This is a genomic window from Nocardioides sp. Bht2, from assembly GCF_047308515.1.
Classification (GTDB): domain Bacteria; phylum Actinomycetota; class Actinomycetes; order Propionibacteriales; family Nocardioidaceae; genus Nocardioides.
In genome coordinates this window covers 505474-563144 of the sequence record NZ_JBLBWI010000001.1, presented here as the reverse complement: position 1 = coordinate 563144, position 57671 = coordinate 505474, and the positions used below count along the sequence as shown (strand labels likewise).

At 68.4% G+C, this 57671-nt stretch carries 48 protein-coding genes and 1 riboswitch (2 of these 49 only partly in view); of the genes, 35 read left to right on the top strand and 13 right to left on the bottom strand.

What is annotated here, in order from left to right; all coding sequences use genetic code 11:
- The 3 genes from ACLM5J_RS02695 to ACLM5J_RS02685 all read left to right on the top strand — a co-directional run.
- Positions 1 to 47 carry the end of an MFS transporter gene (locus ACLM5J_RS02695; RefSeq protein ID WP_413654459.1) on the top strand. 1207 nt of this gene lie to the left of the window's left edge, so only the last 47 of its 1254 coding nucleotides appear in the window; its start codon lies beyond the left edge, outside the window; its stop codon occupies positions 45 to 47.
- Positions 48 to 171: 124 nt separating this feature from the next.
- On the top strand, positions 172 to 573 hold the full coding sequence (locus ACLM5J_RS02690) for a PLDc N-terminal domain-containing protein (RefSeq protein WP_413654458.1): 402 nt from the start codon (positions 172 to 174) through the stop codon (positions 571 to 573).
- Positions 574 to 670: 97 nt separating this feature from the next.
- The gene (locus ACLM5J_RS02685) at positions 671 to 1615 is read left to right on the top strand and encodes an alpha/beta hydrolase (RefSeq protein ID WP_413654457.1); all 945 of its coding nucleotides are present in this window, start codon (positions 671 to 673) and stop codon (positions 1613 to 1615) included.
- A 58-nt stretch (positions 1616 to 1673) separates the two neighbouring features.
- On the opposite strand, the gene ACLM5J_RS02680 is transcribed toward ACLM5J_RS02685, so the two are convergent.
- The 3 genes from ACLM5J_RS02680 to ACLM5J_RS02670 form a co-directional block, all read right to left on the bottom strand.
- On the bottom strand, positions 1674 to 2309 hold the full coding sequence (locus ACLM5J_RS02680) for a hypothetical protein (RefSeq protein WP_413654456.1): 636 nt from the start codon (positions 2307 to 2309) through the stop codon (positions 1674 to 1676).
- Positions 2310 to 2677: 368 nt separating this feature from the next.
- On the bottom strand, positions 2678 to 2986 hold the full coding sequence (locus tag ACLM5J_RS02675) for a hypothetical protein (RefSeq protein ID WP_413654455.1): 309 nt from the start codon (positions 2984 to 2986) through the stop codon (positions 2678 to 2680).
- A 102-nt stretch (positions 2987 to 3088) separates the two neighbouring features.
- Positions 3089 to 4009 carry a LysR family transcriptional regulator gene (locus ACLM5J_RS02670; protein WP_413654454.1) on the bottom strand — a complete coding sequence of 307 codons (921 nt, stop codon included), beginning with the start codon at positions 4007 to 4009 and terminating at the stop codon, positions 3089 to 3091.
- A 103-nt stretch (positions 4010 to 4112) separates the two neighbouring features.
- On the opposite strand from ACLM5J_RS02670, the gene ACLM5J_RS02665 reads away from it, so the two are divergent.
- The gene (locus ACLM5J_RS02665) at positions 4113 to 4283 is read left to right on the top strand and encodes a hypothetical protein (RefSeq protein WP_413654453.1); all 171 of its coding nucleotides are present in this window, start codon (positions 4113 to 4115) and stop codon (positions 4281 to 4283) included.
- Positions 4284 to 4292: 9 nt separating this feature from the next.
- Here ACLM5J_RS02665 and ACLM5J_RS02660 read toward each other — a convergent pair whose 3' ends face one another.
- Positions 4293 to 4958, bottom strand: a complete 666-nt coding sequence (locus ACLM5J_RS02660; RefSeq protein WP_413654452.1) for a hypothetical protein — start codon at positions 4956 to 4958, stop codon at positions 4293 to 4295.
- Between the two features lie 125 nt (positions 4959 to 5083).
- On the opposite strand from ACLM5J_RS02660, the gene ACLM5J_RS02655 reads away from it, so the two are divergent.
- The 9 genes from ACLM5J_RS02655 to ACLM5J_RS02615 all read left to right on the top strand — a co-directional run bounded on the left by ACLM5J_RS02655 (position 5084) and on the right by ACLM5J_RS02615 (position 21596).
- Positions 5084 to 6280, top strand: coding sequence for an NADH:flavin oxidoreductase (locus ACLM5J_RS02655; RefSeq protein WP_413654451.1), 1197 nt, complete (start codon positions 5084 to 5086; stop codon positions 6278 to 6280).
- Positions 6281 to 6357: 77 nt separating this feature from the next.
- Positions 6358 to 7461, top strand: coding sequence for a diacylglycerol kinase (locus ACLM5J_RS02650; protein WP_413654450.1), 1104 nt, complete (start codon positions 6358 to 6360; stop codon positions 7459 to 7461).
- Complete coding sequence (locus ACLM5J_RS02645) at positions 7458 to 8273, top strand: SDR family oxidoreductase (RefSeq protein WP_413654449.1); 816 nt, start codon at positions 7458 to 7460, stop codon at positions 8271 to 8273. The genes ACLM5J_RS02650 and ACLM5J_RS02645 overlap by 4 nt, the downstream gene beginning before the upstream one ends.
- A gap of 122 nt (positions 8274 to 8395) precedes the next feature.
- Positions 8396 to 8507: riboswitch (TPP riboswitch) on the top strand.
- Positions 8504 to 9592 carry a thiamine ABC transporter substrate binding subunit gene (locus ACLM5J_RS02640; protein ID WP_413654448.1) on the top strand — a complete coding sequence of 363 codons (1089 nt, stop codon included), beginning with the start codon at positions 8504 to 8506 and terminating at the stop codon, positions 9590 to 9592. (Overlaps the previous riboswitch by 4 nt.)
- Positions 9593 to 9771: 179 nt before the next feature.
- On the top strand, positions 9772 to 11409 hold the full coding sequence (locus ACLM5J_RS02635) for an ABC transporter permease (protein ID WP_413654447.1): 1638 nt from the start codon (positions 9772 to 9774) through the stop codon (positions 11407 to 11409).
- A gap of 1 nt (position 11410) precedes the next feature.
- Positions 11411 to 12427, top strand: a complete 1017-nt coding sequence (locus ACLM5J_RS02630; protein ID WP_413654446.1) for an ABC transporter ATP-binding protein — start codon at positions 11411 to 11413, stop codon at positions 12425 to 12427.
- Between the two features lie 55 nt (positions 12428 to 12482).
- Positions 12483 to 13493 (top strand): phosphatase PAP2 family protein, encoded by a 1011-nt coding sequence (locus tag ACLM5J_RS02625; RefSeq protein ID WP_413654445.1) that lies wholly within the window; start codon positions 12483 to 12485, stop codon positions 13491 to 13493.
- A 336-nt stretch (positions 13494 to 13829) separates the two neighbouring features.
- Positions 13830 to 20876 carry a DUF5979 domain-containing protein gene (locus tag ACLM5J_RS02620; protein ID WP_413654444.1) on the top strand — a complete coding sequence of 2349 codons (7047 nt, stop codon included), beginning with the start codon at positions 13830 to 13832 and terminating at the stop codon, positions 20874 to 20876.
- Positions 20877 to 21023: 147 nt separating this feature from the next.
- Positions 21024 to 21596 carry a mismatch-specific DNA-glycosylase gene (locus ACLM5J_RS02615; RefSeq protein ID WP_413654443.1) on the top strand — a complete coding sequence of 191 codons (573 nt, stop codon included), beginning with the start codon at positions 21024 to 21026 and terminating at the stop codon, positions 21594 to 21596.
- Between the two features lie 72 nt (positions 21597 to 21668).
- Here ACLM5J_RS02615 and ACLM5J_RS02610 read toward each other — a convergent pair whose 3' ends face one another.
- Positions 21669 to 22511 (bottom strand): aldo/keto reductase, encoded by an 843-nt coding sequence (locus ACLM5J_RS02610; protein ID WP_413654442.1) that lies wholly within the window; start codon positions 22509 to 22511, stop codon positions 21669 to 21671.
- Positions 22512 to 22612: 101 nt separating this feature from the next.
- Here ACLM5J_RS02610 and ACLM5J_RS02605 point away from each other — a divergent pair, with 101 nt between their 5' ends.
- From ACLM5J_RS02605 to ACLM5J_RS02555, 11 genes are all read left to right on the top strand, one after another.
- Positions 22613 to 24133 (top strand): serine/threonine-protein kinase, encoded by a 1521-nt coding sequence (locus ACLM5J_RS02605; protein ID WP_413654441.1) that lies wholly within the window; start codon positions 22613 to 22615, stop codon positions 24131 to 24133.
- Positions 24134 to 24251: 118 nt separating this feature from the next.
- Positions 24252 to 26741 carry a penicillin acylase family protein gene (locus tag ACLM5J_RS02600; RefSeq protein WP_413654440.1) on the top strand — a complete coding sequence of 830 codons (2490 nt, stop codon included), beginning with the start codon at positions 24252 to 24254 and terminating at the stop codon, positions 26739 to 26741.
- A 362-nt stretch (positions 26742 to 27103) separates the two neighbouring features.
- Positions 27104 to 28951, top strand: coding sequence for a molecular chaperone DnaK (dnaK, locus tag ACLM5J_RS02595; protein WP_413654439.1), 1848 nt, complete (start codon positions 27104 to 27106; stop codon positions 28949 to 28951).
- Positions 28948 to 29583 carry a nucleotide exchange factor GrpE gene (grpE, locus tag ACLM5J_RS02590; RefSeq protein ID WP_413654438.1) on the top strand — a complete coding sequence of 212 codons (636 nt, stop codon included), beginning with the start codon at positions 28948 to 28950 and terminating at the stop codon, positions 29581 to 29583. Before dnaK ends, grpE begins: the two co-directional genes overlap by 4 nt.
- A gap of 84 nt (positions 29584 to 29667) precedes the next feature.
- Positions 29668 to 30813 (top strand): molecular chaperone DnaJ, encoded by a 1146-nt coding sequence (gene dnaJ, locus ACLM5J_RS02585; protein WP_413654437.1) that lies wholly within the window; start codon positions 29668 to 29670, stop codon positions 30811 to 30813.
- Between the two features lie 2 nt (positions 30814 to 30815).
- Positions 30816 to 31235 carry a heat shock protein transcriptional repressor HspR gene (locus ACLM5J_RS02580; RefSeq protein WP_413654436.1) on the top strand — a complete coding sequence of 140 codons (420 nt, stop codon included), beginning with the start codon at positions 30816 to 30818 and terminating at the stop codon, positions 31233 to 31235.
- A 198-nt stretch (positions 31236 to 31433) separates the two neighbouring features.
- Positions 31434 to 32783, top strand: coding sequence for a hypothetical protein (locus ACLM5J_RS02575; protein WP_413654435.1), 1350 nt, complete (start codon positions 31434 to 31436; stop codon positions 32781 to 32783).
- Positions 32783 to 33703 carry an Abi-alpha family protein gene (locus tag ACLM5J_RS02570; protein WP_413654434.1) on the top strand — a complete coding sequence of 307 codons (921 nt, stop codon included), beginning with the start codon at positions 32783 to 32785 and terminating at the stop codon, positions 33701 to 33703. The genes ACLM5J_RS02575 and ACLM5J_RS02570 overlap by 1 nt, the downstream gene beginning before the upstream one ends.
- 432 nt (positions 33704 to 34135) lie before the next feature.
- Entirely contained in the window at positions 34136 to 36724 is a 2589-nt protein-coding gene (gene clpB / locus ACLM5J_RS02565) for an ATP-dependent chaperone ClpB (RefSeq protein WP_413654433.1), read from the top strand.
- A 76-nt stretch (positions 36725 to 36800) separates the two neighbouring features.
- Complete coding sequence (locus ACLM5J_RS02560) at positions 36801 to 37931, top strand: hypothetical protein (RefSeq protein WP_413654432.1); 1131 nt, start codon at positions 36801 to 36803, stop codon at positions 37929 to 37931.
- Positions 37928 to 38506, top strand: coding sequence for a hypothetical protein (locus tag ACLM5J_RS02555; RefSeq protein ID WP_413654431.1), 579 nt, complete (start codon positions 37928 to 37930; stop codon positions 38504 to 38506). The genes ACLM5J_RS02560 and ACLM5J_RS02555 overlap by 4 nt, the downstream gene beginning before the upstream one ends.
- Positions 38507 to 38668: 162 nt before the next feature.
- Here ACLM5J_RS02555 and ACLM5J_RS02550 read toward each other — a convergent pair whose 3' ends face one another.
- From ACLM5J_RS02550 to ACLM5J_RS02530, 5 genes are all read right to left on the bottom strand, one after another.
- A complete protein-coding gene (locus ACLM5J_RS02550; RefSeq protein ID WP_413654430.1) occupies positions 38669 to 39928 on the bottom strand; it encodes a hypothetical protein in 1260 nt (419 codons plus the stop codon).
- Positions 39929 to 39968: 40 nt separating this feature from the next.
- Positions 39969 to 41480, bottom strand: coding sequence for a hypothetical protein (locus tag ACLM5J_RS02545; protein WP_413654429.1), 1512 nt, complete (start codon positions 41478 to 41480; stop codon positions 39969 to 39971).
- Positions 41477 to 41995 (bottom strand): hypothetical protein, encoded by a 519-nt coding sequence (locus ACLM5J_RS02540; RefSeq protein ID WP_413654428.1) that lies wholly within the window; start codon positions 41993 to 41995, stop codon positions 41477 to 41479. Before ACLM5J_RS02540 ends, ACLM5J_RS02545 begins: the two co-directional genes overlap by 4 nt.
- A gap of 67 nt (positions 41996 to 42062) precedes the next feature.
- On the bottom strand, positions 42063 to 44954 hold the full coding sequence (locus ACLM5J_RS02535; protein WP_413654427.1) for an AfsR/SARP family transcriptional regulator: 2892 nt from the start codon (positions 44952 to 44954) through the stop codon (positions 42063 to 42065).
- A 72-nt stretch (positions 44955 to 45026) separates the two neighbouring features.
- Positions 45027 to 46190: a pyridoxal phosphate-dependent aminotransferase gene (locus tag ACLM5J_RS02530; RefSeq protein WP_413654426.1), complete on the bottom strand. Its 1164-nt coding sequence runs from the start codon at positions 46188 to 46190 to the stop codon at positions 45027 to 45029.
- A 30-nt stretch (positions 46191 to 46220) separates the two neighbouring features.
- On the opposite strand from ACLM5J_RS02530, the gene ACLM5J_RS02525 reads away from it, so the two are divergent.
- Positions 46221 to 46931 carry a class E sortase gene (locus ACLM5J_RS02525; protein WP_413654425.1) on the top strand — a complete coding sequence of 237 codons (711 nt, stop codon included), beginning with the start codon at positions 46221 to 46223 and terminating at the stop codon, positions 46929 to 46931.
- Positions 46932 to 46938: 7 nt separating this feature from the next.
- Here ACLM5J_RS02525 and ACLM5J_RS02520 read toward each other — a convergent pair whose 3' ends face one another.
- Positions 46939 to 47673, bottom strand: a complete 735-nt coding sequence (locus ACLM5J_RS02520) for a DedA family protein (protein ID WP_413654424.1) — start codon at positions 47671 to 47673, stop codon at positions 46939 to 46941.
- Positions 47674 to 47938: 265 nt separating this feature from the next.
- Between ACLM5J_RS02520 and ACLM5J_RS02515 the strand changes: the two genes are divergently transcribed.
- On the top strand, positions 47939 to 48586 hold the full coding sequence (locus tag ACLM5J_RS02515; protein WP_413655003.1) for a TrmH family RNA methyltransferase: 648 nt from the start codon (positions 47939 to 47941) through the stop codon (positions 48584 to 48586).
- A 7-nt stretch (positions 48587 to 48593) separates the two neighbouring features.
- Here ACLM5J_RS02515 and ACLM5J_RS02510 read toward each other — a convergent pair whose 3' ends face one another.
- Both ACLM5J_RS02510 and ACLM5J_RS02505 read right to left on the bottom strand, forming a co-directional pair.
- A complete protein-coding gene (locus ACLM5J_RS02510; protein WP_413654423.1) occupies positions 48594 to 49010 on the bottom strand; it encodes a sigma factor in 417 nt (138 codons plus the stop codon).
- On the bottom strand, positions 49007 to 49900 hold the full coding sequence (locus tag ACLM5J_RS02505) for a hypothetical protein (protein WP_413654422.1): 894 nt from the start codon (positions 49898 to 49900) through the stop codon (positions 49007 to 49009). Before ACLM5J_RS02505 ends, ACLM5J_RS02510 begins: the two co-directional genes overlap by 4 nt.
- 187 nt (positions 49901 to 50087) lie before the next feature.
- On the opposite strand from ACLM5J_RS02505, the gene fbaA reads away from it, so the two are divergent.
- The 9 genes from fbaA to ACLM5J_RS02460 all read left to right on the top strand — a co-directional run.
- Complete coding sequence (gene fbaA / locus ACLM5J_RS02500; RefSeq protein WP_413654421.1) at positions 50088 to 51122, top strand: class II fructose-bisphosphate aldolase; 1035 nt, start codon at positions 50088 to 50090, stop codon at positions 51120 to 51122.
- Between the two features lie 144 nt (positions 51123 to 51266).
- The gene (gene ftsH, locus ACLM5J_RS02495; RefSeq protein WP_413654420.1) at positions 51267 to 53303 is read left to right on the top strand and encodes an ATP-dependent zinc metalloprotease FtsH; all 2037 of its coding nucleotides are present in this window, start codon (positions 51267 to 51269) and stop codon (positions 53301 to 53303) included.
- A complete protein-coding gene (folE, locus tag ACLM5J_RS02490) occupies positions 53300 to 53911 on the top strand; it encodes a GTP cyclohydrolase I FolE (RefSeq protein WP_413654419.1) in 612 nt (203 codons plus the stop codon). The genes ftsH and folE overlap by 4 nt, the downstream gene beginning before the upstream one ends.
- Position 53912: 1 nt before the next feature.
- On the top strand, positions 53913 to 54770 hold the full coding sequence (gene folP, locus ACLM5J_RS02485; RefSeq protein WP_413654418.1) for a dihydropteroate synthase: 858 nt from the start codon (positions 53913 to 53915) through the stop codon (positions 54768 to 54770).
- Positions 54770 to 55138, top strand: coding sequence for a dihydroneopterin aldolase (folB, locus tag ACLM5J_RS02480; protein ID WP_413654417.1), 369 nt, complete (start codon positions 54770 to 54772; stop codon positions 55136 to 55138). The genes folP and folB overlap by 1 nt, the downstream gene beginning before the upstream one ends.
- Positions 55135 to 55704: a 2-amino-4-hydroxy-6-hydroxymethyldihydropteridine diphosphokinase gene (gene folK / locus ACLM5J_RS02475; RefSeq protein ID WP_413654416.1), complete on the top strand. Its 570-nt coding sequence runs from the start codon at positions 55135 to 55137 to the stop codon at positions 55702 to 55704. The genes folB and folK overlap by 4 nt, the downstream gene beginning before the upstream one ends.
- 10 nt (positions 55705 to 55714) lie before the next feature.
- Entirely contained in the window at positions 55715 to 56194 is a 480-nt protein-coding gene (locus ACLM5J_RS02470) for a DUF3180 domain-containing protein (RefSeq protein WP_413654415.1), read from the top strand.
- Between the two features lie 70 nt (positions 56195 to 56264).
- Positions 56265 to 56852: a hypothetical protein gene (locus ACLM5J_RS02465; protein WP_413654414.1), complete on the top strand. Its 588-nt coding sequence runs from the start codon at positions 56265 to 56267 to the stop codon at positions 56850 to 56852.
- 1 nt (position 56853) lies between these two features.
- On the top strand, positions 56854 to 57671 hold the beginning of the coding sequence (locus ACLM5J_RS02460) for a CDP-glycerol glycerophosphotransferase family protein (RefSeq protein ID WP_413654413.1). It continues 1405 nt past the right edge of the window; 818 of the gene's 2223 nt are visible here — the first part of the coding sequence; the start codon lies at positions 56854 to 56856; its stop codon lies off the right edge, out of view.

Genomic DNA, 57671 nt, shown 5'->3' with positions numbered 1-57671 from the left:
CCGGGCGTCGGGCGGCGTCGGGATTCTCGACCGGTTCTAGGCCCTAAGTCCCTTCCCGTGCCCCGGCGCGGTGCCTAACGTAAGAGAAGAAATGGGTACGCACACGTCGGTGCGGATGCAAGTTGTCCGAGTCGCGGTGTGATGCCCGATCCATCGGGGAAAGGACGCACTATGCCGGACTATTGGTCATCGATCTGGGACACCATCTGGTGGGCCCTCACCATCTTCGTCTTCATCGCCTACCTGATCGCGCTCTTCTCGATCATCGGCGACCTGCTGCGCGATCGTGAGCTGAAGGGGATCGCCAAGGCGGTCTGGCTGATCTTCCTGGTCTTCCTGCCGTTCCTGACGGCGCTCGCCTACCTGATCTTCCGCGGGGCGGGGATGGCCGAGCGTTCGGTCCGGCAGCAGCGTGCTGCACAGCACGCGTTCGACGACTACGTGAAGTCGGTGGCGGGTGGCCCGGCCGCCGAGATCGCCTCCGCCAAGGAGTTGCTCGACCAGGGCACGATCACCCAGGCCGAGTTCGACCAGATCAAGCAGGCAGCGCTGGGCAAGGCGTACCAATCCTGAGCTGAGCCGGCCGACTCAGCGGGATCGGGTGTGTCCTGGTGCACATCCGATCGCTACTTTGGGCGAGTCATTGTTGGCCTGTGTCCAAGGAGTCACGTTGCCCGAGCCTCGCCCGACGTTCCCGCCGCCGTCCAGCATCAGTCCTGAGGCGCAGGCCGTGCTGGCCGCCACGGGTGGCTACACCCTTCAGCCGCACCCGGCTCTCGACGACGTCGCGGGCTGGGAGCGGTGGGTCGAGGCCGCCGACGGGCCGTTGCGCGAGATGCTCGGTGGCTTCCAGCTCTCCGACGACGTCATGCGCCGTTCCGAGTTCGAGATCGACGGAGTCACCACCCACGTGCTGCACCCTGTCGGCGTCCCCGACGACGCCCCGATCGTTCTCGAACTGCACGGCGGCGGTCTGATCCTGTGCGGCGGCGAGCTGTCCTGGAAGATGACCGCGGCGCGTGCGGCCGAGCGCCCCGCGATCACCTGGGTGCCGGACTACCGGATGCCGCCCAAGCACCGGTTCCCGGTGGCGCTCGAGGACTGCCTGGCCGTCTACCGCCGAGCGCTCGCCGAGCGTGATCCGAGTCGACTCGCGGTCAGCGGGGCCTCGGCCGGCGGCAACCTGGCCGCCGCCTTGATGCTGCGCGCCAAGGACGATGGGCTGCCACTGCCCGCCGCGCTGATCCTGATGACACCCGAGCTCGACCTCACCGAGTCCGGGGACACCTTCGCCACGCTGCTCGGCATCGACCAACTCGGTCTGCTCGCCGTCGTCAACGAGCTCTACGCCGACGGCCAGGACCTGACCCAGCCCTACCTCTCCCCGCTCTTCGGTGATGTGACCGACTTTCCGCCGACCTTCCTGCAGAGCGGAACCCGCGATCTCTACCTCTCCAACACCGTGCGGATGCACCGCAAACTGCTCGACGCCGGGGTGCCCGTCGAGCTGCGGGTGATGGAGGCCGGCCTGCACGGCGGGTTCGGTGGCCGGACCCCCGAGGATCGGGTGATCAACGCTGACATGCTGGCCTTCCTGGCCGAGCATCTCACCTGAGGGCGCCCGCTCAATGCGACCTCAGCGCTGGGTTTTGCGGCCGAAGGCGACGCTGAGCTCACATTGAGTTGGTGAGCTGCGGGGAGACGGTGCGCAGATAACCCTGCCGCCAGCAGCTGTGGATGATCACCACGGCCAGGACGACGCCGATCATCCCGAGACCGAGGTCGCCGAGGGTGTCGCGGTAGGCGCCGCGACGCTCCGAGGAGGTGGCGATGAAGGCGTAGTACTCGGCGATCTCCCACAGGATCGCCGCGGTACCGCCGACGGCGAGCCCGCGCTCGAGGATCGGCCAGAACTGGGTGGTCGGCGCCATCGTGAGCAGGATGAACGCCGCAGCCAGGATGCCGAGGTTGATGAAGTGCATCCAGTCGTCGAACCAGTAGATCGAGTCGTAGAGATCCATCCGGTTACCGAGGATGTCGGTGAAGCAGGTGAGGGTGATCAGGGTGTCGGCCAGCCACGGGAACGACGCCCGCTCGCGCCAGAAGGCGTACCAGATCGCGGGCACCGTGAAGGCGAGCATCGGATACCCGACGGCGCGCAGCCCGGCTGCCTTGTCCTCCATGTTCCCGATCTCGGGATAGATCACGGCGGTCGCCAGCATCAGCAGCAGCGAGGCCTTCGCCGTGACGTTCACAGCGCGCAGAACCTGAGGGGTGGGATAGCGGGTGGCGGCGACCGCGTCGACCATGGGCACTGTCCTCGTTTCCACTCTTCTGCACACCGTCTGGCTGATCTGTCAGCCACTCAGGTGCTTGTTCGCGCCCTGAGACGGCCCTCGCTCGCCATGTGGGTTGCGAGCGAGGACCTGGAGTCGGCACTCAGGGGCGCGGCCGACTCCGTCGGATACCTTAGCGAATCGGACAAAGATTTCGGGATTCATTGCGCCGGTCCAGACCGGCGATCCAAAATTCTCAGACTGCTTTTCGCGGGTTGGCACCGCGGGTACTGTGGTGAATGCCCCGCAGGTGACCCGAGACGCCTGCGGGGCATTCACATTTCTGGCCTCCGTCGGCTTCGACCCGGTGGACCAGGGGTCGGAGGCTCAGTTGAGCGGGCTCAGGCCTGCTCGAGGTCCTCGTCGGAGAGGAAGTCGATGGCGACCTGGAGCAGCTGAACAGCCATCTCCGGGTCGAGGCCACCGAGCATGATCTTGAGGCCGAGGTCGGCCTCCGGGTCGAGCTCCCACTCGCCGGCGTCGGACGCGGTGTCGGGCATCTCGACCAGGGCGATGTGCAGACCGGGCTGGTCGAAGGAGACCTCCGCCTGGTGCGTCCCGTTCTCGTCGGCGAGGGCCTGGGCAGCCACGCTGATGGTGAGGTCCTCGGTGCCGTCGTGGTCGTGGTCGTGATCGTGGTCGTGCGACATGGCTGCTCCAAGTTTTGGGGTGGGAACGTTCGCGCCCGACATTACGGCAGCAGTGGGTGGTGCCGTCGACCTGGACGGCGTGCCTTCACTCCAGGAGCTGGGTCACTCGACGGGGTCGGTCATGGAACGGATCCGGCGGGTGGCGAGTTCGATCATCAGCGAAGCGGCAGGGGAGAGGACCGCGCCAGCCCGATGGACGATCGCCAACGGGTCGTAGAGCCGGGGCCGGATCGAAACGAACCCGGCCTCGGGGGCGAGCCGAGGGAGGAGTTGTTCGGCGATGGCGCGATGGGTGATCGAGTCGGCGAGCCCCATGCCGACGAGCTCGACGGCGGTCTCGACGTCCTCGACCTCGATCCGGGTCGACGGGTTGAGTCCGGACTCGTGGAGCATCCGCCGGACCAGGAGCCGGGTCGAGTCTTCGTTGCGGAAGGTCGAGTCGGGCATCACCAGGGCGGCGCCGGCGATCGCCTTGGCGGTCACCGGGCGACGGAGACGTTCGGGGTCGGCGCTGATGTACACGAGCTCGGAACGGGCGACCGGGGTGACCACGAGCCCCTCGCTGGTCACCTGCGGGACGGCGATCAGTGCGGCTTCGAGGTGCCCACGGCGGAGTTGGTCGAGTACCTCGGTGGAGTTCGTGCCGATCAGCTCGACCCGGACGCCGGGGTGACGTTCCAGGACGTCGGCGATCAGCGCGGCGCCGGCGTACCACCGCACCGCGCCGAAGATGCCGAACCTGATCGTGCCGGTCTCCAGGGAGCGGACCCGTTGCATCGCTTCCTGGGTCTCGCGGGCGGCGGCGATGGTCTTCTCGGCGAAAGGCTGCAGGGCGACGCCGGCCTCGGTGAGCACGACGCCGCGACCGACCCGGACGAAGAGGGTGACGCCGAGGGAGCGTTCCAGGCCACGGATCTGCTCGGAGATGCTGGGCTGGGAGTAGCCGAGGGCATCGGCGGCCGCGGTCAGCGAGCCGTGCTCGACCGTAGCCAGGAAGCAACGGAGCTGATGCAGCGAATGCATAGGGTTTTCCTTTGGCTCACCTAGGAAAGAAAGCCTACCCCTATCGGTAATCCGAGGGGATCATAGAAACGTAAACAAAGTCCTGTCCAGAGGGAGGTCCCCGATGTTCGTCCACCACTGTTCTGCCTGTGACCGTCGGCAGCTGATCTTCCCGAGCCAGATCAAGGGCACCGCTGAACTGGCCGGCGAACCCGGCCTCGCGTTCACTTGCTGGTGCGGTTCCGAGCAGGTCTGGCTCCTGGGCCGGAAGATCTCCGCCGCAGCCGCTGCCTGAGGCTCGACGTCAGCCGTCGGCCTCTTCGACGAAGTGCGGATCGGCCAACAGGTACTGCGTGATCGGGCCGTCGGCCTCGCGGTTGTGTGGGCGGACCGGCTCGGGCACCATCCTGCCTTCGGTGGTGTCCCAGAACTTGTCGACCTGGACGCAGATCCGCCGCGCGACCCGTCCTGGCACACCGCGATGGGGTACGTACGGGTGCGGGCGCGTCGGTGCCCGGAGTTCGGCACGGTAGAGCGCCATCGCCAGTTCGTCGGCCTGATCGTCGCTGAGCGTCGTCGCGAGTTGCGTGACCACACTGTCTTCGCAACGCCAATAGTCGGCGAACCGTTCGTCCACCTCGCTCCAGACGGCCGGCCAGGTGAGCCGGACCGCGTGGGCCTCGCCGTAGAGCTTCGCCTTGGTGCGGGCCAGCGCGATCTCGAGGTTGTGCCCCGCGACGCGTAGTGCCCGGATCTGCTCCTCGTCGCCCTGGTGGCGATGGGCAGCCTGGGGGAGCAGGTGCGTGGCGGCGGCGACATGCCGTGAGGTGCTCGCCAAGAAGGTGTCGATCGCCGGGAAGCGATCGCGCGGCCGTTCGCGGCTGGGCTGCGCGTGAGCGGCCTGATCCAACCGGTCCGCGAGTACGTCGTGGGTCTGCTGGGTGCTGCGTTCGAGCGTGTTGTGGGTCATTGAGATCGCCTCCGAGGATGTGGCGGAATCACCACTTCCAGAGTGCTCCGCGGCCGGGCGCGAAACAAGGCTCGGGAGGCGCGAACCGGCTACCCCGAAGAAGTGGAACACGTTACAGTTCTGCGGTGACTCCCGATGTCTTCGCGCCTGCCGCCCTCGGCCCGGTCCAGCTCCGCAACCGGATCGTCAAGGCCGCCACCTTCGAGGGGCGGACCCCGCACGGCGTCGTCTCGCCCGAACTGATCGACCTGCACCGGACCCTCGGTGAGGGCGGCGTCGGCCTGACCACGGTCGCCTACTGCGCGGTCTCGCCGGAGGGGCGCACTCACGCCGAGCAGTTGGTGGTCGGCCCCGGCACGCGGGACGGCCTGACCCGTCTCACCGAGACGGTCCATGCGACCGGAGCGAAGGTGGCGGCCCAGGTGGGCCACGCCGGCCCGGTCGCGAACGGGCGCTCCAACGGCGCTCCGGCGATCGCCGCCAGCTCGATGCCGAGCCCGCTCTCGATGCAGATGATCCGTAGCGCCACCGAGGCGGACCTGACCCGGGTGACCAAGGCCTATGTGATGGCGGCGCGAACCCTGGTGGAGTGCGGATTCGATGTGCTGGAACTGCACATGGCGCACAACTACCTGATCTCCTCCTTCCTCGCGCCCCAGCTCAACCGCCGCAAGGACGGCTGGGGCGGCAGCCTGGAGAACCGTGCCCGGCTGGGGCGCCAGGTGGCGCGAGCCGTCCGTGACGAGGTGGGTGACGCCGTCGCGGTGACTGCCAAGACCAGCCTCTCGGACGGCTACCGGGGAGGCTTCGACACCGAAGAGGCACTGGTCTTCGCGCAGATGCTCGAAGCCGACGGCAACCTCGACGCCCTCCAACTCTCCGGCGGCAGTTCGCTGATGAACCCGATGTACCTCTTCCGGGGTGGTGCGCCGGTGAAGGAGTTCGCAGCCAACATGCCGTTCGCCGTGAAGTGGGGGATGCGCGTGGTCGGCAAGGGCTTCCTCAAGTCCTACCCGTTCGAGGAGGCCTACTTCCGGGAGAAGGCGATGCGCTTCCGCGCAGGTCTCTCGATGCCGCTGATGCTGCTCGGTGGGATCAACCGTCGCGAGACGATGGAGCAGGCGATGGCTGACGGCTTCGACTACGTCGCGATGGCCCGCGCGCTGGTCCACGAGCCGGGGATCGTCAACCGCCTGGCCGCGCGCGAGGTTCCCGGCGGCGCCTGCCTGCACTGCAACCGCTGTATGCCGACCATCTATGCGGTGGGCGGTGTCTACTGCCCGCCCCAGTTGGAGGGCACCGCTCCGCTCGCTGCGCCCTGAAGTCGGCGACGTGAGCCGGTGGTGCGATCGGTCGGAAAGGCCTTCCCCGAAGGTAGAACCTGTTCTACCGTCAGGCCATGAACCTCCTCTCCTCGCGCCCTGACTCCACTCCGCTGCGTGTCGTCGGCTGGTCCACCGGCACCGTCGGTCGACACGTGATCGCCGGGATCGACAGGCATCAGGAACTGGAGTTGGTGGGCCTCTGGGTCTCCAACCCGGAGAAGGTGGGCCAGGACGCCGGCGCGTTGGCCGGGCTCGGGCGTGACCTCGGCGTCACCGCCACCAACGACCGTGACGCGTTGATCGCGTTGCGCCCCGACGCCATCGTGCACACCGCGATGACCGACGACCGGATGTTCGAGGCGATCGAGGACCTCAAGGCGTTCGTCGCCGCCGGGATCAACGTCGTCTCCAGCGGTCCGGTGCTGCTGCAGTACCCCTACGGCGTGCTCTGGGAGGACGCGCTGCGTCAGGTCGAGCAGGCCTGCGCGGACGGCGGTGCCTCGTTGCACGTCAACGGGATCGACCCCGGTTTCGCCAACGACGTCCTACCGCTGGTGATGACGTCGCTCTCGCAGCGGATCGACGAGATCCGGGTCAGCGAGATCGCGGACTACTCCACCTACTTCCAGCCGGTGGTGATGGGCGAGCTCTTCGGTTTCGGCAAGCCGCTGGAGGAGACGCCGATGCTCTGGCAGCCGGGCGTGCTGTCACTGGCCTGGGGCTCGGTGGTCCGGCAGATCGCGGCTGGGCTCGGGGTCACCCTCGACGAGCCGCTGACCGAGGTGGTCGACCGGCGCCCGGCGGAGGCGGACACCTCGACCGTCTCGGTCGAGATCCCGGCCGGAACCATGGGTGCCGTGCGGTTCCAGGTGATCGGACGGGTCGACGGCGTTGACAAGATCGTGCTGGACCACGTCACCCGGACCGCCGCCGACCAGGTGCCGGAGTGGCCCCAGCCGCCGACGGGCGGTGGTTGCTACCGCGTCGAGATCACCGGGGAGCCCCACATGCTGCTCGACTTCACCCACCACGGCGAGAACGGAGACCACAACGACTCCGGGATGATCACCACCGCGCAACGGCTGGTGAACTCGGTACCGCAGGTGGTCGCCGCCGAGGCTGGCATCGTGACCGCGCTCGACCTGATGTCGGTCACCGGGCGAGGGCTGGTCTCATGAGCATCCTGGACCGGTTCCTGCTCACCGACCACGTCGCGATCGTTACCGGGGCCGGGCGTGGTCTGGGCGCTGCCACCGCGGTGGCGCTCGCCGAAGCCGGTGCCGACGTCGTGATCTCGGCGCGGACCGCGGCACAACTCGAGGAGGTCGCCGGGCGGATCGAGGCGGCCGGACGTCGGGCGCTGGTGGTGCCCGCCGACCTCTCCGACCTCGCTGCGGTGGCCGAGCTCGCGCACCGCGCCCACAGCGAGTTCGGCCGGCTCGACGTGGTGGTCAACAACGTGGGCGGCACCATCCCGAACGCGTTCCTCGACACCGACGTCGACTACCTGGAGGACGCGTTCCGGTTCAACGTCAGCACGGCGCACGCGTTGAGCGCTGCCGCGGTCCCGTTGATGCTGCGCGACGCCGACGACCTGGCGCGGCAGAAGTCGATCGTCACGATCACCTCGATGATGGGTCGTACGGCGGCCCGCGGTTACCTGGCCTACGGCACCGCCAAGGCGGCGCTCGCGCACTGGACCCGGCTCGCTGCCGCCGACCTCTCGCCGCGGATCCGGGTCAACGGGATCGCGGTCGGGTCGGTGCTGACCAGCGCCTTGGAGTTCATCGCCGGGGACGAGGGCATGCGGACCCAGATGGAGCAGGGAGCCGAGCTCGGTCGGCTCGGCGAACCGGACGAGATCGCCGCCGCCGTGCTCTACCTGGCGTCGTCGGCGGGCTCGTTCATCACCGGCAAGATCCTGGAGGTGGACGGCGGTCTGCAACAGCCCAACCTGGACCTGGCGCTGCCGCCGGTCTGGAGCTCCTGAACGACCTCGCGCCAGAGCGGTCGATCACGGTCCTCGAGGGTCCGTGATCGACCGCTCTCCGCGCTGCGCGGGCTGCGCACGGACGCAGTGTGGACGTGGCGTCGCGATGGCATAGGCTCGGTGGCAAGAGACAGGGGAGCCCTCCACTACGGAGCGCTGAGAGTGCGGAACCGCCGCAGACCCTTTGGACCTGATCCGGTTAGCACCGGCGAAGGGAGTCGGGAGAAACCTTGACTACGCATTTCCGCCTGCGCACGATTGCGCTCGCTACCACTGCCACCGTTGCCTTGGCCGGCTGTTCGCTGCTCGGCTCGGACGACGAAACGAAGTCCGACGAGGTCAAGCGGGGGGAGTCCCTGGAGGGCACCACGGTGGTGCTCGCCACGCACGAGTCGTTCGCGCTTCCCGAGGAGTTGATCGCCTCCTTCAAGGAGAAGACCGGGATCACCTTGAAGGTGCGTCCCTCGGGTGACGCCGGAGAGCTGAGCACCAAGCTGGTGCTCAGCAAGAGCAAGCCGTTCGCCGACGTCGCGTTCGGGATCGACAACACGTTCGCCACCCGCGCCGTCAGCGAGGGAGTCTTCGCCGCCTACGAGCCGAAGCTGCCCGCAGGTGCCGAGTCGCTCGAGCTCGACGGCGACGCCGCCGACGTGCTGACCCCGATCGACCACGCCTCGGTCTGCGTCAACGTGGACGACGCTTGGTTCGCCAAGAACGACCGGCTGGCGCCGCAGAACCTCGACGACCTCGCCGACCCGGCGTTCAAGGACCTGCTGATCCTGCCGGGCGCCACCACCTCCAGTCCCGGACTGGCCTTCCTGCTGGCCACCATCGCCGAGTACGGCGAGGACGGGTGGGTCGACTACTGGACCAGGCTGATGGACAACGGAGCCAAGTTGGCCGATGGCTGGACCGAGGCCTACAGCGCCGGCTTCACCGGTGCCGGCAAGGGTGATCGCCCGATCGTCGTCTCCTACGACACCTCCCCGGCGTTCACCCTGGACGAGAAGTCCGGTGACTCCACCACCAGTGCTCTGCTCAACACTTGCTTCCGTCAGGTCGAGTACGCGGGTGTGCTGACCAATGCGAAGAACCCGGGCGCGGCGGAGAAGGTCGTCGACTTCCTGCTCAGCCCCGAGGTCCAGGCCGTGATCCCGGAGAACATGTACGTCTTCCCGGCGGACAGCGAGGTCCGGTTGCCGACCGAGTGGGCGAAGTTCGCGAAGCCCGCCGCCGACCCGCTGGTGGTCTCCGCGGACGACATCGACGAGCACCGTCAGGCCTGGCTCACCGAGTGGACGGACGTCGTCACCCGCTAGTGGCGTGGGTCGGAGGTTCTGGGATGGTTGGCGTGCTCGGGATGCGTGCATCGCAAGGCGGAGGACCGAAGGCGGGCCGGAGGCCCGTCGAGTGTTCGACAACGCCGCGGGGTGCTTGCCCCGAGCGTGCCAACCGCCCAGCAACTTCCGACACAGGCCACTAGTCGGAGCCGACCGCCATGTCTCGTCTTCGCCGCCTCGCCGGCCTCGCCCTTCTTGCGGCCGGGCCGGCGCTGCTGCTCGGGGTCTTCTTCGTGCTGCCGGTCAGCGGCATGCTCGGGCTCGGACTGTGGCCGAACGGTCACCTCGACCTCGGGCCGGCCTGGGAGGCGGTCACCCGCGAGCGGACTGCCCGGGTCGCCTGGTTCACACTCTGGGCCGCGGCGACGGCGACCGCGATCACGCTGCTGTTGGGCGTCCCGGCGGCGTTCGCCCTGTACCGCTTGGCGATTCCCGGTCGGCGGCTGTTGCGGGCGGTGCTGCTGGTGCCGTTCGTGCTGCCGACAGTCGTGGTCGGTGTGGCCTTCGATTCGCTGCTCGCCGCCGGCGGTCCGCTCGGCTTCCTCGACTGGCGCGACGGCCCGATCGCGATCATCACCGCGATGGTCTTCTTCAACCTCGCGGTGGTCGTCCGGACGGTCGGCACCACCTGGGAGTCGCTCGACCCCAGACCCGGCGAGGCCGCGGCAGCGCTGGGGGCGCGGCCCTGGCAGGTCTTCTGGACGGCGACCTTCCCTGCTCTGCGTGGCTCGATCGTCTCGGCCGCCAGCGTGGTCTTCCTCTTCTGTGCCACCGCGTTCGGTGTCGTCCTGATCCTCGGTGGGATGCGGTACGCCACCTTGGAGACCGAGATCTACCTGTTGACGGTCAACCTCTTCGACCTGCGCGCGGCGGCGGCCCTCTGTCTCCTCCAGTTCGTCGTGGTGATCGGTCTCCTGGCGCTGGCCCAGCGGGCCCGCCGCGGGACCGTCGTCGCGCACCGGGTGGCGGCCCGTCCGCGCCGGGTCCGTGCCGGGGACGTCCCCGCGTTGCTGGCCACGGTGACCGGCGTCGTGCTCGTGGTCGTTCCGGTGCTCGGCCTGGTCCTCACCTCGCTGCGTGACGACGGCGCCTGGAGTCTCGCCAACTACCGCCGGCTGGGCGCGAGCGACGACCCGGATCTGGTGGTCTCGGTGCTCGAGGCCCTGGTCAACTCGTTGCGGATCGCGCTCGACGCCACCTGGATGGCGCTCGGGGTCGGCCTGCTGGTGGCGATCATCGTCACCCGCCGCTCGTACTCGCCGGCCGAACGCCGGATCCGCGGGCTGCTGGACGGGTTCTTCATGCTTCCACTGGGGATCTCAGCGGTCACTCTCGGCTTCGGTTTCCTGGTCACCCTCGACGAGCCTCCGCTGGATCTGCGTGACTCGCCGCTCCTGGTGCCGATCGCCCAGGCGCTGGTGGCGTTGCCGTTGGTGGTCCGGATCCTGATCCCAGTCCTGGCCGGGATCGACGATCGGCAGCGCCAGGCCGCGGCCTCGCTCGGCGCCTCGCCGTTCCAGACCTTGCTCGCCGTCGACCTCGCCGTCGTCTGGAAGCCGCTACTGGCTGCGGCGGGGATGGTCTTCGCAGTCTCGCTCGGGGAGTTCGGGGCGACCTCGTTCCTGAGCCGTGCCGACCACCCGACGCTACCGGTGCTGATCTACCGGTTGCTGGGCACGCCGGGGGAGCATCACTACGCGATGGCGGTGGCGGCGTCGGTGCTGCTGGCCGGCACGACGGCCGCCGTCATGTTGATCACCGAGCGCCTCCGGGTGCCCGGGGTGGGAGGGTTCTGAGATGTTGCAGCTCGACGACGTCAGCGTCCGTTACGGGACCGAGGTCGCCCTGGACCGGGTCGGCCTGCACCTTCCGGACGGTCAGGTGCTCGCGGTGCTCGGACCATCCGGCTGCGGCAAGTCGACATTGTTGCGGGCCGTCGCCGGGCTGGAGCCGTTGACCACCGGTTCGCTCAGCTTCGACGGCGCCGACCTGCGCCGGGTGCCGACGCACCGGCGGGGCTTCGCGCTGATGTTCCAGGACGGACAGCTCTTCGCGAGCAAGTCGGTGGCCCAGAACATCGGCTATCCGCTGCGGCTACGCCGCCGCGCGAAGGCGGCCACCACGGCCCGGGTCGAGGAACTGCTGGACCTGGTCGGCCTCGGCGGGTACGGCGCCAGGCGTCCGGAGACGTTGTCGGGCGGCGAACGCCAGCGGGTGGCGCTGGCCCGGGCGCTCGCGGTCGAGCCGCGCCTGCTTCTGCTCGACGAGCCGTTGAGTGCGTTGGACGCGGCGCTGCGGGAGCGGCTCGCCCTCGACCTGCGCCGAATCATCACCGCGTCCGGCACCACCACCTTGATGGTCACCCACGACCACGAGGAGGCGTTCGCGATCGCGGATCGGATGGCGTTGATGCGCGACGGTCGGGTGGTCCAGGAAGGTGAACCGGCGCAGGTCTGGGCCAACCCCGTCGACGCCGAGACGGCGCTCTTCCTGGGCTACGACCGGGTGTTGGAAGGGGTGGCGGCGCGAACCGTGCTCGGGGCTGCCGGCCTGGCCGGTGAGGGGCCCGTCGCGCTGCGGCGTTCGGCGTTGGAGGTGGCCGCGGACGGTCCGCTCGAGGCGGTGGTGCGTTCCTCGCGCGCGGCACCCGAGGTGGTCCGGTTGGTGGTCGAGATCCCGAGCGTGGGGGAGATCGCCGCGGTGGCAACGACGTCCGAGGTGGCCCCAGGACCGGGCCTCAAGGTCAGGCTGCGGGTGGTCGGTGACCGGCTCGCAGTCATCGGTAAGAACGCCACAGCTGGTCTGGTCCCCTAAACTACCGGTCGTGTACCGCCGCGCCTATGCCCTCCTTGTTGGAAATGCCCTACTCATGGGGGCGCTTGCCATCATCGCGGCAATCAGCCTCGATAAGAGCCTGGTCGACCCCGAAGGGTTCCTCGGGCCGGCCTGGACCCGGCTCCCGCTGCTGGTCGGGGCGGCGCTCTTCGTCGACCTGATCCCGCGTGCGCTCTGGATCTCCCGAGGGCGCCCGAAGGAGTGGGGTCCGCTGATCAAGGCGCGGTGGAACGAGCACTGGGACCGTGAGCGGTTCACCCTGGTCGCGCTCGGCATCGGCTGCTTCTACGTGGTCTACGTCTGCTACCGGAACCTGAAGTCGTTCCTCCCCTCGGTGATGGGTGACGCGAACTACGACCGGGAACTGGACCTGCTCGACCACGCGATCTTCCTCGGCCACGAACCGGCGAGCGTGATCCACGCGATCTTCGGCACCACGATCTCGGCGCACGTGCTCTCCTCGATCTACGTGCTCTTCATCCCGATGGTCGCGGTGCTGGTGGCGATCTGGTGTGTCTGGTCGCGCAACATCAGCTACGGCTACTGGTTCGTCACCAGCCAGTGCCTGATCTGGACGTTGGGTACGGCGACCTACTACATGCTGCCTTCGCTCGGCCCGGGCCTTGAGTATCCGTGGCGCTACCAGGATCTGGCGCACACCGGCACCACCGACCTGATGAACTCCCTCTACAACGCCCGTGAGGCGTTCCTGTGGTGGGACGGCTACGGCGGTGCGCAGACGGTCGCTGCCTTCGCCAGCCTGCACACCGGCGTCACCCTGCTCTGGGCGCTGATGGTCCAGTACACGGTGAAGATCCGCTGGGTGCACTGGGTGATGTGGGCCAACTTCGGCTGCACGGTGGTGGCCACCCTGTACTTCGGCTGGCACTACGTGGCTGACGACGTCGCCGGTATCGCGATCGCCCTCATCTCCTTCTATCTCGGCGGTATCGCCTCCGGGCAGAAGTTCGACAGACACGGCCTCTCCAGTCACCCGACGACGACCACGTCGAAGGTGCCGATCGAGCGCGAGTCGCAGCACTGAGGCAGGCGTCGGCTACCTAGGTGTAGCCCGTTCTTCCTGGCTCCTGCCAGTGGGGTTGAGCTTGGACGTTCAAACCAAGCCGGACACCTTCGGGGCAGGGGCTTGGCGGTGTGTCCTCAGGTCTCCCTGAGAGATCAAGTGGCTTGGCTCCAGCGCACCTGCTAAACCCGAAATTTGACACAATTCGGACAGTTGTGGAGACTGTCCAACTTTGGCCCCTCGTAACATACTGTTATTTGGCGTCTGCAAATGCCCCTCGCATCTGTGCGTGGATACAACTGTTTAGCCTTGAGTACCTCTCGGGACCATTTGTTGTATCCACAGGGGAGTTTGAGGGTGTCTCTCGACAGGCAGACCGCGCCGTTGCAGCGCGGGAACAGTCGGTTCTGGTCCGCGTTGATGTTGGTCATCGGCTTGGTAGTCATGGCGATCACGCCGCTGGTCGGGCTCAGTCCGGCCAACGCAGCGCCGGGCAACTACCTGTCGATCGACAAGGATGTCGACGTCTCGGAGCTCGTTCCGGGTCAGTCGTTCACCTACACGATCACGGTGCGATGCTCCGAAGAGGACTGCATCAACGCCCAGGTCCGCGACCCGCTGCCGAGTGAGCTGGCAGGCTTCGCGATCCAGAACGTGACCTTCAACCCGGGCCCCATCCCGAAGGACGTCACCTGGCTCCCCGGCGGCACCTCGACCCCGCCGGCCAAGGTCGGTACTGACACCGTCCTCGTCGTCGACCTCAAGCAGGCCACCGACGGCGGCAACATCGGCCTTCAGTACGGCCAGGACTACCGGATCACCGTCTCGCTGCAGGTGCCAGCCGACTACCCGCCCGGCAACAGCGGCGACATCGTCAACGTCGCCGCCGCGACCGCGGACAACGCCAACCGCGTCGAGGACGACGCCACCGTCGTCATCGACTCCGCGGTGGTCATGGGCGTCGCCGTCGACAAGACCTGGGCTCCGGCCAACCAGAGCTTCAATCCGGGCGCGGACTCCACGATCGGGCTCAGCGCGCGGAACAGCTCGAACGTCGACATCGACAGCCTGTCGATCCAGGAGCCCAAGGCAGCACCCGACGGTGCGGCCGACCTGGACGCCAGCAACCCGTTCACCATCACCGACTTCACCGGCTTCGACGCCGTCAACCTGCCTGCCGCCTGCACCACGGTCCGGGTCGACGCCTACGTCCGCTCCGGCGGCACCTGGAGCTGGGTCCAGGGCGCGCCCGTCCCGGCGCCCGCCGTGGCACTCCCCGCTGGCGTCGCCAACGGCGATGTCGGCGGCGTTCGGATCACCTGCCTGGGCACCATTCCGCCCGGCCAGAGCCTGACCTTCGACCTCGACGTCGAGCAGCGCGCCACGCACCGCAACACGAGCGCCGACCTTTCCACCGACCCGCACTCCGTCGACAACGTCACCACTGGTGAGGCCACCTTGGCCGGTCAGGACCCGGCTACCGACGACGGCAACGCTTCGTTCGCGATCGCTCCGGCGATCCCGACGGTCGAGGCCGCGAAGGACATCACGCCCGACACTGTCACCGCCGGTCAGAGCGCCACCGCCACCCTCGGTGCGACCAACGGAGCGATCCCGGTCTCCGAGCTGCGGCTCGCCGACCTCGGCTTCTTCACCGCCGACGTCACCTTCGGCGGCTTCGACAGTGCGCCGGTGTGGCCTGCCGGTGCTACTGCCGGTGTGTTGACCTACCACCTGCTCGCTGGCGGTACCCAAGTCGTCCCGCTCGCTGTGGGCGTCGTCCCGGCGGCGCCGTCGGGGAAGATCTCCGGCTTCGAGATCGTCTGGACCGGCGACACCATCGACTCCGACGAGACCGGCTCGGTCGAGTTCGGCATCGACACCACCGAGGACGCGACCGGCCCGTCGTCGACGATCACGCTCACCAACACCGTCGACGTCGAAGTGACTGCGCCCAACGGCCTCACCGACGCCGACGACGCCTCCGCACAGTTGCGGATCATCAACCCGGAGATCGCGGTCACGCTGACCAAGTCGGTCCGCCCCTCGACCGCCGTCAACCCGGGCGAGTCGGTGATCGCTTCGCTGAAGGCCCACGCCACTGTGCTGGGTGCCGGGACCGAGCTCACCGACATCGTCGTCGAGGACGTCTGGGGAAACGACGCGACCGGGTTCTGGAACGCGTTCAACCTCACCTCGATCGTGCCGACCCAGGTCCCGCCGAACACGACCCTGACGGTCGAGGTCTTCGACGGCACCGCCTGGCACCAGCTCGCCCTGCAGGCGGCGACCCCCGCGGCGACCGTCTTCACGATGGACGCCGACGCGCTCACCGCCGAGCTCACCGGTCTCGGGCTCAATGCCAACACCGTCTCCGGTGTCCGCTTCTCCTTCAACAACGTCGACGGCTTCCCCACCGACACCAACGTCACCCCGAACCTCGAGTTCGAGGCCCGCAGCACCAAGCGTGACGGCTCGGGCCCGATCACGCCGGCCGCGGATCAGGAAGTCGGGTACGTCAACACGGCTTCGGTGGAGGCCGACGGTGAGTCCGCCGGCGGCAAGCCGCTGCACGACTCCGACGGCGACATCGGCACCGGTACCGTCGTCACCCCGCCCGGTGGCCCCGGCCCCGGCGTCTCGATCGAGAAGACCTGGGTCGAGGCAGCCGTCGACGCCCAGTCGTCGCAGAGTGCGCGCACCCACCTGGACTTCAACGTCACCAAGGGATTGAACCCGGTCGTCATCGCCGACCAGCCCGGCGCGCCATCGGTGGCCGGTGTCGGTAGCACCGTCTTCGACGCCTTCAACCTGACGGCGATCGAAGCGGTCGCGACCAACAGCGTCCCGTACTCGACCGGCTGGTACCTGCTCTACGACAGCGTGACCAAGGTCGAACTGCACAACGGAACCAGCTGGCAGGAAGTGACCGCTCCCGGCGGTACTTGGATGACCGGCGTCCGTGGCTTCAAGGGCTACACGCTGACCGCTCCCGAGCAGGCCTCGACCATCGCCGTCCGGATCACCCTGGGCGAGACCGCGGCCGACACCGCGGCGCGTCAGGCTGCCCGGCAGCCCGGTGCGAACCTGGACCCATACGCCCCGGCCCCTAACTCCGGCGTCGGCTACGGCAGCGCGGACCGTCGCTTCACCCTCGGCTGGCAGGTGCGTGACAAGGCCCGCTCGGACGACCGGTTCGTCACCGAGGACGCGACCTACAACCACGCCGACGAAGGCACCGTGGTCAACACGGTCGGTGTCACCGGTACCCGGATCGTCGGCGGCGCAACGGTGACCGACACCGACTCCGACACCATCCTGATCCTTGACCCGGACCCGTTGGTCAGCATCGACAAGTCGGTCACCCCGACGACGGGGCTGTTCACTCCGCCGGTCGGTACCGCCGCGGGGAGCTACCCGACCGCCACCTGGTCGATGACGGCGAAGAACGCCTCCACCGCAAAGGCGACCTACGTCCGGGTGACCGATCCTGCCACCTGCACCGACACGGCTCTGGCGGACTGCCAGACCAGCGCGGCTCCGGAGAGCGGCGCCTACACAGGTGTCGTCGACGGTGCCGTCGGTGACCCGTTCGACACCTCGGTGAACTACCTGACCGACCCTGCCGTGGGTAGCCCGTTCAACCGGTTCGACGCCACCGGCATCACGATCGCGGCCAGCATCGCCAACCAGGTCGACCTGACCAAGACCACGGTCTGGTTGCTCCGCTACGCCGGCGGTACCTACACAACTGAGCAGAGCACGGCCACCGCCGTCAACGCGATGACCGCAGCCCAGCTCGCCGATGTGGTCGGGTTCAGCGTCGCCTTCCAGGGCGGCGACCCGTCGCAGGGCGGCACGATCACCCAGAGCAACGACCTCACGGTGACCGTCGCCTCCCGGATGCGTGCGACCCTGCGCGTCGAAGGCACCAACCAGGTGCTCCGAGCTGGCCAGACGCTCGATGTGACGAACCGGGCCTTCGCCCAGTCCTACGACCCGGTCACCAGCCCGAACGTGGTCACCGGCGACGCCGACGACGCCGTCACGCAGCTGACCGGCGGCCAGGTCAACATCGCGCCGACCAAGACGATCACGCCGGCCCAGCTCAACGAGCCGCAGCGTGGGAACACCGTCAACGTCGTCATCGGTGCCAACCAGGGCAGCAACCCGCGCAGCACGCTGTCGCCGCAGAGCGTGGTGATCGAGGACCAGGCCGACTCCGTCGACTTCTGGAACAACTTCGACTTCACCGGCCTCGGCACGGTCACCCTGCCTTCGGGTGCGGACCGGGTCCGCGTCGATCTGTACGACGGCACCAGTTGGGTGAACGGCACCGCCGCCGCGACTGCTGCATTGCCGACCGGCGTCGCGTTGGGCGACGTCCAGGGCATCCGGTTGACGTTCACCCGCGCCAACGGTGCGTACTTCTCCAGCACCGTGCCGGCTCCGAACTGGGCTGCCAGCGCAGCCTTCACGGTGGTGGCTCGTGACACGCTTCGTGACTCCGGGGACCCGTTGGTCTTCGCGGGTCAGCGGATCGACAACACCCAGACCTCGTCGTCGACGCGTACCGACGGCAACAACTCAGGCGAGGTCGACGCGAGCGACGACATCGTGCTCTCCAAGGGCACGCAGGAGATCGCGGTCAACAAGCTGACCAATGAGGGCAACCGGCTCAACAACGTCGGCAGCGCGGTGCCGTTCGACCTGACCATCAAGAACGTCGGCACCGGGTACCTGACGGTGACCGAACTGGTCGACGACCTGCCCGCCGAACTCCTGTACCTCGAGGACCCGGCGCCGATCTACACCGCAGCGCCGAGCGGCACCCTTTCGGAGGACGTGACCGCGACGCCGAGCGCCGACGGGACCAGTGTCACCTTCACCTGGCCCGAGGGTGGCCAGCGGATGCTGCCGAACGAGACCTTCAAGATCCGGGTCTTCCTGGAGCTCCAGCCGGGCTTGAGCATGGGCCAGACCGCGGTCAACACCATGACGGTCCGTACCGAAGAGGAGCTGACCGGGTGCCGCAACGTGCAGACCGGTGGCAACCTCACCGGCGCGTGGGATGCGGACAAGACCACCTGTGGCACGACCGACTATGTCGGCGTCGTCAACGGTCCGAACCTGTACACCGCCAAGGGTGTTCGGGGCTCGCTCGACGGCGCCTACCTTCCGGGCAAGCCGAGCTTCGTCTGCTCGCCGCGGATGACGGCGACCCCCGGTGACGCTGTCGCCACCGACGGCAAGTTCTACCGCCCGCAGTGCGTGGCCAACAGCCAGGTCGGCGGAACCGACGACTGGGTGCTGAACAACGTCAACTCCGGCACCACCCCGATCGCCGACATGATCATCTTCGATCAGCTGCCGGTGGCGGGTGACCAGCTGCTGGTCTCCGGGGCGAGTCGTGGTTCGGAGTTCCGCCCGCGTCTCGTCGCCGACTCGCTGAAGGTGACCGGTCCGCCCGGTACCGCGCAGATCGTCGAGGTGACCAGCAGCGCCAACGTCTGCCGTGACACCTGGACGAACATCCGCAACCAGCAGCCCTGTGAGCAGAACGGCGAGGTCTGGGAGGCTGTCTCCCCGACCACCGATTGGGCCTCGGTCAGCGGCTTCCGGGTGAAGTTGAGCTTCGCCGACACCGCGAGCGGCAACCTGGCTCCGGGCCAGAAGGTCGACATCAACTACTCGACGATCAACGAACTGGTTGACGACGAGGACGCCTCGGGTGCCTCGCGTGTGGTTCCGGCCGACGACCAGTTGGCCTACAACCAGCACGGCATCAAGTACCGGTTCACCGGTCAGGCACAGTGGCGTGAGCTTGCTCCGAGCAAGGTCGGTGTGCACCTGCGGACCGGTGCGATCGGCATCGAGAAGACGGTGACCGGCCCGGCAAAGGCCTACGCGCCGACGGAGTTCCTCGCCAACGTCACCTGCCGGATCGACGACGCCGAGCTCGACCTGGGTACCGACGCCGTCGTCGAGTTGAACGCGGCCGGCAACTACGAGGCCCGGATCGACGGGATCCCGCTGAGCGTTGCGGGTACCGAGTGCACGGTCTCCGAGAAGGGCAGCACCGGCGAGTTCGGTGAGTCCTCGCGGACCGGTTCGCCGACGACGCTGCAGGTCGACGAGGAGATCGCCCCCAGTGACGACCTCGACGCCGCCTCGATCGTCAGCCTCGGCAACGACTACCAGTTCACCTCGCTGAGCGTGCAGAAGCTGGTCGACACCGCTGCGGTCGACACCACCTTCGGCCCGTTCTCCTTCGAGCTGAGCTGCCTGTCGATCCTGGGTGACCGGGTCAAGTTCGCTGATGACGCGGACGAGCTCGAGTTCGACCTGGCCGCGGGGGCCACCTGGACCTCGCCGACCGACCGGATCCCGGTGGGTGCCGAGTGCACCTTGACCGAGACCGACAACTACCTGGCCGACCAGATCGTGATCGTGGGAGACAACGTCGTCGACGAGGGCGCTGGTGTGGCCAAGGTGACGCCCGGTCTGGACCCGGCCGAGGTCGTCGTGACCAACGGCTTCGACGCGGGAACGGTGACCATCAACAAGGTCGTCGACGGCGCCGGTGCAGCTCGCTGGGGCACCGCATCCTTCGGCTTCGACGTCACCTGCACCTACCAGGAGCAGACCCCGTTCGACGGCTCGTTCACGCTTCGCGCTGGTGACAGCAAGACGCTCGGCCCCTACCCGGCCGGCACGGAGTGCGCCGTGAAGGAGGTGGCCACCGGTGGTGCCACCACCAGCGTTCTGGACCCTGCCGACGGCATCGTGACGGTCGCTTCCCCGGTTGCTCCGGAGACGATCAGCCAGGCCACTGTGACCGCGACCAACACCTTCGCGCTGACCTCGCTCGACGTGGTCAAGGAGCGGGTGGGTGCGCTCGACGTCAAGGGTGCCAATGGCCCGTTCAAGGTGTCGCTCGCGTGCACCTGGCTGGTCGACGGCAAGCGGGTCGGCTTCGACATCCCGGGCGGTGCGGAGCGGACGTTGGCCAAGCGGAACAGCTACCGCGCGTCCTACAACAACCTGCCGTCCAGCGCGCAGTGTGTGTTGACTGAGACCGAGGACGGTGGCGCCAAGCGGACCACCATCGAGGCCGAGGTCGCCGGCAAGACCCTGAAGAGCAAGAAGGCGACCATCGCCCTCGACCTGTCGAAGACCGCTGGTCCCGGCGAGGCGTCGGCGACGGTCACCAACGAGTTCGCCGCCGACGTCTCCGACGGTGGCGACGAGAACGACAACGGTGCTCTCAACGATGGGGAGAACAACCTGCCGGGTGTCGGTAGCCCGGTCACCATGTGGCTGCTCGCCACCGGACTGTTGTTGCTGCTCGGCGGTGCGGTGCTGTTGATCGCACGGCGTCGCGGCGGGGCGTCCTCCTCCTAGCCCCCCGGCAGATAGTCCCTGACGAAAAGCCCCTGAAAACTCCGTTTTCAGGGGCTTTTCGTTCGGCAGCAGTGGTGGGTAGGCGCGAACTCGCGAGTTGTGAGGGGTGCTTGAACGAGTGGAAACTGCGTTTGGGAGCATCGCGACATGGCTTCCTTCACCCGTGCCGAGTTGGAGTCCTATCGCGATGCCGTCGTGCCGGACCTGCTCGGTGACGACCTGCGGCTGCTCTTCGTGGGGATCAACCCGGGGCTCTGGACCGCGGCGACGCAGACCCACTTCGCGCATCCGGTGAATCGGTTCTACCCGGCGCTGTACCGGGCCGGGATCGTGACCCGCGAGATCTCACCCTCGGACGGGATGACGGATGAGGACCGTGACCACTTGCGGGCGCGGGGGATCGGGATCACGAACCTGGTACGTCGCGCCACCGTACGCGCTGACGAGCTCAGCAAGGAGGAGCTCGCCGCGGGTGGCGAACAGCTGCTTGCGCTGGTCGCCGAGCGCCGTCCGGCCGTGGTGGCGATCGCCGGGATCACCGCCTACCGCACCGCGTTCAAGCAGTCCAAAGCCAAGGTGGGCCTCCAACCCGAGCCGTTCGCGGGTGCTCGGCTCTGGGTGGTGCCGAACCCCAGCGGGTTGAACGCGCACGCGACCGTCGAGTCGCTGGCCGAGGCCTACGCGGAGCCCGCGCGGGCGGCGGGAATCCTCCCTGCTTGAGCGGACGTCATATGTTGCGTGGACCCGCTTCCTCACTACGTATGACCTTGCGGGGGTTGGCGGGCGTGCGCGTTAGCCGAGCCAGTCGAAGGTCAGCGGATCGGGGCCCTGGCGGCCTTCGGGGCCGAGGTCGAGGGTGTCGATCGTGGCGCGGTCGGCGTCGGTGAGCACGATCTCGGTGGCGGCGAGATTCTGCTTCTGGCGTTGGGGATCGGCCGACTTGGGGAAGACGATCCGGCCTTGGTCCAGGTGCCAGCGCAGGACGACCTGCGCGGGCGTGGCGCCGATCCGCTCGGCGATCGCGGTGACCTCGGCCGAGTCGGCGACCTTGCCACGGGCGATCGGAGCCCATGCCTCGGTGAGCACCCGATGGCGGGCGTTCGCCTGCTGTACCTGGCGATTCGCGAACCACGGGTTGAGCTCGACCTGGTTCACCACCGGCGCCACGCCGGTCTCGGCGACGATCCGGTCGAGGTGTTCGGGTGCGAAGTTGGAGACGCCGATGGAACGGGCGCGGCCGTCGTCGGCGAGCTCGATCAGCGCTCGCCAGGTGGAGACGAAGTCGCCGTCGTAGAGCGTCGGCAGCGGCCAGTGGATCAGGAAGAGGTCGACGTAGTCGAGACCGAGCTCCTTCAGTGAGCCCTCGAAGGACCGGATGACGTCGTCACGCAGGTGGTTCGGGTTGTGCAGCTTCGTGGTCACGAAGAATTCGGCGCGCGGCACGTCGCTGGCCACCACCGCAGCGCCGACCCCGGCCTCGTTGCCGTACATCTGAGCGGTGTCGAGGTGTCGATAGCCGGCCTCGATCGCGGAACCGATCGCCTCGGGGGCGGCTTCGTTCGAGATCCCGAAGGTGCCGAGCCCCAGCTGAGGGATGGCACGGCCGTCGTTCATCTGCAGCAGGGGAGCGGTCATAGGCGCAGCTTCGCATGTCGCGGATCGGCGGGCCGCGGTGCTGTTCAGTATGCGATCAGGCGGCGGACGTTCCGCAATAGCCGCCGTCTAGGCTCGTGCGCGTGGGCGAGCACACAGCGACAGGCGGGCTGATCCCCAACGTGGAGTTGGGCGCTGAGATCGGGCGTGGCGGCTTCGCGCGGGTCTATCAGGGCCGTCAACGCAACGTCGACCGGATGGTCGCGGTCAAGATCGACGACCGGGTCCTCGATGACGAACGCGGACGGCGTCGCTTCCTGCGGGAGGTGACCGCAGCGGGCCGGATCAGTTCGCACCCGCACGTGGTCTCGCTGATCGACGCCGGCACCACTCCGGACAACCGGGCCTATCTGGTGATGGAGCTGTGCCCGGGTGGCACCCTCTCGGACCACCTGCGCCGTACCGGACCGATGCCGGTCGCCGAGGCACGCGACGTCGGGTTGGCGATCGTCGGCGCGGTCGCTGCCGCCCACGAGGCCGGCGTCCTGCACCGAGACATCAAGCCGTCGAACGTGCTGATCGACGCCTACGGCACGCCTCGGCTCGCCGACTTCGGCCTCGCTGCGTTGCCCGTCGCCGGCCAGGAGCTCTCGGTCACCCTGGAGGCGTTGACGCCGGCCTATGCGGCACCGGAGGCGTTCTCCGGTCTGCCGCCGTCCGAGCAGTCGGACATCTGGTCCCTGGGCGCCACCCTGCATGCCCTGATCTCGCCGTACCGGTCGCCGCGCTGGAGCGGGGACGGATCGCCGGCACCGATCGACCAGGTGATCGCGCACCTGAATACGCCTCTGCCCGACCCGGGGTCGCAGGGCAGTGCGGTGCTGATGGGCGTGATCGCCCGCGCCACCCACCCGGACCCGGCGCAACGGTTCGGGTCAGCACGGGAGATGCACGACGCGTTGGCGGCGTTGAGCCTGCCGCCGTCGCCGCGGCGTTCGGTGCTGGGCGGGCCGGAAGCGGCGTTCGTCTCGCAGCGCGCGCTGCCCGGACTGGCTCAGGCGGAGCCCTCGGCGCCGTCGGGGGGTCGCCGTAAGCGGAGCCTGGTGTTGGCCGCCGCGCTCGGGCTGCTCTTCGGCGGCGTCGCCACCTGGGGTGTGGGGGAGTTGCTAGGGGACGACGCCCCCGCGGCAGCGGAGGCTCCGCAGCAGGGCGGATCGGCGCCGGCGGACGTGGGGAATCAGGCGCCCGCCGTCGACGAGGAGGAGCCGAGCGACGGGCCGAGTACGGACTCGTCGAAGCCCGCAAAGGCGCCGTCGGTCGACCAGTGCTTCGTCGGGCTCACCAAGGTGACGAACACTTCCGAGTCGAGCAAGATCGACTGCTCGGAGCCGCACCATTACGAGGCGTATGCGACGGGGTTGCTCGACCCCTCCACCAAGACGCCGTACCTCGACGAGCTCTACGACGACCCGGTGGTCAAGAAGACCTGCACCGAGAAGGCGGCCAAGAAGTTCCTTGCGGGCCGCGAGGGCAACTTCGAGATCGACGTCCTACCGCCCCCGGAGGTCGCCTTCATCAACGGTGACCGCGGCTTCTACTGCTTCATCTCCGAGAAGGACGCCGGCCTGGTCACCGGGAGCCTGCGCGACGCCTCCGGCGGATAGTCCCTGACGTTTCGCCCCTTTTCTGTCCGATATGTCGTGCCGAGCGTTCGGCAGCGTCGCGAAATCTGGACTGTGACCTACGTAACTCCCGGGTAACTTTGCTCGTTGGCGTCGCATGGTGACCGTCTCTTCCCGCCGTCTTTCGAGCGTCCTGGGCATGGCCCTGGCGATGACCGTCGTGGCCGCGGGTGCTGGCTCAGGGCCCTCGGAGCCGGCGTCCGCCCAGGCGCAGAGCTCGGCCAGCTCGGCCACCGGTAGCCCAGGGGGCGCCGCTGAGCGGAAGAAGAAGCCGAGGTACGTGGCGAAGATCGTCCGCACCAAGCACGGGATTCCGCACATCACCGCGAAGAACTACGGGTCGCTGGGCTTCGGCTCCGGCTATGCCGCGATGGAGACCAGCGGGTGCACGTTGGCCGACGTGTTGATCACCGCGCGTGGCACCCGGTCGCGCTATCTCGGTGCTGAAGGGGCTTACCGCGACGGCGTCTCGGTCAGCGGTACCAACCTGCAGATGGACGCTCTCGTCACCGACCTGCGCAACCGCAAGGTGGTCGAGAAGCTGCTCGCCGACCCGGTCGCGGGGCCGGGCAAGGAGACCCGGGCGATGGTCACCGGCTACGTCGCCGGCGTCAACAAGTACCTGCGCAGCATCGGTGGGGCGAAGAAGTTCCCCGACCGTGCCTGCCGCGGCGCTGACTACCTGCGTCCGAACGCGACCGTGCTCGACGTCTGGTACGGGATCTACCTGGCCAACATCCTCGGCTCCACCGGCCACTTCCTGCAGCAGATCGTCGGTGCTACCCCGCCCACGCTGACCGATCTGGGGCTCCCTGATCTGGGGTCGTTCGCGCCGTTGCCTTCCGAAGTGCCGTCGGCGGAGGAGTTGCAGAAAGCGCTGGGCAAGGACCCGTCGACAGGGTTCGGCTCGAATGCGACGGCGATAGGCAAGAGCGCATCGTCGACGGGTCGTGGCATGTTGCTCGGTAACCCGCACTTCCCGTGGAACGGGCGCTACCGGTTCTCCCAACAGCACCTGACCATCCCCGGTAAGTACGACGTCGCCGGGGCGAGTCTGATCGGCTCCCCGGTGATCAACATCGGGTGGAACAAGGATGTCGCGTGGAGCCACACGGTCTCGACCGGCTACCGCTTCGCGCCGTACGAGTACCGCACCCTGGTCTCGCCGACGACGTACCTTTCCGGCAACGGCCTTATCCGGCAGGTGGAGCGTCGGGTCGTGACCGTAACGGTGAAGAAGGCTGACGGATCGCTGGCCAAGGTCACCGAGGATCTCTACCGGACGCCGCAGGGCTACGTGATCGACGACCCCAGCACGCTGATGGGGTGGACGCCGCTGAGCTTCTTCGCGATCCGCGACGCCAACGGCGAGCAACTCCGCACGCTGGACACCTTCTTCAACATGGGCCGGGCGACGTCGGTGCGCGACCTGATCGCCCGCCAGGACAAGGGCGGAGGCATGCCCTGGGTCAACACGATCGCGGCCGACCGGGCCGGCAACGTCGCCTACGCCGACCACTCGGTGGTGCCGAACATCTCGAACGCACTGGCTGAACGGTGCATGACGCCGATCGGGCGGATCACCAACGCGCTGGCCGGGCTCCCCGGCCTGGACGGCACCTTCGCCGACAGTTCCTGTCAGTGGGGGACCGATAGCGACTCGGCTCGCCCCGGCGTTCTCGGGCCGAAGAACATGCCCGTCGCCTACCGCACCGACTGGGTGATGAACGCCAACGACTCCTACTGGCTGCCGAATCCGGTCCAGCAGTTGAACGGGTTCGCGCGGATCATCGGCTGCGAGAAGTGTGAGCGGACCATGCGCACTCGGATGGTCAGCCAGTACGTGCTGGACAGGTTGAAGAAGGGCAAGGTGACGCCGGCGTCGCTGCGCGGAACCCAGCACCAGAACCGGGTCCGCGCCGGTGAGGTGATGCGTCAGAACGGCGATCTCGACAAGGTCTGCCAGGCTGCGGGCGGCGGCAAGGCTTGCGTCGCGTTGGCGAAGTGGGACGGCCGGTCGAACACCACCAGCCGGGGCTACCACGTGTTCCAGGAGTTCGTCACCCGGATCCCGGACTCGCTGCTAGCGGCGAGCATCTGGAAGGTGCCGTTCAGCCCCGAGGATCCCCTCAACACACCGCGTGATCTGGACGAGACCAACGCGAACGTGATCGGAGCGATGAAGAGCGCGATCGCCTACCTGGAGAAGCGCAAGATCGCTCCCGACGCGACCTGGGGTTCGCTGCAGGTGGCCGCCGACCGTGGGGCTCCAGCGATCCCGCTCGGCGGCGGCGACGGCGACCTTGCCGGGAATGCGAACGCGCTGGCCTCGGCGTATGCCACGACCAACACCGGCTTCCTGCGCCCGATCACCTTCGGTTCCTCGCACATCCAGGCGATCGCCTTCGGCGACAAGGGGCGGGTCGATGCCCGCACTCTTCTGACCTACGGCCAGTCGGAGAACCCGGCGTCGCCTTGGTCGAGCGACCAGACGAGGATGTTCGGTCGCAAGCAATGGGTGGTCTTCCCGTGGACGGACGCCCAGATCCGTAAGCAGCGGATCAGTTCGGTGCGGTTGACGGGGCGCTGACGCTGGGCTGAGCGGGTCGAGCGCGCGGGCGACGTCAGGAAGTTCCTGGCGTCGCCCGCGGCTATTTCGGCGGGCGGCGAAGTCGCGCGTTGCTGCCGTCGGGGCGACGCTGCCGAACGTTTCGCCCCTCGACGCGCCGATTTGAGGGGCCGAACGTCAGGGACTATCGGGGGAGGGGCCGCAAAAAAATCTGACCGAGCTGGGAATCATCCGTCGAGATGGTCCGTTGTAACCATCAGGAAAGTTGAGTGGAAGGCACTCAAGTAACGTGACTGGTTCACCACCGTCGTGGCAGACTGGTCGCATTACGGGCCCGAAAGGGCCCTCGAACCATCACCAGGCACCAGATCCCAAGGAGAACCATGGCTCGCGCAGTCGGCATTGACCTCGGTACCACCAACTCAGTGGTCGCCGTTCTTGAGGGTGGAGAACCCACCGTCATCGCAAACGCAGAGGGCGCCCGCACCACCCCGTCGGTGGTCGCCTTCGCAAAGTCCGGCGAGGTCCTCGTCGGCGAGGTGGCAAAGCGGCAGGCTGTCACCAACGTTGATCGCACCATCCGCTCGGTCAAGCGTCACATGGGCACCGACTGGAAGACCAAGATCGACGACAAGGACTTCACGCCCCAGCAGATCAGCGCCTTCGTGCTGCAGAAGCTGAAGCGCGACGCCGAGGCGTACCTGGGCGAGCCGGTCACCGACGCGGTGATCACCGTGCCCGCCTACTTCTCCGACGCTCAGCGTCAGGCCACCAAGGAAGCCGGCGAGATCGCCGGCCTCAACGTGAGCCGGATCGTCAACGAGCCCACCGCTGCGGCGTTGGCCTACGGCCTCGACAAGGGCGACGACCAGACCATCCTGGTCTTCGACCTCGGTGGCGGTACGTTCGACGTCTCCCTGCTCGAGATCGGTGAGGGCGTCGTCGAGGTCAAGGCGACCTCCGGTGACAACCTCCTCGGTGGTGACGACTGGGACAACCGCGTCGTCGAATGGATGGTCGAGAAGTTCAAGAACGCCAACGGCGTCGACCTCGCTGCCGACAAGATCGCCAAGCAGCGCCTCCAGGAGGCCGCGGAGAAGGCGAAGATCGAGCTCTCCTCCTCCAGCGAGACCCAGATCCACCTCCCGTACATCACCCACGGTGAGTCCGGCCCGCTGCACTTCGAGGAGCGGCTGACCCGCGCCGAGTTCCAGAAGCTCACCGCGGACCTGCTCGAGCGGACCAAGGCTCCGTTCCAGGCCGTGCTCAAGGACGGCGGCGTGCCCGTCTCCGCGATCGACCACGTGGTTCTCGTTGGTGGCTCCACCCGGATGCCCGCCGTCACCGAGGTCGTCAAGGACCTGCTCGGTGGCAAGGAGCCCAACAAGGGCGTCAACCCCGACGAGGTCGTCGCGCTCGGTGCTGCCCTGCAGGCCGGCGTGCTCAAGGGCGAGGTCAAGGACGTGTTGCTCCTCGACGTCACCCCGCTCAGCCTCGGCATCGAGACCAAGGGCGGCGTGATGACCACCCTGATCGAGCGCAACACCACCATCCCGACCAAGCGTTCGGAGATCTTCACCACCGCTGACGACAACCAGCCGTCGGTCGAGATCAAGGTCGCCCAGGGTGAGCGCCAGATGTGGTCGCAGAACCAGGCGCTCGGCAACTTCGAGCTCACCGGTCTGCCGCCGGCCCCGCGTGGCGTGCCGAAGATCGAGGTCACCTTCGACATCGACGCCAACGGCATCGTGCACGTGTCCGCCAAGGACCACGCCTCGGGTCGCGAGCAGTCGATGACCATCTCCGGTGGCTCGGCGCTGAGCAAGGACGACATCGACCGGATGGTCAAGGAGGCCGAGCAGTACGCGGAGGAGGACGCCAACCGTCGTCGCGCCGTGGACGCTCGCAACCAGGCCGACAGCCTCGTCTACACGACCGAGAAGTTCCTCACCGACAACGGGGACAAGATCCCGGACGAGGTGAAGACCGAGGTTCAGGCCGACGTCGACGCGCTCAAGGCGATCCTCGAGAACACCGAGGCCAGTGCCGAGGAGATCGAGGCCGGCGTCAGCAAGCTCGGCGAGTCCAGCCAGAAGATGGGTGCCGCCATGTACGCGGCCGCTGAGGCCGACGAGGCCGCAGCCGGCGGTAACACCGGCAGCACCGGCGAGGCCGACGACGACGTCGTGGACGCCGAGATCGTCGACGACGCCGAGGGTGACAACAAGTGACGTCCAGTCACCACGAGCAGCCGGTCGGGGCACCTGCGGGTGCCCCGGCCGACGGCCACATCGACGCCGAGGTGATCGGCGAGGCCGCCGACATCAGCGGCGCCGCCAACATGGTCGAGGAAGGTGCTCCGCTGGAGCCGGGCGACGTCGACCTGGTCGAGGAGCCCGCAGCCGACCCGTTGGCAGTCGCCGAGGCGCAGCTCGCCGAACGGACCGCGGACCTGCAGCGCTTGCAGGCCGAGTTCCTCAACTACAAGCGCCGCGTCGAGCGGGACCGTGAGCTGATCAAGGAGAACGCCACCTTCGCGGCGCTCTCGCCGATCACCGAGGTCCTCGACAGCATCGACCGAGCGCGCCAGCACGGCGAGTTGGAAGACGGTCTGCGGACCGTCGCCGAGCAGCTGGAGCAGGTCGTCGCACGCCAAGGCCTGGTCCGTTTCGGCGAGCCGGGCGACGCCTTCGACCCTGCTCTGCACGACGCGCTGTCGAATCTGGGTGAGGACCCGGAGGTCACTGTCACCACGGTGAAGGTGATCGCCAAGGCCGGCTACCGGATCGGCGAACGCGTCGTCCGGGCCGCCCAGGTTCTGGTGGTCGAGCCGGGTGCCCCGGCCGTCGACCAGCAGGCGTGAGCAACTCGAACACGAAGTACACGGACCACGCGCCCGCCGCACGGGCGGGCGCGTGGTGCCTGACGAAGGAAGGGAGGTGCGCGGATGTCGACCGCGAAGGCTGAGTGGGCAAGCAAGGACTACTACGCCGAACTGGGTGTCTCCAAGGACGCCACAGCTGAGGAGATCAAGAAGGCCTACCGGAAGTTGGCGCGTGCCAACCATCCGGACTCGAACCCCGGCGATACCGCCAAACACGAGAAGTTCAAGACCGTCGCCGAGGCCTACGACGTCGTCGGCGATGCCGAGAAGCGCAAGCAGTACGACGAGATCCGGAGCATGCCGATGGGCGGCTTCGGGGGCGGCGCCGGTGGCTTCGACCTCTCCGACCTGCTGCGTGACCGCGCCGCAGGCGGCAGCGGTGGTGGCTTCGGCGACATGTTCGGCGACCTCTTCGGTGGCGGTGGTCCTCGTGGTCGGGCCAAGCGCCCGCGCGTCGGTCAGGACATCGAGACCACTGCCACGATCAGCTTCACCGACGCCATCGACGGCGTCACGATCAGCCTGCGGTTGACCTCAGACGCCCCCTGTTCCACCTGTGGTGGCACCGGCGGCAAGCCGGGCACCAAGCCGCACATCTGCCCGCAGTGCGAGGGTTCGGGGATGGTCGCCAACTCGATGGGCGGCGCCTTCACCATGAACCAGACCTGCCCGTCGTGTGGCGGTCGGCAGCTGGTCTACGACGAGCCGTGCCCGTCCTGCTTCGGCAGCGGCCGGGGCTCCTCGGCGCGCACCATTCAGGCCCGGATCCCGGCCGGCGTCAAGGACGGACAGCGGATCCGCCTGCGCGGCAAGGGCGGAGCCGGCGAGAACGGCGGCCCGGCCGGCGATCTCTACGTCACCGTGAAGGTGACGCCGCACCGACTCTTCGCACGCAAGGGCGACAACCTGACCCTCGACGTCCCGGTCTCGTTCGACGAGGCGGCACTGGGTGCCGAGATCAAGGTGCCCACCCTCGGCGGGGCTCCGGTCACGCTGAAGGTCCCCGCCGGGACGCCGAACGGGCGTACGTTCCGGGTCCGCGGCAAGGGCGCGGCGAAGGCGGACGGCACCAAGGGCGACCTGCTGGTCACCATCGAGGTCCAGGTGCCCGCGGTTCTGGATCAGGCTGCGCGGGAGGCCGTTGAGGCTTACCGTGAAGCGATGGCGGGCAAGCCGCTGCGGAGCAAGCTCTTCGACGAAGGAAGCTGACCATGAACAGGCCAGATCCCGAGGTGGGTGTCTACGTGATCAGCGTTGCCGCCCAGCTCGCCGGCCTGCACCCGCAGACCCTGCGTACCTATGAGCGGATGGGCCTGATCGACCCGGCCCGCACCGGCGGCGGCGGACGCCGCTACTCGCACCGCGACATCGAGCGGCTCCGCTCGATCGCCGACCTCACCTCGATCGGTATCGGCATCGAGGGGGTCCGCCGGATTCTCGAACTGGAGAACCAGGTCGAGGCGCTGATGGCCCGCAACGCCGACCTGGTCGCAGAGTTGGAGGCCAGCCGTAACGCCCTGCTGCAAGCCGGTCTGGGACGTCGTCCGGTACCGCCGATCGGCAACAAGCTGCCGGTGCTGCGGCAGCCAGACCCCGGCCAGTCGGTCGTGGTCTGGCGTCGAGGCCGCTGACCATCTGCAACGAAGCGGGCCCGGAGGTTCTCCTCCGGGCCCGCTGCCGTCTCTTGGCGGTACGCCGAAGCCGGACTCGCACGTCGCCACGCGAAGGTGTGACACGGACGACCAGCTGGCGGAAAGCTGTTCGGACATGTGTTCACTTCGGTAACCTCCAGCTGGGGAGTCGGCCCATCCGGGCCTCAGCGTTAGGAGGTGGGTCCGTCGCTCGACGGAGTTCTCGACTGGCTGGGTGATGTCGACTGGTTCCTCCAGGATCTGCACGGTTCCTGGGAGTGGTTCGCCTTCCTCAGCATTCCGCTCTTCACGGCGGTCATCGGCTGGCTGATCAACTGGACCGGCCTGATCATGCTCTTCTACCCGATCCGGTTCCACGGCTTCCGGGTGCCCGGCATGGCCGAACTGAGCCGGTTGATGCCGCGCAAGCTGCAAGAGGTCCCCGGCTTCCTGCAGGGCGGCGTCGGCTGGCAGGGCATCGTGCCGGCACGTGCCGCGAAGATGGGCTCCATCGCCGTCGACAAGGCGATCGCGAAGCTCGGCACCCCCGCGGAGTTCTACCAGCAGCTGGAGCCGGAGAAGATCGGCGAGCACATCGTCAAGCTCTTCGAGCCGGAGATTCCCGAGCTGGTCGACGAAGTGATGATGCGCAGCCACCCCGCGTTCTGGCGGGACCTGCCGTTGGCGGGACGCCGCGCGATCATCGCCCGGGTCCAGGCGCAGCTGCCGAGTGTGGTCGGCACGGTCACCGACGAGATCGGCGTCCACATCGACCAGCTGCTCGACCCGAAGATCATGGTCATCGACCACTTCCAGAAGAACCCCGACCTGGTGGTCCGGGTCTTCAAAGACATGGGGCAGAAAGAGCTCAACCTGATGGTGAACTTCGGGTTCATCTTCGGGTTCCTGCTCGGTATCCCGGTGGCGTTCGTCTACCACTGGGTGCACCTGTGGTGGGTGCTGCCGTTGCTCGGCATCGGCGTCGGTTGGATCACCAATGCGCTCGGCATGTGGCTGATCTTCGAACCCACCGAACCCAAGCGGTACTTCGGGATCAGGTTCCACGGCCTCTTCCTGCGCCGTCAGGACGAGGCGGCCGAGGTCTACGCGCGGATCATCGCCGACGACGTCATCACCCTGCAGCGGATCGGTGACTTCCTGATGGACGGTCCTCGAGGTGACCGGACCCGGCAGATGCTGGCCGACGCGCTCGCGCCGGCGATCGACCGGGCGGCGGGTCCGGTCCGGGCCGCCGCGCGGATCGCGCTCGGTGGCCGGACCTACGACAAGATCAAGGGCGAGTTCGCTCTGGAAGCGGTCGGTCGCACGCTGACGCCGTTCCAAGACGTGGCGTTCAGCAGACAGCAGTCGGAGAAGATCCGGGCGCTGATCGCCATGCGTACCAAGGAATTGCCGCCCAAGGACTTCGTGGAGATGATGCGTGCCGCGATCCGTGAGGATGAGTGGATGCTCTACGCGCACGGCGCGATCATGGGGGCCGCGGGCGGGTTACTGCACGAACTGATCTTTAGGGTGGGTGGCGGTTGATGACGACCGAGTCGAGCGGCGCGGATCCGCAGGGCGTGTCGGGTTCGGAGGCTCCTGGTGCGCGCACGCCCGGACACCGGATCGACACCCAGCAGGCGGTCGAGGCGCTGCCCGGGTTGATGCGGTTGGCGGCGACCTCCTGGTTGCGGACCGCCGAGTGGGGCGTGGTCGCTGGCGTGAAGACCGGACGCCGGATGCTGAAGGCGGCGACCAACCCGCAGACCGCCGTCGAGGTGGCTCAGGGGGTGGCGGCCGCCTCCGGTGTGATCGCGGAGTTGGCGAAGGCGGTCAGTAGCGGGACCCCGGTGCCGGAAGCGGTGATCCAGGTCAGCTCGTCGCTGCGACCGCACCATGAGGAGAAGCCACGGGAGACGCGCGAGGAGCGCACCCAGCGCACGCTGCGTCAGGAGGGCCAGGCGTTGTTGGCTCGGTCCCGGGACGTCTGGAACACCGAGCAGGGCCATCCCGCGTACTCCAGGATCCTGGGCGAGATGGCGCCCGACGAAGGTCGGATTCTGGTGCTGTTGCTCAAGGGTGGTCCGCAACCGACGGTGGACGTCCGGACCGGCGGCGCGATCGGGATGGTCTCCTCGACCCTGGTCGCGCCGGGCCTGAACATGATCGGCCCGCGTGCCGGCGTCCGCTATCTGGATCAGGTGCCGTCGTACCTGAACAATCTGTTCCGGCTCGGCCTGATCTGGTTCTCCCGCGAGCAGCTTCGCGACCCCTTGGAGTATCAGGTGGTCGAGGCGCAGCCCGACGTCCTGGCTGCGATGCATTCCGTGCGCTCGGCCAAGGTGGTCCGCCGCAGTATCCACCTCACCCCCTTCGGTGAGGATTTCTGCCGGACCTGCCTGGTCGCCGAGGACGAGGACCTCTCCGCCCTCCCCGAGCATCAAGCCCCCCAGGACCTCGACTAACCCCACCCCTCCCGGATCGTGTCGTTTCCTCGCCTTCACCCCGATAGTCCCTGACGTTCCGCCCCAAAAATGTCCCGATTGTCGGGCCAAACGTTCGGCAGCGTGGTCGACCTGACGGGAACCTGCGGGTTCGACGTCGTGCGAGCGTTCAGCCGACTCGGTGAGCAAAGTCGGGAGTTCGCGTCCTCGCCCACATGCTGCCGAACGTTTGGCGCGGCAAAACGGACATTTGAGGGGCGAAACGTCAGGGACTATCGGGCAGGGGGCGAGCGGGAGTGAGGAGCGTCACCCAAAGACAGTGGAAATAAGGAAAGTTGAGCGGAACATACTCAACTTTGGGTGCGTTGAGATCAGTGAGGCCCGCGGAGGGTCTCGACAAGCTGGCGGCAACGGCGGTTGGCTTGTCTGAGGAGCTCATCCAGGAGGGACGCCTTGAGTCAGTTCGGAGCCGACAAGTTCACCACCCGTAGCCGCGAAGCGATCGAGGCTGCTCAGCTGAGTGCGACCAGCAAGGGCCACACCCAGACCGAGCCGATCCATCTGCTGGTGGCGCTGCTCGACGACCCCGAGGGGACTGCGCGCAACCTGATCGGAAAGGCGGGCGTCGACCCGGCCGCCATTACCCGGACCGCGACCGCCGTCCGCGACGCCCTGCCCAGCGCCAGCGGCGCGACCGTGCAGCAGCCCGGCGCGTCGTCATCGCTGACTCGCGTCCTTGCTGCCGCACTCGACCTGGCCGCCTCGATGAAGGACGACTACGTCGCCACCGAGCACCTGCTGATCGCGATCGCCGGGGTCGAGAGCAGCGCCAGCAAGGTGCTCACCGACGCCGGGCTCACCGAATCCGGACTCCGCGAAGGCCTGACCGCCGTCCGCGGCAACCGCCGGGTGACCAGCCAGGAGGCAGAGTCCACCTACGAGAGCCTGGAGAAGTACTCCGTCGACCTGACCAAGGCCGCCGAGGAGGGACGACTCGACCCGGTGATCGGCCGTGACGCTGAGATCCGCCGGGTGATCCAGGTGCTGAGCCGCCGCACCAAGAACAACCCCGTACTGATCGGTGAGCCCGGCGTCGGCAAGACCGCCGTCGTCGAGGGCCTCGCCCAGCGGGTGATCGCCGGCGACGTGCCGGACTCCCTCAAGGGACGCCGGGTGCTCAGCCTCGACCTGGCCGCGATGGTGGCCGGAGCCAAGTACCGCGGCGAGTTCGAGGAGCGGCTCAAGGCCGTCCTCGAAGAGATCAAGGACGCCGGTGGCCAGGTGGTCACCTTCATCGACGAGCTGCACACGGTGGTCGGCGCCGGCGCGGGCGGCGACTCCGCGATGGACGCCGGCAACATGCTCAAGCCGATGCTGGCCCGCGGCGAACTGCACATGATCGGTGCCACCACGCTCGACGAGTACCGCGAGCGGATCGAGAAGGACCCGGCGCTGGAGCGCCGCTTCCAGCAGGTCTTCGTGGGTGAGCCCAGCGTCGAGGACACCATCCAGATCCTGCGCGGCATCCAGGAGAAGTACGAAGCCCACCACGGGGTCCGGATCACCGACGCCGCCCTGGTCGCAGCCGCGACCCTGAGCGACCGGTACATCACCGGCCGCCAGCTGCCCGACAAGGCGATCGACCTGATCGACGAGGCGTCGTCGCGACTGCGGATGGAGCGGGAGTCGTCTCCGGAGGAGATCGACCAGCTGCGCCGCGGCGTCGACCGGCTCAAGATGGAGGAGTTCGCGCTCACCAAGGAGAGCGACCCGGCCTCCGTCGAGCGGTTGGAGAAGCTGCGCGCCGACCTCGCCGACCGCGAGGAGCGGCTGCGTGCCCTGGAAGCTCGTTGGGAGCGCGAGAAGTCAACGCTGGAAGGCGAAGGCGAGCTGCGACGCCGTCTGGACGGCGTCAAGGTGCAGGCCGACAAGCTGATGCGTGAAGGCAAGCTGGACGAGGCCAGTGAGCTGCTCTACGGCCAGATCCCTGCCCTGGAGAAGGCGCTCGCCGAGTCCGCGGAGATCGAAGAGGCTGAGGTGGAGCCGCTGGTCGGCGACCAGGTCAGCGCTCAGGAGATCGCCGACGTCGTCGAGGCGTGGACCGGGATCCCCACCGGCAAGATGCTGCAGGGCGAGACCGACAAGCTGCTGGAGATGGAGCAGGTGATCGGCGAACGGTTGATCGGTCAGGAAGCTGCCGTAAGCGCGGTCAGCGACGCGGTCCGACGCTCGCGCGCCGGAATCGCCGACCCGAACCGGCCGACCGGCTCGTTCCTCTTCCTCGGTCCCACCGGCACCGGAAAGACCGAGCTCGCCAAGAGCCTGGCCGACTTCCTCTTCGACGACGAGCGCGCGATCGTGCGGATCGACATGAGTGAGTACTCCGAGAAGCACTCGGTGGCTCGCCTGGTCGGGGCCCCTCCCGGCTACGTCGGTTACGACGAGGGCGGGCAGCTCACCGAAGCGGTCCGGCGCCGTCCGTACAGCGTGGTGCTGCTCGACGAGGTCGAGAAGGCGCACCCGGAGGTCTTCGACATCCTGCTCCAGGTGCTCGACGACGGCCGGCTGACCGACGGTCAGGGCCGCACGGTCGACTTCCGCAACACCCTGCTGATCCTGACCAGCAACCTGGGTTCGGTCTTCCAGACCGATCCGTCGCTCTCGCCCGAGGCGCGCAAGGACGCGGTGATGGGCGTGGTGCGTGGTCACTTCAAGCCGGAGTTCCTCAACCGTCTCGACGAGATCGTGATGTTCGAGGCACTCAGCAAGGACGCGCTGACCCACATCGTGGACCTGCAGCTCGGCCTGCTGGAGAACCGGTTGGCGGTGCGCCGGATCAAGATCGCGGTCTCGGAGGAGGCGCGCGGCTGGCTCGCCGACAACGGGTACGACCCGGCCTACGGGGCACGCCCGCTGCGCCGTCTGATCCAGAGCGCGATCGGCGACCGGTTGGCGAAGATGCTGATCGGCGGCGAGGTCGCCGACGGCGGCGAAGTGAGCGTCACCCTCGGCGAGAACGGGCTCGAACTCACCGCAGCCTGAGCGATCAGTACCAACCACAGCGGGTGCCCGCCACAGCGGCGGGCACCCGCTGTGGTGCGTTTGAGAGACTGTGCCCATGACTGACGGCGCAGCCCACCCACGACCTGTCCAGGTCACCTTCAGCGGATGGGTGATCCTCCTGGGATCGGTCTTCGCTCTGGTCTCCGTCTACGAGACCGTGGCGGGGCTGCGTTCCATCGACACCCGCGAGGGCATCGTCAAGGCGCTCGACGAGCCGCCGCTCAACGGCATGGGGCTGAACCTGCAGGAGGTCTTGGACTTCATGCACGGCACCGCGCTGGTGGCGGGTGCGTGTGCGGCCGCGATGGCGATCCTCGGTGGCTACGTGCTGCGCCGCAACCGCGGTGCCCGACTCGGTGTCACCATTCTGGCGGTCCCGATGTTCCTGAGCGGCATGGTCGCCGGTGGCTTCGCCACCTCGGTGGTCGCCATCGCCGCCGGCCTGCTCTGGACGGCGCCCGCCCGCGACTGGTTCGACGGCAAGGCTCCGCGCCAGCCGCAGCGGGCCGCCGCGGAGAACCGTGGGGGCGGGTCGTCGGCACCTCGTGACCCGTGGGGTGCGCCGTCCGGCAACCAGCCACAGCCGGGACGGCACAACGGGGCTGTCTCGCCGTCGTCGCAGACGAGCGGATCGACAGCTCAGGACACCCTGGAGCGGCCGCGCGAGTTCGCCGGATTCGGCACCCCTGCCGGCTCTCCGACCGGAGCGCCTCCGCACCTGACGAATCCGTCGTCCGGCCCGGAGCGCCCGCGCCAGCTCAACACCGCCTGTGTGATCACCTGGGTGTTGTCCAGCTTCGTCTTCGTGGCGATGGGTGTGGTGGCGATCGGGCTCGGCACCAGCGACACGCTGGCGCAGGAGATGTACGACAGCGACCCGACCTTCGACCGTCTCGACATCAGCGTCTCGGCGTTGAAGGGGATGGCGGTCGCGATGGGTATGACTTTCGCGCTCTGGTCGCTGGCGGCGATGGTGCTCGCCGTCTTCACCTACCGCGGACACGAGTGGGCGCGTTGGACGCTCTTCGTCTCCGCAGTGATCGCGGCGCTCTTCTCGCTGACCGCCGCCGTCTCTGTTCCACTGGTACTCGCCGTCACCGGGCTCACCGTCTACGCGGCGGTGCTGCTGACGCGTCCCAGCATCACGCATTGGATGACCGCTATGAAGAGGAGTCGACAGCGATGACCCAGGACCCGAACCAGCCTTACGGGCAGCAGCCCACGCCGCAGCAGCCCTACGGCGAGCCGTACCCGCAGCAGCCGCAGGGCGAGCCGTACCCGCAGCAGCAGTGGGGAGCTCCGCAGCAGCCCTGGCAGGGCGGCACCGACCCGAACCGTCGCCCCGGCACGGTGTTGGCTGCAGGCATCGTCACCTGGATCTGTGCCGGCCTCGCCTTCCTGGTGGGCGGCCTCTTCGCGCTCTTCGGTGCCGTCGCCCGCGATGACCTGATCAAGGAGCTGCGCTCCGATGACGAGTTCATGAAGGCGATCGACGACCTCGGCATCACCATCGACAATGTCGCGGACGGCGTCCTGTGGGTCGGGCTGGTGACCGCGGTCCTCGCGCTGCTCGCGATGATCACCGCGATCTTCGTGGTCCGGCGTTCGTCGGCGGCCCGGATCGTGTTGACCGTGCTCTCCGGTCTGACCGTGGTGATCACCGCGATCGCCTTCATCCCGCTGGTGATCGGCCCGGTCGTGGTGATCGTGCTGATGTACGTCGGTGGCGCCAACGCCTGGTTCGCCCGCCGCACCGCCTGAACAGACGCCAGTCGGGCCGTACGCAGTTGCTGCGTACGGCCCGACTCGCATTTTCGCTGGGATTCCCGACGGCTCGACGCGTGTGCCCGACGGTTCGACGCGTGTGCCCGACGGTTCGGCGCGTGTGCCTGCCGGTTCGGCGCGGGTAGCTGACGGTTCGGGTCAGCGGGTGACGACGCCGAGGCCCTCGAGCTTGACCGGCTTGCCGTTGGAGGCGACGACCACGCGGACCTTGCCGGTCCACGACGAGCCGAGCGACCCGAGGCTGATCACCTGCTTGGCGAGGGTCCGGCCGGCGCTGAGCTTCACCGTCTTGAGCAGGCGGCTGCCGGCGTAGACCTTCACCGTGCCGTGGCCCCGGCTCTTGCCGGCCACCAACGACAGGCGCTTGGCACCCCGCACGTTCAGGCTCAGCGTCGCGCCCTTCTTCCTACTGGTCAGCACCTGACCGCCGTACGCAGCCGCCGAGCGGGACAGCGACCACTTCCCGGCCCGCTTGAACGAGCGCGCAGCGTGCGGCACGGTCCAGGTCCTCGTTTCGCTGTGCTGACCGGACTTCGCGGTGAACACGTGAGTTCCCGGAGCGAGCCCGGAGAGGGTCAGCCTCCCGTTGCTGCAGGGCTTCGGGCGCCCGTCGAGCGTGCAGGACGGGTTGCCGGGGGCGCTGAGGGAGAAGGTTGCCGAACTTGCGGTTACCACGGAGTCCTCGCGAGGCCCGCCCGAGATGCTTACCGGGCCTCCCGAGTCACCGGCGCCGGCTGCGAAGAGCGGCACGTACGGCGTCACGTAGCTCTTGTCGCCGCCGTGCCCGCCGACGGCGAACGCGATCTGCAGATGGTCGCCCGAGGAGGCGACCGGACACGGCTTGCTGCCGTCACGCCGCGACAGGCAGGTCGGAGCCGGGGTGGCGGTCCCCTTGAGCGGGCGGGTCGCCTTGACCGGGAACTGGAACTCGAAGATCTCACCCTGGCGCAGGATGAATGGCTCGTCGCCGGTCTGGGTGATCACATAGCCACCGTTGACGCCGTTGAAGAAGTCGAGACCACCGGTGCCGAGCGTGCCGCCCTCAGCGGCCTTGTAGACCGCCCACTGGACCGGCTCGTCCACGAACTCGACGCCGGGTGGTGCCAGGATCTCGGGGATGGTGGCGACCTTGCCGCTGCACGGCAGGCTGATCAGTCCGATGTACCCGCGGAGGTAGAACTTCTCACCGACCTTCGGCACCTGGCCGGTCGGGGATCTCCAACCCACGTTGGCCGACGTACCGATCCCGGCGGTCTGGGTGGGGCAGCTGATCACGGTGTCGGACGACGAGGTGCCGTCCTGCCATTCGCCGGGCCCGGCGGCGGATGAGATGGTCGCGGTCAGCATCGGCGTCAGCGCGAGGCTGAGCGCTGCTGCTGTGAAGATGCGCTTGCGCATGGTGCTTTCTACTTTCTGTGAGGAGGTCCGTGCGCGGACCTCAACGAGTGGGTGCGGCCAGGCCTTCGATGCGGACCGGACGCTTGTTGGTGAGCACCTTGATCCGCACGGTGCCGGAGTACGGCGTGGCGAACGAGGCCACCTTGATGAGCTGCTTGCCGAGCGACTTCGAGCCGTTGAGGGAGACCTTCTTGATCAGGCGGCTGCCGGCATAGATCGCCACGGTTCCGTTCTTCTTGCTGCGTCCGGCGACCAGAACCAGCGAGCGAGCCCCGCGGACACTCAGGGTCAGGCTGGTCTTCCGCTTCTTGGTGGTGAGCGCGGTGCCGTCGTACGCACTCGAGGTGCGGATCAGGCGCCAGCCCTTGCTGCGCTTGAAGTTCGGCGCGGCGAACGGGACGGTCCAGTGCGTCAGCGCAGGCGAGCTGTCCCGGTTGCCGGCCTGGTCGACCGCGGTCGCGGCGAACTCGTGGGTGCCCGAAGCGAGGCCGGCGAAGGCCGGGGTGCCGCCCGCACAGTCACGTTCCACACCGTCGAGGCTGCACTCGATCTCGGCCAGGGGGTCGTCGGTGCTGACGCCGAACGTTGCCGCGCGGGAGAGGAGCACGCTTCCGGAGACGGGAGCGCCGGTGAGCGTGGTCTGCGGAGCGGTGGTGTCGACTCGCCAACTCCAGGTTGACGGCGACGCGTCGACCCAGGCACCTTCACGGGAGCGGACCGTGAAGGTGTGCCCGCCGTCGGAGAGGTTCGCGAAGCGGATCACTCCCTCGGCTGAGCAGGCCACCGCGACGGCGTCCAGGGTGCAGTCGAACTCGGCGCCGTTGGTCCCGGAGTAGAAGAACTCGGCGGCGCGGCTGGTGCTGACTGCCGGAGGACGGATGAAGAGGGTGGTCTCCACGCTGGATACCACTGTCTGTTCGACGACGCTGAGGTTGCCCGAGGCGTCCTCGGCGCGCACCGAGAAGGTGTAGTGCCCCTCGGGCAGGGTGGCGGTGTGGCCCGAGGAGCAGGCAGTGAACTCCGCGGCACCGAAACGGCACTTCTCGCCCACCGAATCATTGCCCTTCCAGGTGAATCGGAAGGTGCCGTCCTGGGTGGTGACCTGGTCGGCGGTGAGCTCGGTGACCGCGGGCGCGGAGTTGTCCCGGAAGATCGCGACCGGCGCCTTGTTCGAGGTGCCGAAGGCGGACGAGCCGACTCCGCACTCCTTGATCCCACTGCGCTCGCGGGTCTGGTCGCAGCCCTGCCAGTCGACGAAGCTCCAGAACGCAGGTGAGGAGGAGGTGGAGGGCCGGAGCCACACCCAGGCCTCCAGCGGCTCCTCGTTACGGACCCGGGCACAGCTGAGGGTGACCCGATGGTCGAGGTTCTGCGACTGGTCGCAGAACGCGGAGCCGCCGTCCTCGAGCGAGCCCTCGACCACCCGGACCGTGCCGGAGCCCTTGATCCCGATCGTCACCAGCACTTGACCCGCGTTAGCCGGGGCGGGCAGGGCCACGATCCCGGCGCCTGCGACGACCGCGGTCGCCAGCAGCATCCGTAGTCGCCTCATACCGGCTCCACCTCCGTAGTGAGGTCCGGCAGTGCCAGCCACTGGTCCCAGCTCAGGTCCCGGCCCACATAGCGAGGCGCGACCAGTGGCCAGGCTTCGGCGATCCACCGTGGCACGAAGGTGTCGAACTCGGCGGCCAGGTCGGAGCCGAGCAGGTTGTCGACCACCCACCAGGAGATGTCGGCGTCGGCACCGACCTTCGCCGGCGGGTCGATGTAGAGACAACCGAGCAGGACGGTCTCGGCGGTGTCGAAGAGCCCGTAGAGGAACGACTCGTGCGCCTCGATCTCGGCGGCGTGGTGGGCGAGGTCGTCGATGTCGGCCTCGCGGGTGAGCTCGACCGGGGGCCAGCCCCAGGCCTGGCCGTAGATGGAGAAGAGACGGTCACGCGAGCCGCGGACGGCGGGCAGGTCGAGATCGACGTCGGCGGGTCCCATCGTGCGCAGGTGGTAGCCGGCGGCGAGGGTGACCCGCGCCGGGTGTGCCCAGGAGGGCGGAAGCCAGTTTCGGTTCATGAGGGAACCTTCGACGCCTGCGCTTGGCGCTGGCTTGGTGCTGGCTTGGAACCCTTGCCGACCTCGGTCAGCGAGGCTGTACGTCGGTCAGCGCGGCCATCTGCGCCAGCGGCAACGCAACACCGGCGGCGAGATCGTCGGCGTACTGGGCCGCGCCCCGCGCAGCGACGGCTCGGGCTTCGGCGTCCGCGATCAGCGACTCGTCGGGCCGGTAGTAGCCGTAGACGTTGCCGCCGACACTCGCCCGCAGTTCGGAGGCCGCGCCGCGCAGCGTGCCGACCCGGGCCAGGTCGCCGGCGATCGACTCGACGACGGCGAGCGACTCCAACAGGTAGGCGAGGTTGGCGTGGTCGCCGGTCGAGGCACTCAACGCGACGCCTTCGGCGATCTGGGCGCGGGCTCGGTCGGTGTCACCCAGGGTCAGCGAGATCTGGACCGCGGTGAAGAGTGCGATGTAGACGGCGAGCGGATCGTCCCGCTGCCGGCCCGCGGCCAGCGCGAGATCGACCAGATCGCTTGCCTGGCTGGGGTTTCCACGCAACAGCTCGATGGTGCCGAGCCAGACGTGGGAGAGCGTCCACAACCACTCGCCGTCGAGGCCGGCGGTGGTGCAGAGCGCGATCGTGCGCTGGTGGATGGCGGCGGCCTGAGGCAGATCCTCTTGTGCCAAGGCGATCAGGCCGGTGCCCCCGACCGCGTAGGGGAGCCCTTCGGCGTCGCCGATCTCTTCGGCGAGAGCGGCCGCGCTCTCCCATACCCGAGCGCCGGCCAGGTCGCCCTGGGCGAAGGCAAGCGCGCCGGTGACGGCTCCGACCCGGACCCGGACCCGGTCGTCGAGGGTGGTGTCGAGCAGTTGCTGCATCAATCGCCGTCCGTCGCGGAGCGTGCCGCGGACCCACCAGAAGAGCCAGAGATGCCAGCCCAGCCAGCCGCCCTGATCCGGCTGGCCTGAGCGTAGTGACCACTCGATCGCGGCGACCATGTTGGCCTGCTCGGACTCCAAGGAGGCCAATGTCTGCACGGTTCCCGGCCCACGGAGCGAGGGCTCGTAGCGGGCCGCCAACGCGGTGAAGTAGGCCAGATGCGCGTTACGCGCCTCGGTCTCGTCGTCCTCGGCGAGTCGGGTGAGCGCGTACTGGGCGACCGGCTCCAGGAGCCGGAACCGCGGCTCGGACAGCGTCTCCTCGGCGACCAGGAGGGACTGGTTGACCAGCCCTTCGGCCACCGCCAACACCTCGTCCGGGGCGACGACGTCGGCCAGTACGGCGATCGCGGCGTCGATGGTGAAGCCACCGCTGAAGACCGCGAGCCTGGGGAAGACGGCCTGCTCGGTCTCGCTGAGTAGCGCGAAACTCCAGTCGATCGCGGCGCGCATGGTGCGCTGGCGAGGCGGGAGGTCCCGGGCCCCTTCGGCGGCCATCACCTCGGCCAGACGGTCCAGGATCGTTGCCGGGTTGAGCATCCGCACCCGCGCTGCGGCGAGTTCGATCGCCAACGGGATGCCTGCCAGCCGCTGGCAGAGCTGATGGATCACCGGGTCGCCGGCGTCGAGCCGTTCACCGGGGCGCACGTTGGCGGCCCGCGCCACGAAGAGGTGGGTCGACGCCGCGAGGTCGAGTGGTGCCAGTGGGAAGAGCACCTCGCCGCGGACCTGGAGCGGGATTCTGCTGGTCACCAGGAGCCGGAGGCCCGGGCAGGCGGCGGCGAGGGTGGCCAGCTCCGGCCAGGCGTCCAGCAGGTGTTCGGCGTTGTCGAGCAGCAACAGCTGCTGACGATCGCGGAACAGTTCGAGAAGTGCGCCGAACGGGTCGCCGCCCTCCGCGACGCCGACCGCACGCGCGATCGCCGGGATCACCGCATCGGGAGTGGTCAAGGGGGCCAGCGGAACCAGGGTGCTGCCGAACGCGAAGGCAGGGGCCGCCCGTTCGGCGACGGCGAGCGCCAACCTGGTCTTGCCGCAGCCACCGACGCCCGTGATCGTGACCAGTCGGCTGGTCGGCTGTTGCAGGAGGTCGGCGAGGTAGGAGACGTCACGCTCGCGACCGACGAGGGCACCGAGAAGATCGGTGGCCGGCAGGTTGGAGACGGCGCGGGGGAGCGGGACCGCGGCAGCACCACCGCCAGTCCGGGGTGCGGGAACGGTTGCGGCGTCACCGGTCGGGGCGGTGGCCCGGCTGGCCGGCCGGAGTTCTGGATCGTGGGCCAGGATCCGCTGCTGCATCCGACGCAGCGCTGGCCCAGGATCGACCCCGAGCTCCTCGGTGAGCAGGAGCCGGGCCGCCTCGTACTCGGCCAGCGCGTCGGCTTGGCGCCCACCGAGGTAGAGCGCGCGCATCAGTTGCTCGCGCAGCGACTCGCGCATCGGGTGGTGGCTGGAGAGCGCTTGGAGCCGGGCGATCGCCTCGGTGGCGTCACCGAGGCGGAGGTCGAGGTCGGCTGCCAGCTCCTCGCCGGTGAGCCGCAGCCCTTCAAGGCGGGCGGCCTCGGTGCGGGCGAACTGCTGGGGAACGTCGGCGAACGGGGCTCCGCGCCAATGCGCCAACGTGTCGTTGAGCTGATCGCGGACCTGCGCCATGGGCACGTCGCTGGTCGCCACAGCACGTCGGGCCGCCTCGATACCGGTGGTCAGCCGGACCACATCGACAGCGGAGGATGACACCTCCAGCAGATAGCCCGGCGGGGCGGTCACGATCCGGGCCGCGACCCCGGCGTCGCGGAATCGGGAACGGAGCCGGGAGATCACGGCCTGCAGGCTGGCCACCGTGCCGCCGCGGGTGCTGTCCCCCCAGACCCGGGCGAGGAGGGTGTCGACGGAGACCGCGCGGCCGACATCGACGGCCAAGGCGGCCAGGACCTCGCGGTGCCGCGGTGAGCCGACCTCGACAGCGGCGCCCGTCGGGTCGAGGACGGTGACCGGGCCGAGTAGGCGGAGCACCACGGGGAGATCGGGGTGCGCCATGCGCAGGATTCTAGAAGCCAGGTGCCGCCCGACGCACGATTTTCGGCTCCGCGGACGTCGGCCCGCCCGGTCTCAGGCGCGCAGATCCGCTGCCTGCAACTGCGCAAGCCCTGCGGCGATCACCTCGGGTTCCTTGCAGAACGCCCACCGGACCAGGTGCTGCCCGGCCTGCTGATCGTCGTAGAAGCCCTGGACCGGGATCGCCACCACTCCCGCGCGTTCGGGGAGCGCCAGGCAGAACTCCCGACCGTCGGCCCAGCCGAGGCGCCGGACGTCGGTGAGCGCGAAGTAGGTGCCCTGCGGCACCCGGACGTCGACGTCGAGTGAGGCCAGGCCGGTGCAGAGCAGGTCGCGCCGTTCCTGCAGCGTGACGGCGAGCTCGTCGTAGAACCCGGCTTCGTGGTCGAGAGCGTGGGCGACCGCCGGCTGCAGGGCGCTGCCGCTGGTGAAGGTGAGCCACTGCTTCGCGCCGAGGACGGCCTCGATCAGGTGGGCCGGGCCGGTCGCCCAACCGATCTTCCAACCGGTGAAGGAGAACATCTTGCCGGCGCTGGAGAGTGTGACGGTCCGTTCGAACATGCCCGGCAGGGTGGCGAGGGGGAGGTGTTCGGCGCCGTCGAAGACGAGATGTTCGTAGACCTCGTCGGTGATCACCACGAGGTCGCGTTCGATGGCGAGGTCGGCGATCGCCTGGAGCTCGGTACGGTCCAGCACCGTGCCGGTCGGGTTGTGGGGCGTATTGATCAACAGCACCCGGGTCCGGTCGTTGACGGCGGCACGCAGCGCATCGACGTCGAGGCGGTACTCCGGAGCGCGTAGCGTCACCGGCCGCCGAACGCCGCCAGCGAAGGCGATCATCGCCAGGTACGAGTCGTAGTAGGGCTCCAGCACGACGACCTCGTCGCCCGGATCGACCAGCCCCAGCAACGCAGCGGCGATCCCTTCGGTGGCACCTGTGGTGACCACCACCTCGCGAGCCGGATCGACTGTCACGCCGTAATGCCGGTACTGGTGGCGCGCGATCGCGGCCCGCAACTCGGGGATGCCGGGGCCGGGCGCGTACTGATTGCGGCCCGCGCGGAGCGCATCGACCGCCTGTTCGACGACAGCGGCCGGGCCGTCGACGTCGGGGAAGCCTTGACCGAGGTTGATCGCCCCGGTGCTCAGGGCGAGGGCGGACATCTCGGTGAAGATGGTGGGCGGGATGCCGTCGAGACGGCGAGCGTGACCTGCCATGTGGCGAGCCTAGTAGGCAACAATGGCGCGGTGGTGCTGAACAGACGCCGCGGCAACCAGGCCGCCGCCCCCCAACGAGCCCGACGTCGTCGCCCCTGGAGTTGGTGGCTGGGGTTGGCGATGGTGCTCGGTGGGCTCGGCGTCCTGGGCTGGGCGGCCTGGCAGTTCTGGGGTACGAACTGGGTCTCCCAACGCACCCATCAACGGATCGTCACCGAGGTGGAGCGGCAGTGGGAGGCCGACCCGCAGGCGCTGGAGGCGGTCCGGGTGCCGGAAGGCGAGGTTCAGGCCTTGATCCGGATCCCGCGGTTCGGTGACGACTACCTGGTCCCGGTGTTGGAGGGCACCAGCGACGGCGTCCTGGCATCGGGATTCGGCCACTTCACCGGCAGCGCGGCCCCGGGGAAGAAGGGCAACTACGCGTTGGCCGGGCACCGGGTCACCCACGGCGAGCCGCTACGTCAGATGCCGGATCTTCGGGTCGGTGACGAGGTGATCGTGGAGACTCGCGGGGCCACCTACACCTACCGCTTGATCAGCGGTGGCAAGGACCTCGAGGTCACCTTCCGTGACACCTGGGTGGTGGATGAGTTGCCCACCAATCCGGAGTCGGGCGGGGTTCAGCCGGAGCAGCGCAAGGGGCAGCGGCTGCTGACCCTGACCACCTGTGCCGAGCTGTTCCACACCGACAACCGGTTGATCGCCTTCGCGGAGCTGGTCGACACGGAGAAGCGCGGCTGAGCCGAGCTCAGTCGTCGCGGTCGGTGAACTTCTCGACGGCGTCCTCGACCCGGTCCTCGATCGCTTCCGAGACGTCGTCGACCATCGCCAGCGCCGCCTTGCGGTGCCGCCACCACTCCAACACCATCGGCAGCACCGAGACGAAGACGATCACCAGGATCGCCGCTTCGATGTTCTGCTGAAGGAACTCGATGCCGCCGAGGAAGTAGCCGAGCAGGGTGAGGCCGGTGGCCCAGAGCACGGCGCCGACAGCGGACCAGAAGAAGAAGTGGCGACGGTTCATCTTGCCGACACCGGCGACCAGGGTGATGAAGGTCCGCACGATCGGCACGAAGCGACCGAGGATCAGCGCCTTCGCGCCGTGCTTCTCGAAGAACGCCTCGGTCTTGGTGAAGTACTCGGGCTTGAGGAACCGGCCGCGCCGCTCGTAGATCTTGGGGCCGAGGAAGCGGCCGATCTCGTAACCGGCGACGTTGCCGAGGAAGGCCGCCAGTGAGAGCGCGATGCAGGCGGTGACGATGTTGACGTCGATCCCGGCTTCGCCGGCGCCCGCGCGGTGGATGAAGAGACCCACGCTGAAGAGCAGGGAGTCACCGGGCAGGATCGGGAAGAGCAGGCCGCACTCGATGAAGACGATCGCGATGCTGATCCAGAACATCTCCTGGCCGAACTTCTCCAGGAGCCATTCGGGGTCCATCCAGTTCAGACCGAGCAGGAGCGGGTGCAGCACGTCGATAAGCACGGGCTAACCCTACGGGGAAGGTGGTACTCCGGAGGTCGAGCCTGTTGAGACCGCCCCCGCACCGGAGGTCGAGCCTGTCGAGACCGCTCCGCACCGGAGGTCGAGCTTGTCGAGACCGCTCCGCACCGGAGGGCGAGCTTTTCCGAGACCGGTTGTCGCGCGGAGGTGATCTCGACAAGCTCGATCAACGGGGGCCGACCCGTCTCCACCCGGACCGGCGACTAGCGTTCGGAGAGTGAATGAGGAGCGCGCCCCGTACGACCCGATGCCGCACGGACCGCAAGAGGTCGGCGTCGGACCGTGGCCCGGCGGGCGCGACGCCTGGCCGAGTGAGGCCCATTTCGACCCGGAACTGCTTGCTGAGGGTGACCGCCGCAACGTCGTCGACCGATACCGGTACTGGACGTTGGAGGCGATCGTCGCCGACCTCGACACCCGCCGTCACGACTTCCACGTGGCGATCGAGAACTGGCAGCACGATTTCAATATTGGCACCATCGTCCGGACCGCCAACGCGTTCCTGGCCGCCGAGGTGCACATCGTCGGCAACCGGCGCTGGAACAAGCGCGGCGCGATGGTCACCGACCGCTACCAGCACCTGCGCCACCACACCGGTCCCGAGGAGTTGGCGGACTATCTGCACGAGCGCGGCGTCCGGCTGCTCGGTATCGACAACCTGCCCGGCTCCGAGCACATCGAGACGATGGAGATGCCCCGCAAGGTCTGCTTCCTCTTCGGTCAGGAGGGGCCGGGGCTCTCGGAGCGGGCCCGCGAGGTCGTCGACGGCACCTTCTCGATCGCGCAGTTCGGCTCCACCCGCTCGATCAACGCCAGCGCCGCCGGCGCGATCGCGATGCACTCCTGGGTGCGCCAGTACGCCGACCTCTCCGGCGACGCCGCATGGCGCGGCTAACCACCGCTCAACGGCGCGGCCAGCCGCTCAATGTGAGCTGAGCGCGCACTTCCTGCCCGAAATCGCGCGCCCAGCTCACATTGAGGCGGCGTCGTTGCAACGCGCCGACCAGCCAGATCCGGTCCTCGACCCCGGCCCGGGTGGACTCGACGACCTCGGACAACGTCTCGGTGGGTTGCTCACGCCGGCCCGGACGGCGGGCCGCATCGATCGCGGTGTTGATCAGGATCTTGCGGGCGTAGGCCTCCTCGCGTCCGTCTCGGGCAACCCGCGGCCAGGCCACATAGAGCTTGATCAGGGCGTTCTGCGTGATGTCGTCTGCCAGGTGCCAGTCGCCACACATCCCGTAGGCGATCCGCCGCAACTGATCGCGGCGGGCGGTGGCGAACTCGACGTAGGCGGCCTCGCGGTCGGCGCGCCTCAACGGAGTCCCTCGTTGGTGCCCTGATGCTCGCCCTCGCCGTAGGTCTGTTTCAGGAAGTCGATGAACCCGGTCATGGTCCCTTCGGCGCGACGCGCGGGGTACTCCTCCGCAAAGATCACGTCGGTGGCCGCGCCGTCCCCGCGTACTGCCACCCAGGCCACTCGTGTCCCGATCTGAAGCCGAGCGGCAGCCGCCGGCTGGTCACTGAAGTCAGGGCCGAGGTCGGGGAGTACCTGTTGGGCGTGGATTCTGATGCGGTTCAGTGGCGTCAGCCGCCCCTCGCCGTCGATCTTCACCAGCTGATCGCTGGTTCCGGTGGTCAGCATGTCGACCTGGTAGTCGGTCCAGATCGCGAGCTCGGTGAAGCCTGTATCGGCCGGGCGCTCTGGCGCAGTTGTGCTCACCGAGTCCCAAGACTCCGCGGTCCCCATGATCCAGAGGATGTCGTCGCCCTTGGTGATTTCCACCGCGACGGAGGCGACGATCGGTTCGGTTCCCGAGCTGGCGTCGAGCGCCTTCTTGCCGGTCATCGGATCATCGACCCTGTCGGTGATCACCCAGCCCGGTCCCGTGGTCACGCGTCCCTCGGGGTCCATGAAGAACGGCTCATCCGCGTTAGGGGGCGGCAGGGGTTCCCCGCCGTCGGGGTCATCAGGTCTGGGCGGCTGGGTTGCGACCACGTTGCTGCCCCCTTGAGGTTCGGCGCCGCCGTCCGCGACCAGCCAGGCGCCTCCCCCCGCGATCAGCGCGACGGAGAGTGCAGCGCCGGCCATCGCGAGACGACGTCGGCGGACGGCGGCGCGTCCGGCGAGGAGGGTGTCGGAGATCTGGAAACCCGGCGGGGGAGTCTCGTCGAGTTCGCCGTCGAGTTGGCGCTGGATGTCGGACACGATCGCCTCCGGGTTCGGTGGATTGATGCTCTCACCGGTAGATACGAGCTTCGGCGCCATTCGGTTGCCACGCCGCTCGATGTGACCTTGTGGCGGGTTCCGGGGCCTAAACCGCACGCTGAGGTCACAGTGAGGTGGCGGACCACTAGGCTGGGGCCGCTGTCTGCCGTGTCCTGAGGAGATTTTGATGCCCATCGCAACCCCCGAGCGTTACGCCGAGATGCTCGACGCTGCCAAGGCGAACGCGTTCGCCTACCCCGCCATCAACGTCTCCTCCTCGCAGACGCTGAACGCGGCGCTGCAGGGCTTCGCCGACGCCGGCTCCGACGGCATCATCCAGGTCTCCACCGGCGGCGCCGAGTACCTCTCCGGACCGTCGGTCAAGGACATGATCAGCGGTTCCGTGGCGTTCGCCGCCTACGCCGCCGAGGTCGCCAAGAACTACCCGGTGAACATCGCTCTGCACACCGACCACTGCCCCAAGGAGAAGCTGGACACCTTCGTCCGGCCGCTGCTCGCCATCTCGGCTGAGCGCGTCGCTCGGGGCGAGGCTCCGCTCTTCCAGTCGCACATGTGGGACGGCTCGGCGGTCGCCCTCGACGAGAACCTGCAGATCGCCGAGGAGCTGCTCGCTGCCTGCGCTGCGGCGAAGGTGATCCTGGAGATCGAGGTCGGCGTGGTCGGTGGCGAGGAGGACGGTGTCGTCGCCGAGATCGACGAGAAGCTCTACACGACTCCCGCCGACGCGTTGGCCACCGTGCGCGCTCTTGGTGCCGGTGAGCGTGGCCGCTACATGACCGCGCTGACCTTCGGCAACGTGCACGGTGTCTACAAGCCGGGCAACGTGAAGCTCCGCCCGCAGATCCTGCGCGATGCCCAGGACGCCGTCGTCGCCGAGCTCGGCCTGGCCGCCGGCAGCAAGCCGTTCGACCTGGTCTTCCACGGTGGCTCGGGTTCGACCGCTGAGGAGATCGCGGAGTCGGTCGACTTCGGCGTCGTGAAGATGAACATCGACACCGACACCCAGTACGCCTTCACCCGCCCCGCCGCGGCGCACATGTTCGCCAACTACGACGGCGTTCTGAAGGTCGACGGCGAGGTCGGCAACAAGAAGGCCTACGACCCCCGTGCCTGGGGCAAGGCTGCTGAGGCCGGGATGGCTGCCCGCATCGTCGAGGCCTGCCAGAACCTGCGCTCCGCAGGCACCACGCTCGGCGTCTGAGCCAGTGGCTGACGGGAGCGGCCCGCACGGCGCTCCCGGCCAGGTTCTGGTCGTCCCACAGGCTGCCGTTGCCGACCTCCTGTACCGTCATACAACACGAACGTCGCTGCTCAGGCCTGCCCTGAGCTGTCTCGAGAGAAGTCTGTGAAGCGCATATTCAAGGGTCCCTGGCTCTGGATCGTCATGGCCGTGGTGGGCGTTCTGCTCGCCCTGCAGTTCCTCGCGCCCGGCGGCGGGTGGGACGAGATCGAGACCTCGCAGATGGAGAAGTACATCTCCACCGGCCAGGTCAAGGACATCACCTTCATCGACAACGACCAGGAGATCCAGGCGACGCTCGACGACGACGTCGACCGCAGCGGTGGCCGGAAGGTCTCCACGCACTGGGTCGCCGGTCAGCAGAACGACCTGATCCGCGAGGTGCGTGAGCAGGTCGGCAAGGGCACCATCGAGAAGAGCAACTCCGAGAACCCGAAGCCCAGCTTCCTCGGTCAGCTCCTCGCGACCCTGCTGCCGTTCGCGCTGATCATCCTGCTCTTCATCTTCCTGATGAACAGCGTCCAGGGCGGTGGCGGCCGAGGCGTGATGCAGTTCGCCAAGTCCAAGGCGAAGCTGATCAACAAGGACATGCCGAAGAACACCTTCGCCGACGTCGCCGGTTGCGAAGAGGCGATCGAGGAACTCGGCGAGATCAAAGAGTTCCTCCAGGAGCCGGCAAAGTTCCAGGCCGTCGGTGCCAAGATCCCCAAGGGCGTTCTGCTCTACGGCCCGCCCGGAACCGGTAAGACCCTGCTCGCCCGTGCTGTCGCCGGCGAGGCAGGCGTCCCGTTCTACTCGATCTCCGGTTCGGACTTCGTGGAGATGTTCGTCGGTGTCGGTGCCTCGCGGGTCCGCGACCTCTTCGAGCAGGCCAAGGAGAACGCCCCCGCCATCGTCTTCATCGACGAGATCGACGCCGTCGGTCGGCACCGTGGTGCCGGTATGGGCGGCGGCCACGACGAGCGCGAGCAGACCCTCAACCAGCTCCTGGTCGAGATGGACGGCTTCGACGTCCGCGGCGGCGTCATCCTGATCGCCGCGACCAACCGTCCCGACGTGCTCGACCCCGCGCTGCTCCGTCCGGGCCGTTTCGACCGCCAGATCCAGGTCGACGCCCCGGACCTCAAGGGCCGCCACCAGATCCTCAAGGTGCACTCGCGCGGCAAGCCGATCGCGCCCGACATCGACCTGATGAGCGTGGCCCGTCGGACCCCCGGATTCACCGGTGCCGACCTCGCCAACGTGCTGAACGAGGCTGCCCTGCTCACCGCCCGTGAGGGTGGCAAGCAGATCGACAACCACGCTCTCGACGAGGCGATCGACCGCGTGATCGCCGGTCCTCAGCGCCGGACCCGGCTGATGAGCGAGCACGAGAAGCTGATGACCGCCTACCACGAGGGCGGCCACGCACTCGTCGCGGCGGCGCTGCCCGGAACCGACCCGGTGCACAAGGTGACGATCCTGCCGCGCGGTCGCGCGCTGGGCTACACGATGGTGCTGCCCGACGAGGACAAGTACTCCCAGACCCGTAGCGAGATGCTCGACAAGCTCGCCTACATGCTCGGCGGCATGGCCGCCGAGGCGTTGATCTTCCACGACGTCACCAGTGGCGCCGGCAACGACATCGAGAAGGCCACCAACCTGGCCCGCGCGATGGTCACCCAGTACGGCATGACCGAGCGTCTCGGTGCCGTGAAGTTGGGCGACAACAACTCCGAGCCCTTCCTGGGCCGCGACATGGGCCACCAGCGCAACTACTCCGAGGAGACCGCAGCCGCGGTCGACGACGAGGTCAAGAAGCTGCTCGGTACCGCGCACCAGGAGGCCTTCGACATCCTCGAGGAGAACCGCGACGTGCTCGACGCACTCGTGGTCGCCCTGATGGAGAAGGAGACCCTCGACAAGGCCCAGGTGGCCGAGGTCTTCGTGCCGCTGCGCCGCCGTCCGGTGCGCCCGGCCTGGACCGGTTCACCGACCCGGGTTCCGTCGGCGATCCCGCCGGTCAAGGTCCCTGCCTCCGCCAAGGCGGACGCCGCCGACGAAGCCGACCTGGCTGGCGAGGGTGGCGCCGTGATCACCCCGCCCGGTCCGGGTGGCGACCTGCACGGCGACCCGTCCACCGATACGGCGGGTCCGGCATGACGAATCAGATCACTCACGAGGTGGAGCCGCACAAGGTGCCCGAGTTCGACCATCCCCGCGCCGAAGCCGCAGTCCGCGAACTGCTCTACGCGATCGGTGAGGACCCCGACCGCGAAGGCCTGCTGGAGACCCCGGCCCGCGTCGCGCGCGCCTATGCCGAGCTGACGTCGGGGCTGCGGATGGCTCCTGAGGACGTGCTGACCACGACCTTCGACATCGGCCACGACGAGATGGTGCTGGTCCGCGACATCGAGCTCTGGTCGATGTGCGAACACCACCTGGTGCCGTTCACCGGCGTCGCCCACGTCGGCTACATCCCGGCCGAGTCCGGCAAGATCACGGGCCTTTCGAAGCTGGCCCGGTTGGTCGACGTCTACGCCAAGCGCCCGCAGGTCCAGGAACGGCTGACCACCCAGGTGGCGGACGCCCTGATGGAGATCCTGGAAGCCCGCGGGGTGATCGTGGTGATCGAGGCCGAGCACCTGTGCATGACCATGCGCGGTGTCCGCAAGGCCGGTGCCCGCACCATCACCTCGGCCGTGCGAGGAATCCTGCACAATCCGGCGACCCGCAGCGAGGCGATGTCGCTGATCAACTCCAGTCGGTGACATGAGCTCGCGAGCTTCCACCTTGGTTGCCGCGGATCTCGGCCGTCCACGGGTGATGGGCGTGGTCAACGTGACCCCCGACTCGTTCTCCGACGGCGGCCGCTTCATGGCCACCGACGCGGCGATCGCGCACGGTCTGGCGCTGCTCGACCTGGGCGCCGACCTGATCGACGTCGGTGGTGAGTCGACGCGCCCCGGTGCCACGCGACCGGTGGTCAGCGAAGAGCTCGACCGGGTGGTTCCGGTGATCGCCGCCCTGGCCGAGGCGGGTGCGGCGATCTCGGTCGACACCATGCGAGCCGAGGTGGCCCAAGCAGCCGTCGACGCCGGTGCCCTGGTCGTCAACGACGTCTCGGGTGGCCTGGCCGACCCGCGGATCCTGGACGTGGTGGCCTCGGCGGACGTCGCCTATGTGCTGATGCACTGGCGCGCGCACAGCACCGAGATGCAGGAGCACACCAGCTACGCCGCCGGCGTGGTCGCCGGCGTGCGCGCCGAGCTCTCGAGCCGGGTCGACGAGGCGTTGGCGCGTGGCGTGGACCCGACCCGACTGGTCCTCGACCCCGGCCTGGGCTTCTCGAAGACCTACGCCCAGAACTGGGATCTGGTCCGCCACCTGGACCAGGTCACGGTCGGCTCGCTGCCGATCCTGGTCGGCGCGAGCCGGAAGTCGTTCCTCGGTCACCTGCTCGCCGACGACGCCGGACCACGTCCCGTGCCTCAACGCGAGTTCGCGCACAACGCGTTGATCACGTTGCTGGCCCACCACGGGGTCTGGGGCCTACGGGTACACGATGTTCGGGCCTGCCGCGACGCGCTCGCGGTGGTCACGCAATGGCAGGACGGAACGGAGCCGTGATGGATGAACTGACCATCGTCGGCGTCGAGTGCTACGGGCACCACGGCGTCTTCGATTTCGAGCGACGCGAGGGCCAGACCTTCGTCGTCGACCTCACTCTCGGGCTCGACACCAGGCCTGCGGCGGCGAGCGATGCGCTGGCCGACACGGTCGACTACGGCACCTTGGTGCTCGCTGTCAAAGCGGCTGTCGAGAACGATCCGGTGGACCTGATCGAGACCCTGATCCAACGGGTTGCCGACGTCTGCCTGTTGGACCCTCGTGTTGAATGGACCCGGGTCACCCTGCACAAACCGGATGCGCCCATTGACGCGACTTTCTCGGATGTCGCGCTGACGATCACTCGGAAAAGGACGACTTCGCCATGACTGAGACACCCAACCCGCACATCATCGACGCCGACACCCTGACCGGTGAGATGCGTCCGATCCGCCGCTGCGTACTGGCCATCGGATCCAACCTGGGCGAACGGTTGACCAGTCTGCAAGGAGCGGTCGACGCTCTCGCCGACACTCCCGACGTCTGGGTCACCAGTGTTTCGCCGATCTACGAGACGGAGCCGGTGGGCTGCCCGCCCGACGCCGCCAACTTCCTCAACGCGGTGGTCCTGATCGACAGCACCCTGTCGGCAGCCACCCTGCTGGACCGCGCCCTCGCGATCGAGGACGCTTTCGGCCGCGAGCGCGACGGCACCACCAACGCGCCGCGCACCCTCGACGTCGACCTGATCGTGGTGGGTGACCGCCGCGCCAACGACGAGAACCTTCGGTTGCCGCACCCGCGGGCCAAGGAGCGTTCGTTCGTCCTGCGTCCGTGGCACGACCTGGAGCCGGACGCCACCTTGATCGACGCGGGCCCGATCGCCGATCTGCTGGAGGGCCTGGACCAGTCCGGCCTCAAGCTGCGAGACGACCTGAGCCTGCAGATCCAGTGACGGAACCCGCGTGAGCAAGGCCGAGCTCGGCCACGTCCGAGGGACCCGCCCCGGGCCGGTCGTCGTTCTCGGGGTGGTCGGTCTGATCGGGGGCTGGTCGCTGCGTCCGGTGACCCAATGGTTGGGCGGAAGTCCACCATTGGTCACCTGGGTGCAGGTCGGTGCGCTCTACTTCGTGGCCGCGGTTCTGGCGGTGACGGCGTGGCAGACACGACGTGCCGTCGCGCGTCCACTGGGCATGGAGCCCAACCGCGCGGTGAACCGGTTGGTGCTGGCGAAGGCCTGTGTCCTGGTCGGCGCCTTGGTCGCCGGCGGCTACGGCGGTTATGCACTCACCTGGATCGACAGCGAGGCGGCCTTGGCCGGGCAGCGCATCCTCCGCTCCGGCCTGGGGGCGCTGGCCGGACTGCTGGTGGTCGCGGCGGCGCTCGTCCTGGAGCGGGCCTGCCGGGTTCCCGAGGACGATGACGACGCTGCTGCGGCTAGGTGACCTGCGCCTCGTCGGCGCGGCGCGCGCGTCGGGTCCAGCTCTGCGGCTGATGCTGGCCTAGGGTTGTCTCATGGCCACCTCCAACGCTCGTCGCCGTCAGCGGAGCACCCGGATCACGGTTGCTGTCGCCCTTCTCGCGATCGCCACCCTCACTGTCGTCGGTGCCGCGGTCAGCGGCTCGACCGGTGCTGTGGTCGGTGCGGCCGTGGTCGCGCTGGTGCTGGGGGCCGCCTCCACCAAGATCATGCATTCGGAGCTGCTGGCCTCGCGCCAGGAAGCTGCCCGTGACCGCGCCGAGCAGGCCCAGGCCTACCGGGTCATGGAGGCCGAGCGGGTCAAAGAGAACCAGGCGTTCGCCCGGGCGATGACCGAGCGGATCGCCGAGCGCCAGCTGCTGATCAGCGACCTGGAGACCGAGCTCGCCTCGACCCAGCGCAAGGTCGCCGAGACCACCCTCAAGCTCGGTGCGGAGGCCCGTCGCGCGGTGCGCGCCGAGGCCGCGGTGCAGGAAGAGACCCGCCGCGCCGACGACGCCGACGAGCGTGCCGCCGAAGCGATCGTCCGGGTCGCCGAGCTGGAGCAGGACCTCGACGTCCTCCGTGCCGAGCTCGACGCCTGGCAGGCGATGGCCACCGAGCAGACCCGCCAGCGCGCCTGAGGTGTCGCTGCGGGGACGGCTCCGGGCGTGGTCGTCACGGCTAGCGCCGGGTTTCGACGCCCAGCAACTCGCCGCCGTCGACCGGTTCGGTGAGACTCCCGCAGTCGCCCACCTGCTGCCGCAGTGGCTGCCCCGCGCCCGTCGGCTCGGGCCGGTGGAGCTGCTGACCGAGGCCCGCGCCTTCCTGATCGACGGCGAACATGCCGCGGAGGCGGAGTTCTCCGCGCTCAGCGCACTGCTCGCCCAGGCACTGGCGAAGCTGACTTCACAGACCGCCGCCCAGGTCGCCGTCGACGACCGGGTCCGCGCCTGGCTCGCCGCGAACGGACGCCGCGAGGAGCTCGCCGACTTCGTCGTGGAGCGGGCCTACGTCGGCGACAACGTCGTGACCCATGTCGTGGGCGGACGGATCCTTGCCGACTACGGGCCACTGCACCCCGCTGGCCTCCCCGAGGCATTGGCGGAGTTCGCGGCGCAGCAGTCCCCGCTGGAGTTGCGGATCCGGCGCTGCCGACGGGTCGGCGACGAGGCCGAGATCGAGCTGATCGCCGTGGTCCGGGTGGTCGACTTCGCCACCACGCCGCCGGTCTTCACCCTGACCCGTGCCGGGAGCCCGGTGGAGTTCAGCACCCTGGGCGACCCTGCCGCCACCCGGTTCAGTGCCCGCCGCTTCCAGAGCCACGACGCCGGTTCGCTGCAACTCCGCCTCGACCTAGGCAGCGACGCCGACCTGGAGGTTCGGGTGGAGCTGGCCGGCCTGGTTCGCACCGCCCGGCTCTCCACCGAACGGGTCCGCGCCAGGCTGCCGAAGCCGGCGGT

What these genes read in the sequence shown, in the direction of transcription:
- ACLM5J_RS02690 (WP_413654458.1), top strand. Translation starts at nt 172, where the DNA reads ATGCCGGACTATTGGTCATCGATCTGGGACACCATCTGGTGGGCCCTC.
- ACLM5J_RS02680 (WP_413654456.1), bottom strand. Translation starts at nt 2,309, where the DNA reads ATGGTCGACGCGGTCGCCGCCACCCGCTATCCCACCCCTCAGGTTCTG.
- ACLM5J_RS02675 (WP_413654455.1), bottom strand. Translation starts at nt 2,986, where the DNA reads ATGTCGCACGACCACGATCACGACCACGACCACGACGGCACCGAGGAC.
- ACLM5J_RS02670 (WP_413654454.1), bottom strand. Translation starts at nt 4,009, where the DNA reads ATGCATTCGCTGCATCAGCTCCGTTGCTTCCTGGCTACGGTCGAGCAC.
- ACLM5J_RS02665 (WP_413654453.1), top strand. Translation starts at nt 4,113, where the DNA reads ATGTTCGTCCACCACTGTTCTGCCTGTGACCGTCGGCAGCTGATCTTC.
- ACLM5J_RS02660 (WP_413654452.1), bottom strand. Translation starts at nt 4,958, where the DNA reads ATGACCCACAACACGCTCGAACGCAGCACCCAGCAGACCCACGACGTA.
- ACLM5J_RS02650 (WP_413654450.1), top strand. Translation starts at nt 6,358, where the DNA reads ATGAACCTCCTCTCCTCGCGCCCTGACTCCACTCCGCTGCGTGTCGTC.
- ACLM5J_RS02645 (WP_413654449.1), top strand. Translation starts at nt 7,458, where the DNA reads ATGAGCATCCTGGACCGGTTCCTGCTCACCGACCACGTCGCGATCGTT.
- ACLM5J_RS02635 (WP_413654447.1), top strand. Translation starts at nt 9,772, where the DNA reads ATGTCTCGTCTTCGCCGCCTCGCCGGCCTCGCCCTTCTTGCGGCCGGG.
- ACLM5J_RS02630 (WP_413654446.1), top strand. Translation starts at nt 11,411, where the DNA reads ATGTTGCAGCTCGACGACGTCAGCGTCCGTTACGGGACCGAGGTCGCC.
- ACLM5J_RS02625 (WP_413654445.1), top strand. Translation starts at nt 12,483, where the DNA reads ATGGGGGCGCTTGCCATCATCGCGGCAATCAGCCTCGATAAGAGCCTG.
- ACLM5J_RS02615 (WP_413654443.1), top strand. Translation starts at nt 21,024, where the DNA reads ATGGCTTCCTTCACCCGTGCCGAGTTGGAGTCCTATCGCGATGCCGTC.
- ACLM5J_RS02610 (WP_413654442.1), bottom strand. Translation starts at nt 22,511, where the DNA reads ATGACCGCTCCCCTGCTGCAGATGAACGACGGCCGTGCCATCCCTCAG.
- dnaK (WP_413654439.1), top strand. Translation starts at nt 27,104, where the DNA reads ATGGCTCGCGCAGTCGGCATTGACCTCGGTACCACCAACTCAGTGGTC.
- dnaJ (WP_413654437.1), top strand. Translation starts at nt 29,668, where the DNA reads ATGTCGACCGCGAAGGCTGAGTGGGCAAGCAAGGACTACTACGCCGAA.
- ACLM5J_RS02580 (WP_413654436.1), top strand. Translation starts at nt 30,816, where the DNA reads ATGAACAGGCCAGATCCCGAGGTGGGTGTCTACGTGATCAGCGTTGCC.
- ACLM5J_RS02570 (WP_413654434.1), top strand. Translation starts at nt 32,783, where the DNA reads ATGACGACCGAGTCGAGCGGCGCGGATCCGCAGGGCGTGTCGGGTTCG.
- ACLM5J_RS02560 (WP_413654432.1), top strand. Translation starts at nt 36,801, where the DNA reads ATGACTGACGGCGCAGCCCACCCACGACCTGTCCAGGTCACCTTCAGC.
- ACLM5J_RS02555 (WP_413654431.1), top strand. Translation starts at nt 37,928, where the DNA reads ATGACCCAGGACCCGAACCAGCCTTACGGGCAGCAGCCCACGCCGCAG.
- ACLM5J_RS02550 (WP_413654430.1), bottom strand. Translation starts at nt 39,928, where the DNA reads ATGCGCAAGCGCATCTTCACAGCAGCAGCGCTCAGCCTCGCGCTGACG.
- ACLM5J_RS02545 (WP_413654429.1), bottom strand. Translation starts at nt 41,480, where the DNA reads ATGAGGCGACTACGGATGCTGCTGGCGACCGCGGTCGTCGCAGGCGCC.
- ACLM5J_RS02540 (WP_413654428.1), bottom strand. Translation starts at nt 41,995, where the DNA reads ATGAACCGAAACTGGCTTCCGCCCTCCTGGGCACACCCGGCGCGGGTC.
- ACLM5J_RS02535 (WP_413654427.1), bottom strand. Translation starts at nt 44,954, where the DNA reads ATGGCGCACCCCGATCTCCCCGTGGTGCTCCGCCTACTCGGCCCGGTC.
- ACLM5J_RS02530 (WP_413654426.1), bottom strand. Translation starts at nt 46,190, where the DNA reads ATGGCAGGTCACGCTCGCCGTCTCGACGGCATCCCGCCCACCATCTTC.
- ACLM5J_RS02515 (WP_413655003.1), top strand. Translation starts at nt 47,939, where the DNA reads ATGCCGCACGGACCGCAAGAGGTCGGCGTCGGACCGTGGCCCGGCGGG.
- fbaA (WP_413654421.1), top strand. Translation starts at nt 50,088, where the DNA reads ATGCCCATCGCAACCCCCGAGCGTTACGCCGAGATGCTCGACGCTGCC.
- folE (WP_413654419.1), top strand. Translation starts at nt 53,300, where the DNA reads ATGACGAATCAGATCACTCACGAGGTGGAGCCGCACAAGGTGCCCGAG.
- folP (WP_413654418.1), top strand. Translation starts at nt 53,913, where the DNA reads ATGAGCTCGCGAGCTTCCACCTTGGTTGCCGCGGATCTCGGCCGTCCA.
- folB (WP_413654417.1), top strand. Translation starts at nt 54,770, where the DNA reads ATGGATGAACTGACCATCGTCGGCGTCGAGTGCTACGGGCACCACGGC.
- folK (WP_413654416.1), top strand. Translation starts at nt 55,135, where the DNA reads ATGACTGAGACACCCAACCCGCACATCATCGACGCCGACACCCTGACC.
- ACLM5J_RS02465 (WP_413654414.1), top strand. Translation starts at nt 56,265, where the DNA reads ATGGCCACCTCCAACGCTCGTCGCCGTCAGCGGAGCACCCGGATCACG.